We start from the raw sequence: 56,413 nt of genomic DNA, 5'->3' as shown, positions 1-56,413 counted from the left end.
CGAGTTCGACACCGAGATCGGCGAGGACGACGTCCTCATCCCGATCGCCGGCATCCTCGACGTCCTCGACAACTACGCGTTCGTCCGCACGACCGGCTACCTCCCCGGCCAGAGCGACGTCTACGTCTCGCTCGGTCAGGTCAAGAAGTACAACCTGCGCAAGGGTGACGCCGTCGTCGGCGCCATCAAGCAGCCGCGCGAGGGCGAGCAGTCGAGCCGTCAGAAGTACAACGCGCTCGTCAAGGTCGACGCCGTCAACGGCCTCTCGGTCGAGGACGCCGCGACGCGTGTCGAGTTCGGCAAGCTCACGCCGCTCTACCCGCAGGAGCGCCTGCGCCTCGAGACGGCCCCCGAGAAGCTGACGCAGCGCATCATCGACCTCGTCGCCCCGATCGGCAAGGGTCAGCGCGGCCTGATCGTCGCGCCGCCCAAGGCCGGCAAGACGATCGTCCTGCAGCAGATCGCGAACGCGATCGCGACGAACAACCCCGAGGTCCACCTCATGGTCGTGCTCGTCGACGAGCGCCCCGAAGAGGTCACCGACATGCAGCGGACGGTCAAGGGCGAGGTCATCGCCTCGACGTTCGACCGACCCGCCGAGGACCACACGACGGTCGCCGAGCTCGCCATCGAGCGCGCCAAGCGCCTCGTCGAGCTGGGCCGCGACGTCGTCGTCCTGCTCGACTCGATCACCCGCCTCGGTCGCGCCTACAACATCTCGGCGCCGACCTCGGGCCGCGTGCTCACCGGCGGTGTCGACGCATCCGCTCTCTACCCGCCCAAGCGCTTCTTCGGCGCTGCCCGCAACATCGAGAACGGCGGATCTCTCACGATCCTCGCGACGGCCCTTGTCGAGACCGGTTCGAAGATGGACGACGTCATCTTCGAGGAGTTCAAGGGCACCGGCAACAGCGAGCTGCGCCTGTCGCGCCAGCTCGCCGACAAGCGCATCTTCCCCGCCGTCGACGTGAACGCGTCCAGCACCCGTCGCGAGGAGATGCTGCTCTCGGCCGACGAGGTCAAGATCACGTGGAAGCTGCGCCGGGCCCTCGCGGGTCTCGACCCCCAGCAGGCCCTCGAGGTCGTCCTCGGCAAGCTCAAGGAGACGACGTCGAACGTCGAGTTCCTCGTGCAGATGCAGAAGTCGATCCCGACGCCCGCCGCGGGCGGCCACGGCCACGGGCACGAGAACAGCATCCGCTGACCCTCGCGTCGTGTTCGAGTCCGTCCAGACGCTGATCGACGAGCACCGCGCGGTCCAGGAGGAACTCTCCGACCCCGCGGTGCACGCCGATGCGGCGCGCGCCAAGCGCGTCAACCGGCGGTACGCGGAACTCTCGCGCATCGTCGCGGCGCACGACGCCTGGCGGGCCGCGGAGGAGGACCTTGCGGCTGCGCGGGAACTCGCGAAGGAGGACGCCGCCTTCGCCGACGAGGTCCCCGCCCTCGAGCAGCGGCTCGCCGAGGCGCAGGAGAAGCTCCGTCGCCTGCTCATCCCGCGCGACCCCGACGACGCCCGCGACGTGATCCTCGAGATCAAGGCGGGAGAGGGCGGCGCCGAGTCGGCGCTGTTCGCCGCCGACCTGCTGCGCATGTACCTGCAGTACGCCGCCTCGCAGGGGTGGAAGACCGAACTGCTCGAACGCAACGAGTCCGATCTGGGCGGCTACAAAGACGTCCAGGTCGCCATCAAGGGCTCCTCGAGCGATCCCGCCCAGGGCGTGTGGGCGCACCTGAAGTACGAGGGCGGCGTCCACCGTGTGCAGCGCGTGCCCGCGACCGAGTCGCAGGGCCGCATCCACACCTCCACAACGGGAGTCCTCGTCTTCCCCGAGGTCGACGAGCCCGAAGAGGTGCAGATCGACGCGAACGACCTCAAGATCGACGTCTTCCGCTCGTCGGGTCCGGGAGGTCAGTCGGTCAACACGACCGACTCCGCCGTCCGCATCACCCACCTGCCCACGGGGATCGTCGTGTCGATGCAGAACGAGAAGAGCCAGCTGCAGAACCGCGAAGCTGGCATGCGTGTGCTCCGCGCGCGCCTGCTCGCCAAGCAGCAGGAGGAGCGGGATGCCGCGGCCTCCGACGCCCGCAGGTCCCAGATCCGCGGAATGGACCGGTCGGAGCGCATCCGCACGTACAACTTCCCCGAGAACCGCATCGCCGACCACCGCACCGGGTACAAGGCGTACAACCTCGACCAGGTGATGGACGGCGCGCTCGGACCGCTCATCGAGTCCGCGATCGCGGCCGATGAGGAAGCGCGGCTGGCCGCCGTCGGCTCGGAGGCCTGACCGCTCAGATGTGGTACTCGGGCGCCGTCAGGATCGCCCGGGTGTCCTCGCCGACCGCCCGCCGTCGGGCCCGCGCCGGCACCCCGACGAGCACGGAGTCGGACGGCGCGTCCTTCGTGACCACGGCGTTCGCGCCGATGACCGAGTGCGCGCCGATGACGATCGGTCCGAGGATCTTCGCTCCCGCGCCGACGGCGACGCCGTCTTCGAGGGTCGGATGCCGCTTGCCGCCGTCCCGCGTCCGGCCGCCCAGAGTCACCCCGTGGTAGAGCATGACGTCGTCGCCGACCTCCGCCGTCTCGCCGATCACGACACCCATGCCGTGGTCGATGAAGAAGCGTCGCCCGATGCGGGCGCCGGGGTGGATCTCGATGCCGGTGAGCCAGCGGGTGACCTGCGAGAGCGCCCGCGCGGGGAAGCGCCGGCCCCGCCGCCACAGCGCGTGCGACACCCGGTGGCTCCACACGGCGTGGAGCCCCGGGTACAGCAGCGCGATCTCGAGCCCGCCGCGTGCGGCCGGGTCGCGCAGCTTCGCCGCCGCGATGTCCTCGCGGACGGCGCGGACGACGGCGACGAGGCTGCGGCGCAGGGAGCGGGCGATGCCGGGCACGACGGACCTTTCGGGGACGGCGGGGATCAGTCGCGGAACTCCTCGAAGAGCGCCGTCGACAGGTACCGCTCGCCGAAGGAGGGGATGATCACGACGATGTTCTTGCCCTCGGCCTCGGGACGTGCGGCGACCTGGAGCGCGGCCCAGATGGCGGCGCCGGACGAGATGCCCACGAGGATGCCCTCGGTCGTGGCGACCTTCTTGGCGGTCGCGATCGCGTCGTCGAACGTGACGTCCTGGACTTCGTCGATGACGCCCTGGTCGAGGATCGGCGGGATGAAGTTCGGGCCGATGCCCTGGATCTTGTGGGGTCCGGGCTTGCCCTCGGTCAGCAGGGGGGAGTCCTTCGGCTCGACCGCGACCACCTTCGCGGCGGGCACGCGCTCCTTCAGCACCTGGCCGACGCCGGTGATCGTCCCGCCGGTGCCGATGCCGGCGACGAAGTAGTCGACGGCGCCGTCGGTGTCGCGCAGGATCTCCTCGGCGGTGGTCTTGCGGTGGATCTCGACGTTGGCCTGGTTGGCGAACTGCTTCGCGAGCACGGCGCCGGGGGTCTCGGCGGCGATGCGCTCGGCCTCGCCGACGGCGCCCTTCATGCCGAGCGACGGGTCGGTCAGGACGAGCTCGGCGCCGTAGGCGCGCAGCAGCATCCGACGCTCGATCGACATCGAGGACGGCATCGTCAGGATGACCTTGTAGCCGCGGGCCGCGCCCACCATCGCCAGCGCGATGCCGGTGTTGCCGCTCGTGCCCTCGACGATCGTGCCGCCGGGCTTCAGCTCGCCGGAGGCCTCCGCAGCATCGACGATCGCGATGCCCAGGCGGTCCTTGACCGACGAGGCGGGGTTGTAGAACTCGAGCTTGGCGAGGATGGTCCCCGGCAGCCCCTCGGACACGCGGTTCAGTCGGACGAGGGGGGTGTTGCCGAATGCGCTCGTGATGTCGGAGTGGATGCCGGTCATGGGATGCCTTCCGTGCGGGTCGGATGAAAGGGTGCGGCTCAGGTGTCCGCGATGCGCCCCCAGCCTACGGTCCCGGCGACCCGGGCGGCCCTGTGTGACGATGCCGTGAGCGGTATCCTGAGGCTTCCCATGTCGACTTCACGGACTTCCGACGCGCCCACGGGCAGCGACCTCGCCCCCCTCGTGCGCCGCGCCGCCGAGCGCCTCGCCGCGTCCGGCGTGCCGTCCGCCGATGTCGACGCCGAACTCCTCGCCGCGCACGTCCTGGCCATCGGTCGGGGGGAGCTCGCCGCCGCCATGATGCGCGGTGATCGGATGCCGGAGGTCGCCGCCACGCGCTTCGCCGAGCTCGTCGAGCGCCGCGCCGCGCGCGAACCGCTGCAGCACCTCACCGGGACGGCGCCGTTCCGCCACCTCGAGCTCCGGGTGGGGCCGGGGGTGTTCGTCCCGCGTCCCGAGACCGAGATGGTCGCGCAGCTCGCGATCGACGCGCTGCGCGCCGCGCCCGGCCCGGAGCCGGTCGCCGTCGACCTCGGTACGGGGAGCGGCGCGCTCGCCCTGTCGCTCGCGACCGAGGTGCCGCACGCGCAGGTGCACGCGGCCGAGAACTCTGTCGACGCCTTCCTCTGGGCGAAGGAGAACTTCGCCCGCCACGCCCCGCATGCCCGTCTCGCGTTCATCGACCTCGCCGACGCGTTCCCCGAGCTCGACGGCACCGTCTCGGTCGTGGTGTCGAACCCGCCATACGTCCCCGACGACGCGATCCCGCGCGACCCCGAGGTGCGCTTCTGGGACCCGCCGGCGGCGCTGTACGGCGGCCCCGACGGCCTCGACGTCGTGCGCGTGCTGTCGCACGTGGCGCTGCGGCTGCTGCACCCCGGCGGCACGCTGGTGATCGAGCACGGCGAGTGGCAGGGCCCCGGCATCCGCGATCTGCTGACCGCCGACGGGTGGCGCGGCGCGGCCACGCACCGGGACCTCACGACGCGCGACCGCGCGACGACGGCGCTGCGTCCCTGAACCGGGGCCGCCCGCTTGCAGGCGGTCCCGAGCCCGGTCCTCGTAGAATGCTGCGGATATGTCTCCCGTCCTCGACTGCCGCGACGCCGACCAGCTGCTCCCCGCTCTCCGCCAGGCCCGCCAGGCCATCGGCCGCGGCGAACTCATCGTGATGCCGACCGACACCGTCTACGGCGTGGCCGCCGACGCGTTCAACGCCTCCGCCGTCGCGCGCCTGCTGGCGGCCAAGGGCCGCGGACGGCAGTCACCCCCGCCTGTGCTCGTCTCGGGACCCGACACCATGCGTGCGCTCGTGGCCGAGGTGCCCGAGCCCGTCGATCGCCTCGTGGAGCGGTTCTGGCCGGGGGGTCTCACCATCGTCCTGCCCGCCCAACCCTCGCTGCGCTGGGACCTCGGCGAGACCCGCGGCACCGTCGCGGTGCGGATGCCGGACGACGCCTTCGCCCTCGAACTGCTGCAGGAGACCGGTCCACTCGCCGTCTCGAGCGCGAACCTGACGGGCAAGCCCGCGGCGCTCGAGATCGACTCGGCGATCGAAATGCTCCGCGACAGCATCTCCGTCTACCTCGACGGCGGGCTCGTCGACACCGGGGTCGCCTCCACCATCATCGATGCGACGGGACTCGTCGGCCGCGATCCGCGGCCCGTGACGGTGCTGCGCGACGGTGCCGTCTCCCGCGCCGCCCTGCGCGAGGTGCTTGGCGACCTGCTCGAGCCGGATCCGGTCTCGCCCGACGAATCCGACGACGCGTGAGGGACTACCTGCTCGCGTTCGTCATCACCGGCGCCCTCACCTTCGTCTTCTCGTGGGCGGTCTGGCGTGTGGCGATGAAGTTCGGGCTGCACCCGGCGATCCGCGAGCGGGACGTCCACAAGACCCCCACGCCCCGGCTCGGGGGCGTGGCGATGTTCATCGGCATGCTCGGCTTCTTCGTGCTGTCCTCCCAGCTCCCCGCCTTCGCGATCGTGTGGCAGGAGCCGTCGATGGTGTGGTCCCTGCTGGGGGCCGCCGCCCTCATGGTCGTGGTCGGCGTCGCCGACGACCTTTGGGACCTCGACTGGATGATCAAGCTCGGCGCCCAGTTCGTCGCCGCGTGGATCGTCGTCTCGCCCGGCGGCATCCAGATCTTTTACCTGCCCTTCGGCCAGCAGGTCGTCGTGTCGAGCTGGGTCAGCATCAGCCTGTCGATCCTCCTCATCGTGATCGTCATGAACGCCGTCAACTTCATCGACGGACTCGACGGGCTCGTCGCGGGGGTGTGCCTCATCGCGAACGCGGTGTTCTTCGCCTACTCGGCGATGCTCGTACGCGACTTCGACAACAGCGAGCAGAGCAACACCGGGGTGTTCATCGCGATCGTGCTGCTCGGGATGTGCGCGGGCTTCCTGCCGTTCAACTGGAATCCGGCCCGCATGTTCATGGGGGATGCCGGTGCCCTCCTCCTCGGGCTCATGATGGCGTCGTCGGCGATCGTCGTCACCGGCAACCTGCCGCCGAACCTCCTGAGCGACAACGACCTCTTCGGCCGCTCTCAGCTGCTCGGTGCCTTCATCCCCGTCATCCTCCCCGTCGTCATCGTGCTGTTGCCGCTCGTCGACTTCGGTCTCGCCGTCGTCCGGCGGATGGCGCAGGGCAAGTCGCCGTTCTCGCCCGACCGCAAGCACCTTCACCACCGGATGCTCGACATGGGCCACACCGACCGCAACGCCGTCTTCGTGTTCTACGCGTGGACCGCCGTCGTCTCGCTGTCGGTCCTGCTGATGTACATCGGCACGACGAAGGGCTGGCCCGGCCGGTACTGGCCCGGCGTCGCGTTCCTCGTCATCGGCTGCATCGCCTGCGTCCTCGTCACACTGCCCCCCGCGCGCCGCGCCCGATCGGTCGCGCCCGAACAGAAGGCCCTCTCGTGAGCTCCCTGTCCTCCACCTCCATGCTGCGCACCGCCCTCGTGTGGTCCGGAATCGTGACCGCGGTCCTTCTCGTCGCGGGGGGAGCGGTCGGACTGCTCGTCGCCGGGATGTCGGGCCTGTGGAGCGCCCTCGTCGCCGTCCTGATGGCGGCGGTCTTCCTGGGCTTCACGATCGTGTCGATCCTCATCGCCAACCGTTTCTACGGCGATCCGCTGTTCGTGCCGATCTTCTTCGGTTCCGTCATGGGCGGATGGATCCTCAAGTTCGTGGTCTTCCTCGTCGTGCTCTTCGTCCTGCGCGATCAGCCGTGGCTGACCCCGCTGGTCTTCCTCGTCTCCCTCGTCGTCAGCATCGTCGCCTCGCTCGTCGTCGACGTCGTCGTCATGCTCCGGATGCGGACCTCCGCCGTCAGCGACACGACACTGCCCACCGCCGCGGAGGTGGAGGCCGGGGAACGCCGGCCCGGGGACTCGGCGGCGCCCCAGGACTGATAGGCTGTTCTCGAGCCCGCCTGATCCCGACGGGAACGTCTGCGGAGTCAGCTCACCGACCATCGTCGCCCGATCCTTTGATCGACGCCCCGAAGCTGGAGCCAGCGCTGTTTACTCAAGCTGCGACCCTGATCGCTACTGCCGCCGAAGACGCCCCCGTGTTCCACGGGCCCTCGATCGACGACTTCTTCCCCGAGACGCTCTTCCAGATCGGTTTCCTCGAGGTCAACCGGATCCACCTCATCCAGTTCCTCGCGACGATCGCCATCGTCCTGATCTTCTGGCTCGGGACGCGTCGGATGACCGTCGTCCCCGGCCGGTTCCAGAGCATCGTCGAGATGGGCCTGGACTTCGTCCGCGTCAACATTGCCGAGGACATCCTGGGTAAGAAGGACGGGCGCCGGTTCCTCCCGATCCTCACCACGATCTTCTTCATGGTGCTGTTCATGAACATCACGGGCGTCATCCCGTTCCTGAACATCGCCGGTTCTTCGATTGTCGCGGTCCCGCTCCTGCTGGCGATCGTCGCGTACGTGACCTTCATCTACGCCGGCATCAAGCACAACCCGGGCGCGTTCTTCAAGAACGCCCTGATGCCCTCCGGCGTGCCGTGGCCGCTGTACATCATCATCATCCCGCTCGAGTTCCTCTCGACCTTCATCATCCGGCCCGTCACGCTGACGCTGCGTCTCCTGATGAACATGATCGTCGGCCACCTCATGCTGGTCCTGTTCTTCGCGGCCACCCAGTTCTTCCTCGTCGAGGTCGGCGGCTGGTTCTCGGCGCTCGCTGCGGGCACGCTCGCGTTCGGGTTCGCCTTCACGCTGTTCGAGATCTTCGTCGCCTTCCTCCAGGCCTACGTCTTCGCCATCCTCACCGCGGTCTACATCCAGCTCGCGGTGGCAGAAGAGCACTAAGCGGTCCGGCGCACGCCGAACCATCCAACCGAAAGGAAACACCTCCGTGGACGCAACTACGGTTCTCGCCGCCCTCGAGGGCAACGTCGCGACGATGGGCTACGGCCTCGCCGCCATCGGTCCCGCCATCGGCGTGGGTATCGTCGTCGGCAAGACGATCGAGGGCGTGGCCCGTCAGCCCGAGCTGGCCGGTCGCCTGCAGGTCCTGATGTTCATCGGTATCGCCTTCACCGAGGCGCTCGCCTTCATCGGCATCGCGACCTACTTCATCTTCGTCTGATCCCCGAACAGATTCCTAAGGAGACAGGATGCTGAATGCTCTTGTCGCGTACGCCGCAGAAGAGGGCGAGGCGCACAACCCGCTTTTCCCCGCCGCGTACGACATCATCTGGTCGGGCGTCTGCTTCGTCGTGATCCTGTTCGTCTTCTGGCGGGTCGCCCTGCCGAAGATGCAGGTTCTGCTCGACCAGCGCGCTGCCGCCATCGAAGGCAACATCGCGAAGGCCGACGAGGCGCAGCGCAAGGCGGAAGCCGCCCTCGAGGAGTACACGGCCCAGCTGGCCGAGGCTCGCAAGGAGGCCGGTGAGATCCGTGAGGCCGCTCGTGAGGACGGCAAGAAGATCGTCACCGAGGCCAAGGACACCGCCGCCGCCGAGGCTGCGCGCCTGACCGCCGCCGCGCACTCCCAGATCGAGGCCGAGCGCCAGAGCGCGCTCGTCTCGCTCCGCAGCGAGGTGGGCACCCTCGCCCTCGACCTCGCCGGTGGCGTGATCGGTGAGACCCTGTCGGACGACGCCAAGGCCCAGGCCGTGGTCGACCGCTTCCTCGCCGACCTCGAGGCATCCGAGAAGGCGGCCAAGTAATGGGCAGCGCGACCACTCAGGCCCTTGCGGCGACGACGTCGGCCCTGCAGGCCGCGCCGGGCGTCGACCTCGACGTCGCCCGCGAGCTCTTCGCCGCGGTCCGCGTCCTGGCCGGCTCGTCGCAGCTGAGCGGCGCGCTCTCCGACGCGTCGGCGCCCGTGGAGGGACGCCGGAAGGTCGTCGCGAGCGTGTTCGGCACGTTCGCGCCGGCCACGGTCGCCGTCCTCGACGCGGCTGTCCGCGAGCGGTGGTCTTCGGCCGCCGATCTGCTGACCGGCATCGAGGAGGCGGGCATCCGCGCCGCCGCCATCGCCGCACCGCAGGCCGACATCGAGGCCGAGCTGTTCTCGGTGGCCCGGACGATCGCGGCCAACCCCGAGCTCGAACTCGCGCTCGGCAGCCGTCTCGGTGAGGCATCCGCCAAGGGCGCCCTCATCGAGACGCTGCTCGCCGGTCGTGCCGCCGAGCCGACGGTGATCATCGTCGCCTCGCTGGCGCAGCTCCCACGGGAGCGGCGCTTCCGCTCCATGCTCGGCTGGGCGCTGCGCGTCGTCGCCGACCAGCGCGGGCGGGTGGTGGCGACAGTGTTCGCGGCCTCCGAACTCACGCAGGCGCAGACCGAGCGTCTGCAGCAGACCCTCGCTGCGCGCTACGGCACCGAGGTCTCGCTCAACGTCGTCATCGACCCCGAGGTCGTCGGCGGCGTGCGCATCGAGATCGGCGACGACGTGATCGACGCCACCGTCTCGTCCCGACTGGGCGAGCTCCGCCAGCGTCTGGCGGGCTGACTCTTCCCGCTCCACCGAGGAGCGGACCCGGCAGGCCAGGTGCCCGCCACAAGACCTCACTAAGAAGGAAGACCATGGCAGAACTGTCCATCAGCCCCGACGTCATCCGTGACGCGCTGAAAGACTTCGTCGCCGCCTACGAGCCCACCGGGGCTGCGGCGACCGAGGTCGGCACCGTCGTCGACGCCGCGGACGGCATCGCCCACGTCGAGGGCCTGCCCGGCGTGATGGCGAACGAGCTCGTCCGTTTCGGCAACGGCGTCGAGGGTCTCGCGCAGAACCTCGACGAGCACGAGATCGGCATCGTCGTCCTCGGCGACTTCGCCGGCATCGAGGCCGGCCAGAAGGTCACCCGCACCGGCGAGGTCCTCTCGGTCGGTGTCGGCGAGGGCTACCTCGGCCGCGTCGTCGACCCGCTCGGCAACCCGATCGACGGCCTCGGCGAGATCGCCACGACCGGCCGCCGTGCGCTCGAGCTCCAGGCTCCGGGCGTCATGCAGCGCAAGTCGGTCCACGAGCCCATGCAGACCGGCATCAAGGCCATCGACGCCATGATCCCCGTCGGCCGCGGCCAGCGTCAGCTGATCATCGGCGACCGCCAGACCGGCAAGACCGCGATCGCGATCGACACGATCATCAACCAGAAGGCCAACTGGGAGTCGGGTGACGTCAGCAAGCAGGTCCGCTGCATCTACGTCGCGATCGGCCAGAAGGGCTCGACCATCGCCTCGGTGAAGGGCGCGCTCGAGGACGCCGGTGCCATGGAGTACACGACGATCGTCGCGGCCCCGGCATCCGACCCCGCCGGCTTCAAGTACCTCGCTCCCTACACCGGCTCGGCCATCGGACAGCACTGGATGTACGAGGGCAAGCACGTCCTCATCATCTTCGACGACCTGTCGAAGCAGGCCGAGGCCTACCGCGCCGTGTCGCTGCTGCTGCGCCGTCCGCCGGGCCGTGAGGCCTACCCGGGCGACGTCTTCTACCTGCACTCGCGTCTGCTCGAGCGTTGCGCCAAGCTCTCCGACGAGCTGGGCGCCGGCTCGATGACGGGTCTCCCGATCATCGAGACGAAGGCCAACGACGTCTCGGCGTACATCCCGACCAACGTGATCTCGATCACCGACGGCCAGATCTTCCTGCAGTCCGACCTGTTCAACGCCAACCAGCGTCCCGCGGTCGACGTGGGTATCTCGGTCTCGCGCGTCGGCGGTGACGCTCAGGTCAAGTCGATCAAGAAGGTCTCGGGAACGCTCAAGCTCGAGCTCGCCCAGTACCGCTCGCTCGAGGCGTTCGCGATGTTCGCCTCCGACCTCGACGCCGCATCGCGTCGTCAGCTCGCCCGTGGTGCGCGCCTGACCGAGCTGCTCAAGCAGCCGCAGTACTCGCCGTACCCCGTCGAGGAGCAGGTCGTCTCGATCTGGGCCGGCACCAACGGCAAGCTCGACACGATCGAGGTGGAGGACGTGCTCCGCTTCGAGCGTGAGCTGCTCGATCACCTCAAGCGGAACACGTCGATCCTCGACACGCTGCGCGAGACGAACGTCCTCGGTGACGACACCGTCGCGGAGCTCGACAAGGCGGTCGACGCCTTCGTCCTCGAGTTCCAGGGCGGCAAGGGTCAGGCACTCGGCGCGCCGGGTCACGAAGAGGTCGCCGCTGCGGACGCCGACGACGTGAACCAGGAGAAGATCGTCAAGGGCCGCCGCGGCTGACGCCGACGGGAGACTCATAACCAATGGGCGCACAACTCAGGGTCTACAAGCAGAAGATCTCTTCTGCTCAGACGACCAAGAAGATCACGAAGGCGATGGAACTCATCGCGGCTTCGCGCATCCAGAAGGCGATGGCACGCGTCCGCGCGTCCAACCCCTTCGCGCGAGCCGTGACGCGTGCCGTCTCCGCCGTGGCGACGCACTCGAACGTGCAGCACCCGCTGACCACCGAACGCGAGGACATCCGGCGCTCCGCCGTCGTCGTCTTCGGCTCGGACCGCGGTCTCGCCGGCGCGTTCAACTCGCAGGTGATCCGCGAGGCGCTGCAGCTCGGTGAGCTGCTGCGCAGCGAGGGTCGCGAGCCGGTGTTCTACCTCATCGGTCGCAAGCCCGTCGGGTTCTTCCAGTTCCGTCGCATCGCGACGGCGGGGGAGTGGATCGGTGACACCGACACCCCCGCCTTCTCGACGGCGGAGGAGATCGCGGCCGCGCTGATCGAGGCGTACGAGAAGGGCGGCGCGGACGGCGGCGTGGACGAGATCAACCTCGTCTACAACCGGTTCGTCAGCATGATGACGCAGACGCCCGAGACCGTCCGCCTGCTCCCGCTCGAGGTCGTCGAGGCGGAGGACGAGGCTTCCAGCCAGGTCTACCCGCTCTACGAGTTCGAACCGGATGCCGAGACGGTGCTCGACGCGCTGCTGCCGGTGTACGTGCAGAGCCGCGTGTTCAACGCGCTCCTGCAGTCGTCCGCCGCCAAGCAGGCCGCCACGCAGAAGGCGATGAAGTCCGCCAGCGACAACGCCGACAAGCTCATCACCGACTACACCCGCCTGCGCAACAACGCGCGTCAGGCGGAGATCACGCAGCAGATCGCCGAGATCGTCGGCGGCGCCGACGCGCTGGCGTCGGGCAAATAGACCACACGAAAGAAGAGAAGCCATGAGCCTCACCGCTGAGAAGACGGAGACCCCCGTCGTCGGTCGCGTCGCGCGCGTCACCGGCCCGGTCGTCGACATCGAGTTCCCGCACGACTCGATCCCCGAGGTCTACAACGCCCTCAAGACCACCATCACGATCGACGGCGAGTCGACCGAGATCACGCTCGAGGTCGCGCAGCACCTCGGCGACGACCTCGTCCGTGCCATCTCGCTGAAGCCCACCGACGGCATGGTCCGCGGCCAGGAGGTGCGCGACACCGGTGGCCCCATCACGGTCCCCGTCGGCGACGTCACCAAGGGCAAGGTCTTCAACGTCACGGGCGACGTCCTCAACGCCGCTCCGGGCGAGACCATCGAGGTCACCGAGCGCTGGGGCATCCACCGCTCGGCACCGAACTTCGACCAGCTCGAGTCCAAGACCGAGATGTTCGAGACCGGCATCAAGAGCATCGACCTGCTCACCCCGTACGTCCAGGGTGGAAAGATCGGTCTCTTCGGCGGTGCCGGCGTCGGCAAGACCGTCCTCATCCAGGAGATGATCCAGCGCGTCGCGCAGGACCACGGTGGTGTGTCGGTGTTCGCCGGTGTCGGTGAGCGCACCCGTGAGGGCAACGACCTCATCGGTGAGATGGAGGAGGCGGGCGTCTTCGACAAGACCGCCCTCGTCTTCGGCCAGATGGACGAGCCGCCGGGGACGCGTCTGCGCGTCGCCCTGTCGGCGCTGACGATGGCGGAGTACTTCCGCGACGTGCAGAAGCAGGACGTGCTCCTGTTCATCGACAACATCTTCCGCTTCACGCAGGCCGGTTCCGAGGTCTCCACGCTGCTGGGCCGCATGCCCTCCGCCGTGGGTTACCAGCCGAACCTCGCCGACGAGATGGGTGTCCTCCAGGAGCGAATCACCTCGACCCGCGGTCACTCGATCACCTCGCTGCAGGCGATCTACGTCCCCGCCGACGACTACACCGACCCGGCTCCGGCGACGACCTTCGCGCACCTCGACGCGACGACCGAGCTCTCGCGTGAGATCGCCTCGAAGGGTCTGTACCCGGCGATCGACCCGCTGACCTCGACCAGCCGCATCCTGGACCCGCGGTACATCGGTGAGGACCACTACCGCGTCGCCACCGCCGTGAAGCAGATCCTGCAGAAGAACAAGGAACTGCAGGAGATCATCGCGATCCTCGGTGTCGACGAGCTCTCCGAAGAGGACAAGATCGTCGTGTCTCGTGCACGCCGCATCCAGCAGTTCCTCTCGCAGAACACCTACATGGCGAAGAAGTTCACCGGTGTCGAGGGCTCCACGGTCCCGATCAAGGAGACCATCGAGTCGTTCGACGCGATCGTCAAGGGCGACTTCGACCACGTGGCCGAGCAGGCCTTCTTCAACGTCGGTGGCATCTCCGACGTCGAGGAGAAGTGGGCGCAGATCCAGAAGGAGAACGGCTGACATGGCGCTGACCGTCACCCTCGTCTCCGCTGAGGCGGAGGTCTGGCACGGCGAGGCGAGCCTCGTCGTGGCCAAGACGGTCGAGGGCGAGATCGGCTTCATGTCCGGTCACGAGCCCGTCCTCGCCATCCTCGCGGAGGGTGAAGTCCGGATCACGCAGTCGAACGGCGAGAAGATCGTCGCGACGGCGGAGGACGGCTTCCTCTCGATGGAGAACGACGAGCTCACCATCGTGGCCGGGAACGCAGCCCTGCAGTCCTGACACCCTTTCCGCGCAGCGCCGTCCGGTTCGCCGGGCGGCGCTGTGCTTTTCCCCGGAGGTGCCGCCGTGCTCATCCTGCTGCCCCCGTCCGAGACCAAGCGCCCCGGCGGCGACGGCCCGCGCTGGCGTCCGGACGCGCTCGCCTATCCGACGCTCTCGACGCAGCGCGAGCAGGTGATCGACGCGCTCGTCGCGCTCAGCGACGACGAGGAGGCCGCGGCCCGCGTGCTCAAGCTCTCCGCCCGGCAACGCGGCGAGGTCGCCGTCAACGCCGCGCTCCGCGGCTCCCCGACGATGCCCGCCGTCGACCGCTACACCGGGGTCCTCTTCGACGCCCTCGGCGCCGCGACACTCGACGACCCGTCGCGTGCCTGGCTGGCGGGCCACGTCGCGATCCACTCCGCCCCGTTCGGCGTGGTCGGGGCGCTGGATCCGATCCCGGCGTACCGTCTGGGAGCCGGCATCCGCGTCCCCGGAGTCCCGCCGATGCGGGCAGTGTGGGCGGATGCCGTCGGTGCCGCGATCGCGGCATCCTCACCCTCGTTCGTCCTCGACCTGCGTTCGGAGGCGTACGTCACCCTGGGGCCCGTGCCCGCCGGGATCCCGCAGGCGTACGTGCGGGTCGTGTCGGAGGGGCCGGACGGCGCCGTCCGGGCCCTGAACCACTTCAACAAGCACGCCAAAGGGGAGCTCGTCCGCCGCCTCGCGACCTCACGGCCGGACGTCTCCGGACCCGACGCTCTCATGCGATGGGCGCAGGACGAAGAGATCGTCCTGCGCCCATCGGCGTCCGGCGAGCTGGAGCTCGTCGTGCCGCCTCCTACGAGATGAAGCGGAAGGTCACCGGGTAGCGGTAGCTGCCCCCGGCGTTCACCCGAACCGCGCCGAGGATCGAGAAGATGATGTTCGCGACCCACACGGCGAACGGGAGCAACCCCCCGATGAAGCCGAGGAACGGGATGATGGCCAGGATGCCCGCAACGATGTAGGCGACGATCATGGCGATCGTGAAGGTGATCTGCCAGTTCAGCGCCTCCTTTCCCTCGACGTTCGTGCGGGGACCGCGGTCCTTGAACACGAGCCAGATGATGAGGGCGGGCAGGAAGCCGACGATGCCGCCGAGGTGCGCGAACATCGCCCACTGCTTGTCCTGATCGGGGGTGAGGGCGGCGCCCGGTTGCGGCTGCCCGTAACCCGGCTGCCCGTAGCCCGGCTGGCCGTAGGGCTGCTGGGTGTGGGGCTGCTGGGGCGGCGGCGGAGCGTAAGCGCCCGGGTTCTGTCCCGGCGGAGGGGTCGGCGCGCCTGCGGGAGGAGGAGACGCGGGGCCGTCCTGCGGCGGCGTGTTCGGGTCGGTCATCGGTATGCCCTTCTGTCGGCGTCGCCGCGGCGCGCGGCGTTCAGCGCGCGTGCGCTGCCACACACGAAAGGTAGTGCCGGGAACGGGTCGGGGGCAACGCCCCGCGCCGCAGGATGACGAGGAGGACGTCCACTAGAGTGTGAGGACGCTGCACCGATCAGGAAGAAGGGTGGGAGCGTGCCCGAAGCCGTCACCTCGTCCCGCGTCGTCCCCTCCGGCGCAGGCCCCATCGAGGTGCGCTGGGCCGAGGTCACCCACCAGGGCCGCCGCCGCGAGAACAACCAGGATGCCGTGCTGTCGGCGTTCCCGCTCTTCGTCGTCGCCGACGGGATGGGCGGCCACATCGGGGGAGAGATCGCCAGCTCGCGCACGGTGGAGCGCCTCTCGGCCGCCGTCGACCGCGGCACGGTCTCGCCGGAGGCGATCGAGGACGCCCTCGAGCACGCGGTGGCCGACATCGCCTCGCACGCCGAGACGACCGACGACGGTACCGGCACGACGGTGACGGGTGTCTACCTCGACCTCACCGGCGCCGAGCCGACCTGGGTGACCCTCAACATCGGCGACTCCCGGGTGTACCTGCTCCGCGACGGCGCGCTCGCGCAGGTGACGACCGACCACTCCGTCGTCCAGGAGCTGATCGCCGCAGGCCGTCTCAGCCCGGAGGAGGCCGAGAATCACCCTTACGGCAACGTCATCACCCGGGCCGTCGGTCCGAGCGACGGGGTGGTGCCCGACTACGTGCGACTGGAGGTCGTCGACGGCGACCGCTTCGTGGTGTGCAGCGACGGACTCACGAAAGAGCTCACCGACTACGGCATCTTGCACTTCCTCCTGCAGAACCAGGACCCGGCTGCCGCGGTCGACGCGATGCTCGAGGCGGCGCTGGAGAACGGCGGCCGCGACAACGTGTCCATCATCGTCGTGAGCGCGCGGCACGTCCCGGCCGACGAGGACACCGCCACGGTCGAGATCTCCTCACCAGTGCGCCCCTGACGCGGATCGTCCACAGGACGTCCGTGCACCGGCCGCCGGACCGGGCCCTCCGCGCACAGTGGAGCGGTGTCCACCTACGCACCCGATGACCCCCTCGCGCTTCCCCGCCGGGCCGAGCCGGCACCGCGCCCGCCCCTCCCGCTCCTGACCGTCGTCGTACCGGTCGTCGGTGCGGGCGTGCTGTGGATGGTGACGGGGTCGGCCTACGCTCTGCTGTTCGCCGCCCTCGGCCCGCTCATCGCGATCGCCTCGGTCGCCGACGCGGCGCGCACCTCGAAACGGACCGCGAAGAAGGATGCCGCGGCGCTCCGCCGCCGGCTGGCGCAGGCGGAGGTCGACGTGGCGAAACGCCACGACGACGAGCGCGCCCAGCGTTGGGCGACGCATCCCGACGTCCCGCGCTTCCTCGCCCGCCCGGAATCGATCTGGCGCGTCGTCCCCGAACGCGAGTCCATGCTCGTCGTCGGTTCGGGAGTGGACGCGAGTGCCCTGCGGACGACGGGCGGTGACGGGGACGACGCGTCGGCGGAGCTCCGCCGGCGCGCGGCGCGGGTGGACGACGTGCCCGTCCTCGTGCCGCTCACGACGGGTGTCGCCGTGGTGGGGCCGCCGGCGCTGGCCGCCGCGGTCGCGCGCGCGCTCGCGTTGCAGGTGCTCCTGTGCCTCTCGCCCGGGCGCGTGCGTCTGAGCGACGCCGGTCCGTCATGGGCGGATGCCGCGCCCCACCGCGCCGCCGCGGTCGGGCCGCTCCTGCAGGTGCTCGAAAACGGCGGGCTCGTCGGCGGCGACGTCGACATCCCCATCGTCGTCGTGCCCGACGGCGCGCCGCCGCCGCCGCGGTGCGGGGCGGTCCTGCGGCTGACCGGGCCGACCCGGGCGCGGCTCGATCTCGACGGCCGGTCCCGTGACGTGACCGTGGACGTGCTCTCGGCGGCGCAGGCGGCGCACCTGGCCGGCCTCCTCGCCGAGCGGGCGGAGCGCGCGCTCGGGCAGACCGCGGGGGACGTCCTGACCCTGCGCGAGACGCTGCGGCACGTTCCGCCCGCCCGGCGCGGCGCACTGCCGGCGGCGTTCGGAAGCGCGGGCGGAGCGGCGGCGCCCGTCGACCTCGTGGCCGACGGCCCGCACGCGGTGGTCATCGGGATGACCGGGGCGGGCAAGAGCGAGCTGCTCACGTCGTGGGTCGTCTCGCTGTGCGCGGCGCACACGCCGTCGCAGGTGGGACTGCTGCTCGTGGACTTCAAGGGAGGCCGCACCTTCGATCATCTGGCACCTCTGCCGCACGTGACCGGTGTCCTCACCGATCTCGACGAGGCCACGACGCTGCGCGCCATCGAGAGCCTTCGCGCCGAGGTCCGCTTCCGGGAGCGCACCCTCGCGTCCCTCGGGGCGCGCGACGTCGACGAAGCGGGCGAAGGGCTCGGACGGCTCGTCATCGTGGTCGACGAGTACGCGGCGCTCGTGGCGGCGCACCCCCTGCTGCATGACGTGTTCGGTGATCTCGCCGCACGCGGGCGGGCCCTTGGCATCCACCTCGTCCTCGCGGCGCAGCGCGCGAACGGCGTCTTCCGCGACGCCGTGCTCGCCAACGCCCCGCTCCGCATCGCGCTGCGGGTCGGCGATGCGACCGACTCCCGTGCGGTTCTGGGCGTCGACGACGCCGCGCGGCTCTCGGGACGAGCGGATGCCCGCGGCACGGCGCTCGTGCGACGATCCGGCGACACGTCGCCGCAGCCGGTGCGGGTGGCACTGTGCGATGCGACGGTGATCGCCGAGGCGGCGGCGAGGTACGAGGGCGAGGGCGCGCGACGTCCATGGTTGCCGGCTCTTCCTGAGCGCATCCCGCTCGCCTCGGTCCGGCAGGCGGGCGTCGTCGTGCTCGGAACCGCCGACGAGCCCGAGCACCAGCGCCAGCGCGCCGTGGTCTGGGACGAGCCGGCGCTCGCGGTGGTCGGCGGCCCGCGGAGCGGGAGGACGGGGGTGCTCCGCGCGATCGCGGCGCAGACGGAGACGCTCCCGGTGCCGGGGGATCCCGAGGGGGCGTGGGACGCACTGACGACCCTCGAGCACGTGCCCGCCGGTAGCACGGTGCTCGTCGACGACCTCGACGCCATGCTCGCCGCCCTGCCGGGGGAGTACGGCGCCGTCGCTGCCGAGTCGCTCGAGCAGGCCCTGCGCGGCGCGCGCACCCGCGGCATCCGGATCGCCCTCACGACGCAGCGCGTCGGCGGCGGCGTCGGCCGGATCCTCGAGCTCGTGCCGCGGCGTCTCGTCCTCGGGACGGCCACGCGTGCCGACCACGTCGCCGCCGGCGGCGACGCGAGCGATCACCTGCCGGATCTGCCGCCGGGACGCGGACGGCTCGGGCGGACGCTCGTCCAGGTCGCCGACGCCGGCGCCCAGGACCTCTCCGTCGTCAGCCATCCGCCGCCCGTCTGGCAGCCCGGACGCCGGCCCGCGGCGGTCGTCGCGCCCGCCGGCGCGCGTCTGCGACGGCTCACGGCGGAGTGGGAACGCTGGGGCATCCCGGTGACACCCGTCGACCCGCAGGCGTCCCTGACGCGCGGCGGGGTCGTGATCGGGCCGCCCGACGCCTGGCTCGCCCAGTGGCGGCTGCTCGCCGACGCGCGCGCGGACGCGGACCTCGTCATCGACGCCGCGTGCGCGGCGGAGTACCGCGCTCTCGTCGGGTCCCGCGACCTGCCGCCGTTCGTCGTCCCCGGTGCGGGTCGCGGCTGGTGCCACGTGCCCGATCGCCCGGTGCGGCGCGTCCTGATGGAGCGCGACTGAGAGTCAGGGCTGCCGGGATCAGACGGTGGGACGGATGACGCCGACGTCCCTGCCGCCGCCGGTCACCGTCAGCGGCAGGTCGGCGAGGGTGCGCGCCACATCCGCCGCCTGCAGGGCGCCGGCGCGGACGAGCAGCGTGAGCGCCGTCACGGCGCCCGCCCGGGTGCTGCCGTCGAGCATCTTCAGCACGGCGGTCGTGCCGTTCGGGGCGATCATGGCCATGACGCCCTCGGCGCCGTGCTTGGCGAACACGCCGAGGCGCTCCGTCACGATCGAGTCGGGCTGACCGGGGCCCTGCACCACCCACGGGTTCTCCCGGACGGCGCGGACCAGGGTGCCCGCGCTCCGGTGCAGCGCGAACGGCGACTTCTCGGACGAGGCGCCGATGCGGTGGAAGGCCCGGGCGAGGGCGGCGAGACTCATCGCGTGCACCGGGGCGCCGCATCCGTCCGTCGCTGTCGCCGTGATCTTCGTCCCGGTCAGGCGCTCGATGACCTCACGGGTGTGGATCTGCAGCGGATGCTGCGGGTCGAGGTAGGTCGTCGTGTCCCACCCGTTCGCCTGACAGGCCAGCAGCATCGCCGCGTGCTTGCCCGAGCAGTTCATCCGCACGCGCTGCGGCCCGATCAGCTCGCGGGTCATCTCGTCGCGCGCGGCCGGGTCGCCCGGCCACGCGGGCGGGCACTGCAGCGCATCCTCACCGAGACCGGCGGCGGTGAGGATGTCGGTGACGAGGGCCACGTGCCGGTCCGTGCCGGAGTGGCTGGCGGTCGCGACGGCGAGGTGCGGGCCCTCGAGGGTCGCCCCGGCCGACACGCTCGCGAGCGCCTGCATCGGCTTCAGGGTCGAGCGGGGCAGGATCGGCGCCTCCACGGCGCCCAGCGCCGAGACGACCCCGCCCTCGGGGTCGAGCACGATCGCCGAGCCCGCGTGACGGGACTCGATGAAACCGCTGCGTTCGACGACGGCGAGTTCGACGGCATCCGTCACGGCGAAGGTCTCAGGCACCCGTCAAGCCTACCCAGGGCCCTCCCGCGCCCACCCCGGCTGCGCGTGCGAGACTGGCCGCGTGCACGACGAACACCACTATCGCGTGAAGACCCTCTGGACGGGCGACCGGGGGAGCGGAACAAGCGGGTACCGCGACTACGACCGCGCCGTCACCGTGCAGGTCGAGGGCAAGCCCGACCTGCTCGCCTCGGCCGACAAGCCGTTCCGCGGCGACCCGACGCGCTGGAACCCCGAGGATCTGCTGCTCGCCGCCCTCTCGGAGTGCCACCTGCTGTCGTACCTGCACGCCTGCGTCACGGTGGGTGTCGTCGTGACCTCCTACGAGGACGACGCGACGGGGACGATGACGCTCGACGGCAGAGGAGGCGGCTCATTCCGCGAGGTCACCCTGCACCCGCGGGTGACGGTGGCGGATGCCGCGATGGTCCCCGCGGCGGAGGCCGCCCACCGGCAGGCGCGCGAGTGGTGCTTCATCGCGAACTCGGTGAACTTCCCCGTGCACCACGAGGCCGTCGTGACCGTCAGCGACGTTCGTGCGGCAGGACCTGCTTGAGGCGCTCGACCGGATTCTGCGCGGGCACCTCGTTGTACGAGCCGGCGAGCTCCTGACCCGAGAGCGCGTGGATCGCCGACATGATGTGGTCGGTGGCCTGGCGGCGGGCACGGCCCGACGACGCCGGACCGTGATGGGACAAATCCATCGGCTCGCCGTAGCGGATCGTCACCCGCGGCGACATGCGCGGCCACTTCGCGCCCACGGGCATCGCGTCGTTCGTGCCGACGATCCCCACCGGCACGACCTTCGCGCCGGTCTCCAGCGCGAGGAAGGCGACACCGGTGCGGCCCTTGTAGAGGCGTCCGTCGAGCGAGCGCGTGCCCTCGGGGTACAGCGCGATGGCCTTGCCGGACTCGAGGATGCGGCGCTGCTGGTCGAGGGCGTCGAGCGCGGCCTGGCCCGCCCCGCGCTGCACGGGGGTGGCGCCGAGGGCGCGGAAGAACCGGTTGCTGAACCAGCCCTTGATCCCCGACCCGTCGAAGTAGCTGGACTTGGCCAGGAAGTAGACGGGCCGCGGTGCGAACAGCGGCAGCACGAACGAGTCGATGAAGCTCAGGTGATTGCTCGCGAGGATGATGGGGCCCGACCGCGGGATGTTGCCCACGCCCTCGATGCGGGGGCGGTAGATCAGCCGTGCCAACGGGCCGAAGCCCCAGCGCACGAGGTAGTAGAGGCCACCGGCACGCGCGAGTTCGTCGTCGGATGACCCGGCGGAGTTCTCGGGGGGAATCGGCGCTTCGGTCACCTGAAGAGGGTACTGCCAAACCCATGCGGGCCAGGACATGCCCCGGTGCACCGCGGCGCTCGGAACACCGACTCACACCCCGGACAAAAGAAGGTGGGGGAGGATGGAGGCACTCCCCGTTTCTCTGTGAGGTCTACTCCGTGCGTCTTCGTCCCTTCGCCGCCCTGTCCGCCGTCGCCGTGACCGCGCTTCTGCTGACCGGATGCGGCTCCTCCGACACCGCCGCCCCGACGCCCACCGGCTCGGCGGCCGCAGATCTCTGTGACACTGCCGCGAAGCCGGGCGAGGCATCCGATTCCGTCAAGGTCGACGGCACCGTCGGCTCGCCCTCCACCGCGACCTTCTCGACGCCGCTCGAGCCGAAGGAACTGCAGGTCACGGTGCTCGACGAGGGCGACGGCCCCGCCGTCGAGGCCGGCGAGTTCGTGTCGTACGCGATGACCGCGTACAGCGCCGAGGACGGCAAGGAGCTCGCCACGATCGGGTACGAGCCCGGCCAGTTCCTGCCCTCGCAGCTCTCGCCCGACACGGTTCTCGGTCAGGTCTTCGGATGCGGGCACGTCGGCAAGCGCGTCGTCGCCGCGTTCCCCGCCAGTGACACGGCGCAGGCCGAGGTCTACGTCCTCGACCTGCTCGGTACGGTGCCCACCGCGGCCTGGGGTGAGCCGCAGGCCGCCCCCGCCGGCCTCCCGACGGTCGAGCTCGCCGAGAACGGCGCGCCGAAGATCACGATCCCCGAGGGCGAGGAGCCCCCGACCCAGACCGAGGTCACGACCATGAAGAAGGGCGACGGCTACACGGTCCAGAAGGGCGACTACGCCCTCATCCAGTACACCGGCGTCCGGTGGTCGAACGGCGAGACCTTCGACTCCACGTGGGACAAGGGATCGCCCATCGCCTACCCGACGACGAACTACGTCCAGGGCTTCCAGAAGGCGCTCGAGGGCCAGACCGTCGGGTCGCAGGTCCTCGTCGTGATCCCGCCCGCCGAAGGCTACGGCGAGGGCAAGATCAACGAGGCCGACCTGAAGGGCGAGACGATCGTCTTCGTCGTCGACATCCTCGGCGCGCAGACACCGGCGGCGGCTCCCGCGCAGTGACGGCGGCCCGGCCGAGCCGGTCCCCGCGGGTAGGGTGAGCGCATGCGACGCATCCTGATCCTCGGTTCGACGGGCTCGATCGGGACGCAGGCGCTCGACGTCATCCGCGCGAACCGCGACCGCTTCGAGGTCGTCGGTCTCGCGGCGGGGCGGGATGCCGAGGGCCTTCGTCGTCAGGCGGAGGAGTTCGGCGTGGCCGCCACGGCGCTCGGGGCCGGCGACGCCGAACGTCTCGTCCGCAGCGTCGAGGCCGACGTCGTCGTCAACGGGATCACCGGATCGGTCGGGCTCGGGCCGACGCTCGCGGTCCTCGAGACGGGCGCGGCGCTCGCGCTCGCCAACAAGGAGTCGCTCATCGTCGGCGGCGAGCTCGTCACGCGGCGGGCGGCCCCCGGCCAGATCGTCCCGGTCGACTCGGAGCACTCCGCGATCGCGCAGTGCCTGCGCTCGGGCGAGGCGGGCGAGGTACGCCGCCTCGTCCTGACCGCCAGCGGCGGCCCCTTCCGCGGGCGGACCCGCGAGGAGCTGCGGGAGGTGACACCCCGTGAGGCGCTCGCGCACCCCACCTGGGACATGGGTCGCGTCGTCACGACGAACTCGGCCACCCTCGTGAACAAGGGCCTCGAGGTCATCGAGGCGCACCTGCTGTTCGATGTCCCCTACGACCGCATCGACGTGACGGTCCACCCGCAGTCGATCGTGCACTCGATGGTCGAGTTCGTCGACGGGTCGACGATCGCGCAGGCGTCGCCGCCCGACATGCGGCTGCCGATCTCCCTCGCCCTCGACCACCCGCGCCGCGTCGCGGGGGTGGGTGCCGCGCTCGACTGGACGACGGCGTCGACGTGGACGTTCGAGCCGCTCGACACGGCGGCCTTCCCGAGCGTCTCGCTCGCGAAGCAGGTCGGCGTCGCCGGCTCCACCTATCCCGCCGTGTTCAACGCCGCCAACGAGCAGGCCGTCGAGGCGTTCCACGACGGCGCGCTGCCGTTCCTGGGCATCGTCGACACGATCGCGCGCGTCGTCGACGCCCATGAACCGCCAGCGGAGCTGACGCGCGAGAGCCTCGCTGACGCCGAGCGCTGGGCGCGAACCACCGCGGACCGGCTCATCGCCGCCGGCTGAGGCTCCCTGAAGTCCCGACCCTTCCCGAACGTCAGGCGGGAACCGGCCATCCCGCGCGCCGCAGGGCGTCCGTCGCGGCGCCCTCGGCGTCGAACGGCGTGCGGACTCCGTGGATCTCGCGGTAGTGCTGGTGGCCCGGTCCCGCCCACAGGATGGCGTCGCCTTCGCCGACCAGCGAGACCGCCGTCGCGATGGCCTCCTCGGGCGGGGTGACCTCGTGGATGACGGCGTCCGGTCGCGCCGCGCGCGCCCCGTCGACGAGCGCACGCCGGATGACTGCGGGATCCTCCGAGCGGGGATGCTGGTCGGTCACGACGAGCACGTCGCTCCCGAGCGCCGCGACGGCGCCCATGTCGGCGCGCTTGGTGGTGTCGCGGTCGCCGTTGGCCCCGCACACCATGACGACCCGCCCGGGGGTGACCCGACGGACCGCGTCGAGGGTCTTCGCGAAGGCGTCGGGGGAGTGGCCGAAGTCCAGGTAGAGCGCCGGGCCGTCGGCGCCCGAGATCCGCTGGATGCGGCCGGGCAGGCGCGCGTCGATGGCGCGCTCGCCGATGAGGGCGGTCAGCGTCTCCCACTCCCAGCCCGCCTCGAGCAGCATGACGATCGCGAGGCCTGCGTTGGACGCCATGTGCGGACCGATCACCGGCACCGTCGTGGTGACCGAGCCCGCCGGGCCCGACAGCGTGAAGGTCGTGCCCTCGGGCGTCTCGGCGACGAGGTCGACGCGCCAGTCGGCGGCCGCCGTCGGGTCCTCCGCGATGGCGGCGGTCAGCACCGTCGTCACCGGGATGCCGGAACGCTCGGCGATCGCCTGTCCCGCCGGCTGGTCCACGCAGACCACCGCGCGGCGCGCGCGCTCGGGGGTGAACAGGGCCGCCTTGGCGGCGAGGTACTCGGTCATGTCGGCGTAGTCGTCGAGGTGATCGTGCGACAGGTTCGTGAACCCGGCGACGTCGAAGACGAGACCGTCGACGCGGTGCCGGGTGAGCGCCTGCGCGCTGACCTCGACCAGGATCGCCTGGACGTCCTTCTCGCGCATGAGTGCGATCAGGGCGTGCATCTCGGATGCCTCGGGGGTCGTCAGCCGTGAGGGGATGACTTCGCCCGCGATGTGGCGCTCCGCCGTCGACGACAGACCCGTCGTGACGCCGAGACCGTGCAGCATCCCCTCCATGAGGTGGGTGACGCTCGTCTTGCCGTTCGTCCCGGTGACGGCCAGGAGCGGCGGGAGGTCGGCATCCGCTCCCGTCCCGTAGACGAGTGCGGAGAGTCCGCCCAGGCGCGCCCGGGGGTCGTCGACGACGAGGACCGGGACGCTGACGCCCGCCAGGAGCGCCGCACCGTCGGCATCCGTCACCACGGCGACGGCGCCCTTCTCGATCGCGTCGGGAGCGAACTCCGCCCCGTGGCGATGCGCGCCGCGGACGGCGACGAACAGCTCGCCCGCGCGCAGATCGGCGGTCGCGAGGGTCACACCGTGGACGGACACCCCCGCGAGGTCGCCCGACGCCGTCGCGCCGAGGTGGGCGGCGACGTCCTGCAGTGGCACGGCACGGGGCTGCGACGGCCGGAGGACGGGGGGAGGCGCGGAGGGGTTCTGCATGGTCCCTCCATCATCGCACCCGGCCTCCGGCCGGCCCGGGTCAGACCCGACGTCGGTTCAGCAGAGCGACGACGAGCGCCGCCGCACCGAGCACGAGTGCGCCGCCCCCGAGCCAGGTCGCGACCGGGGCGCTCGCCGCGGCCTCCGCCTCGGGAGCAGCCTCGGCCGCGCCGTGGTCATCGCCGTGCTCGGAGGTGCCCGTGGCCGACGCCGCAGCGACGGTCACGACCGGCGCGGGGGATTCGAGCTCCTCCGGGTCCTGACCGTCCTCGGCCACCTGCGTCCAGGCCGTCTCGCCGACCTCGCACCGCTGCGTCACGGGGAACGCGATGTCGGTGTCGCCGACGTCCGAGGAGAAGAGCGCGTCGAAGGATGCCGAAGCGGCGAGGCCGTCCTCGATCGGGGTGAGCGCGGTGTACGTCACCTGCGTCGGCGTGCCGTCGTCGCCGAGGACGCGGCTGATCTTCCACACGCCGTCGACGACGGGGGTGACGTTGGCCACCCCCTCGGGGACGTCGAAGACGAGGGCCGTCGTGGGGGAGCCGTCGCAGCCGTGGCTGAACGAGAAGTCCAGGCGCGACGTGGCGCCGGCGGCGGCACCGTCGGCGTGGACGTGGACGTGGGCGGATGCCGCCAGGGGGGTGGCGAGGACGAGGGCGCCGCCGAGGGCGATGCCGGTGAGGGTGAGCGCCGAACGGCGCGGGGAACGCGTGGTCATGAGTCGATGTCTCCCGAAGGGGTGTGCGGGGCGCGACCGAGGGCCGGCCCGCGCGGAAAGGTGAGGAACGTGCCGCCGTGGCGGCCGGCTCAGCGGGGAGGTCCGCGGCGGGAGAGATCGGCGTGGGCGAGGCGGGGGCGGAGGCCCCGCGGCGTCGTGAGCGGAAGGGCCGGCGCGGGCCATCCGCCCGTCGGCGGGGCGACGACGAGGCGCAGGAGGGAGTGGATGCCGCGTGCCACGGCGCGCAGCATCCGTTTGCCGTGGCAGACCGCCGCCGCGGTGACGACCGCGGCGAGGGCGTGGCCGGCGATCATGGCGCCGTCGACCGACACGGTGCCCCCGGCGGCCGCCCCGAGCGCGAGGGCGGCGTGGTGATGGCCGGTGGCGGCGGCCGTCGGCTGGACGTCGCCGACGAGCGCGAAGGCCGAGTGGAGGAGCGCCTGCGCGGCGGCGACGGCGAGCCCTGTCCGGACGGCGGAGGGACGGGACCCCACGATCACGAGAGCGATCGGCCACGCGAGCAGCAACACCGTCGGGACGAGCCAGGGGCCGGGCGCGCTACCCCCGCCGAGGGTGTGGGCGGCCGCCGCGGTCAGGGTCGCGACCGCCGCCGCCCCGCCCGCGCGCACGACGCGCACGCGCCGCGAGTCGACGGGGCGGGGGATCACCCTCCCAGCCTAGATCCGAGACGAGCCGCGATGACGGCGGCGACGTCATCGCCGCTTCATAGCGTCCGGGGGTAGCGTGTCGGCTCGTGACCGTACTCGCATTCATCATCGGCGTCGTCGTGCTGGTGGTCGGGCTCGCCGTGTCGATCGCCCTCCACGAGGTCGGACACCTCGCCCCCGCCAAGGCGTTCGGCGTCCGCGTGGGCCAGTACATGATCGGCTTCGGCCCGACCGTGTTCTCGCGCCGTGTCGGCGAGACCGAGTACGGCTTCAAGCTCCTGCCGCTCGGCGGTTACATCTCCATGGCGGGCATGTACCCGCCCTCGGCGGTGACCACGGGCGAGGGCGTCGACGCGCGGCCGCGCCGCCGCCGCCTGTTCGAGACGCTCATCCAGGACGCCCGCACCGCCAACGACGAGACGCTGCAGGGCGACGGCGCCGGGCGTGCCTTCTACCAACTGCCGGTCTACAAGCGCGTCATCATCATGCTCGGCGGCCCCGCGATGAACCTCGTGCTCGCGATCATCCTCTTCGCGATCATGTTCTCCGGTATCGGCGTGCAGACGGCCACGACCACCGTCGCGTCGGTCAACGAGTGCGTCCTCCCGGCCGGCAGCACGCAGACCTCGTGCGCGGCGGACGATCCGGCCTCCCCGGCGGCGGCCGCCGGCATCCGTCCCGGTGACGTCCTCGTCTCGGTGGACGGCACCCCGGTCGACACCTTCGCCGAGGCGTCGGCGATCATCCAGAAGTCCCCGGACCGGCAGATCCCGGTCGTCGTCGAGCGCGGCGGCACGCGGCAGACGCTCGAGGTGACCCCGGTGCTCGCGACCCGCGAGATCGCGACGGCGAACGGCGGCACGACGACGGCCGAGGTCGGCTTCGTGGGGATGTCGGCGACCGTCGCGTTCGTGCCGCAGCCCATCTGGGACGGGCCGCAGGCAGCCCTCGCGCAGACCGGCCAGGTCGTGGGGATCATCTGGCAGCTCCCCGCCCGGGTCTACCAGACCGCCGTCGACACGATCACCGGCGCCGGTCGCGACCCGAACGGCCCCCTCTCCGTCGTCGGCGCCGGGCGACTCGCGGGCGAGGTCGCCGCGACCGAGACGCCGATCCTGAACCGCGTCTCGGGCATGCTCGCGCTGCTGGGTTCGCTCAACATCGCCCTGTTCGTGTTCAACCTCGTGCCGTTGCTCCCGCTCGACGGCGGCCACGTCGTCGTCGCGCTGTGGGACGGACTCAAGCGCGTCTGGGCGCGGATGACCGGGCGCCGCGCACCGCGTCCGGTGGACGCGACGAAGCTCGTCCCGATCACCTACATCGTCGTGATCGGCCTGATCATCATGGGCGGCACCCTGATCCTCGCCGACATCGTCAACCCCGTGCAGCTGCTGGGCTGACGCGCGGCTCAGGCCTCGACGGGGCTGAGCGCGTGCGTGACGAGCCGCTCGAGGGTGGTGAGACCGTCGCGCGAGAGGATCGACTCGAGGTGGCCCTGCACCGACGCGTACGCGGGACCGCGCAGCGCGTAGACGTCGCCGGTCCGCGCATCGGCCGACACCTCGGTCGCCCCCACGCGGGTCGTTCCCGGGGAGACGCGAGCCGTGAACGTGTTGTAGAAGCCGATGGATGCCGGGGTGCCGAAGACGTCGACGGTCTTCTGCAGGCCCTGGTGCGGGCTCGCGAGCGGCGCCAGCTCGAGTCCGAGGCGGTCGGCGAGCACCTGGTGGCTCAGGCACACCGCGAGCAGCGGCGCACCGGCATCCACCCGTGCCGCCACGATCTCGCGGAGACGGGCGATGCGGGCGCTGTCGGCGTCGCGCGGGTCGCCCGGACCCGGGCCTGAGACCACGAGGTCCGCCGCGGCGACCGCTGCGGGGGAGGCCTCGGACCAGTGCGCGATCGTCACGTCGAAGCCGAGGTGGCGCAGCTGGTGGGCGAGCATCGTCGTGAACCGGTCCTCGGCGTCCACCACGAGGGCGCGTCGCCCGGCGAGCGGACCGCGGCCCGGCTCGCCCTGGGGGTTCAGCCAGAAGGCGGCCAGGCGGGCGTTGCGCGAGGAGAGGAGCTCGGCGATGGCGGGATCCTCGGCGAGCGGCCGCGGGGCCGGGGCCGGCGCGTCCTCGTCGACGGTGCGGGCGACGACGTCGCGCGGGATCGCGCCGATCGCCCCCAGCACACCGGCCGCCTTCCCGTGGGTCTCGCCCACCTCCCCGTACGGGTCGGAGTGGCGCACGAGGGTCGCGCCCACAGGGACCCGCAGCCGGCCGTCGACGACGTACGCGGTGCGGATGAGGATCGGCGCGTCGAGGTCGTGTCCGCCGTCGGCGCGCGGCGTGAACAGAGCCGCTACGCCGGAGTAGTACCCGCGCGGGCTCTGTTCGTGGCGGGCGATGACGGTGCAGGCGTTCTGCATCGGCGAGCCGGTCACGGTGGGCGCGAACATGGTCTCGCGCAGGATGTCGCGCGGGTCCATCGTGCTCGTCCCGCGCAGCATGTACTCGGTGTGCGTCAGCCGCGACATCTCCTTGAGATGCGGGCCCGTGATGCGGCCGCCGTCGCTGCAGACCGCCGACATCATCTTGAGCTCCTCGTCGACGACCATGAAGAGCTCCTCGGTCTCCTTCGTCGAGGAGAGGAACTCGGTCAGGGTCTCGGCCGTCGCGCCGCCCGCCGGGTGGCGGAAGGTCCCCGAGATGGGGTTCATCGTCACGACGCCGCCCTGGGCGCTGACATGCGCCTCGGGGCTCGCGCCGACGGCGAGGTGGTCGGGAGTCGACACCAGGAACGTCCAGTAGGCGCCGCGCTCGTGCTCGAGCAGCGCGCGGAACCACGTCAGCCCCGCCGTCAGCGGGTCGCCCCCGACCTGCGCGACGTAGTCGCGGCGGATGACGAAGTTCGCCCCCTCGCCGCGGCCGATCTCGTCGGCGATGACCCGGCGGACGATGTCGGCGTACGCCTCGTCGTCGATGTCGAAGCCCGCGTCCTCGAGGGCGACGGGCTCGGTCGGCAGCTGGGCGAGCGCGTCCGATAGGGGCAGGGAGTGCCGTTCGCCGACGACGAGGCAGCGCAGCGGAGCGCCGTCGTCGTGGCACGCGAAGCCGCGCTCGACGACCTGACGGAACGGGACGAGCGCGAGCACCTCGCGCGCGGAGCCCGCGGCATCCGTGAGGGGGATGTCGGCGAGCAGCTCGACGTCGACCACCTCGCCGGTGAGCACCTCGACGGTGGCGCCGTCGCGGGCGAGGAGGGCGAAGGGGACGCCGCGCGCGGCGAGGTCGGCGAGAATGATCGGGGCGGTGCCGGTCATGGGGGATCTTCCGTTCGGGGCGGTCGCCGGTAAACGAGAAACGACCGCCGGGCTGTCAGCTCAGGCGGTCGTCGGGATGCACGTGGCGTCCGCCTCAGGCGGAGCGCCACCACGTGCGGTTCGCGAACATGGGGCCGAACCTACCACAGGCGACCCTCGCGGCATCCTCTCGGTCAGGTGCCGTGCCCGAGCGCCCCCCGCGGCTTAGGCTGGAGCCGTGCCAGCAGTGAACATCGGGATGCCCCGCGTGCCGGAGGTCCTCGCGCCTCGTCGCAAGAGCCGTCAGATCAAGGTCGGCAAGGTTCTCGTCGGTGGCGATGCCCCTGTCAGCGTTCAGTCGATGACGACGACGCCGACCACCAACATCAACGCGACGCTGCAGCAGATCGCCGAGCTCACCGCCTCCGGGTGCGAGATCGTGCGGGTGGCCGTGCCGTCGCAGGATGACGCGGACGTCCTCCACATCATCGCCGCGAAGAGCCAGATCCCGGTGATCGCCGACATCCACTTCCAGCCGAAGTACGTGTTCCAGGCGATCGACGCCGGCTGCGCGGCCGTGCGCGTGAACCCCGGCAACATCCGCAAGTTCGACGACCAGGTCGGCGCGATTGCCAAGGCGGCCCAGGCCGCGGGTGTGTCGCTGCGCATCGGCGTCAACGCCGGGTCACTCGACCGGCGCCTGCTCGAGAAGTACGGCAAGGCGACGCCCGAGGCCCTCGTCGAGAGCGCCGTGTGGGAGGCATCCCTCTTCGAGGAGCACGACTTCCACGACTTCAAGATCTCGGTCAAGCACAACGACCCCGTCGTCATGGTGAAGGCCTACCGTCAGCTCGCCGAACGGGGTGACTGGCCGCTCCACCTCGGCGTCACCGAGGCGGGCCCCGCCTTCCAGGGCACGATCAAGAGCGCGACCGCGTTCGGGATCCTGCTCGGCGAGGGTATCGGCGACACGATCCGTGTCTCGCTGTCGGCGCCGCCCGCCGAAGAGGTCAAGGTCGGCCACCAGATCCTCCAGTCGCTGAACCTCCGCGAGCGCAAACTCGAGATCGTGTCCTGCCCGTCGTGCGGCCGCGCGCAGGTCGACGTCTACACCCTCGCCGACAACGTCACCGAGGGCCTCAAGGACATGACGGTCCCGCTCCGCGTCGCGGTCATGGGCTGCGTCGTGAACGGTCCGGGCGAGGCCCGCGAGGCCGACCTCGGCGTCGCGTCGGGCAACGGCAAGGGGCAGATCTTCGTCAAGGGCGAGGTCATCAAGACCGTCCCCGAAGAGGACATCGTCGCCACCCTCATCGAGGAGGCGAACCGCCTCGCCGACGAGATGGGGCCGGATGCGCCCCTCGGAACGGCGCAGGTCGTCACCTCCTGACGCGCAGCGGATGCCGGGCGGTCCCGGCATCCGCTGTTTTCGTCAGCTCCAGAGGGAGTGGTAGGCGTTGATCGCCGGCTGCCCGCCCAGGTGCGCATAGAGGACGGTCGAGTCCTTCGGGATGTCGCCGCTCTTCACGAGGTCGATGAGACCGGCGAGCGACTTGCCCTCGTAGACGGGGTCGGTGATCATCGCCTCGAGCTGCGCGCCGAGCGCCATCGCCGCCATCGTGGAATCCACCGGGATGCCGTAGAGGTCGCCGGCCCACCCCTCGAGCACCTGGATCTCGTCGTCGCGCAGGTCGCGGCTGAGCTCGATGAGTTCCGCGGTGTGGCGTGCGATCCTGGCGACCTGGTCGCGCGTCTTCTGCAGCGTCGCGGAGGCGTCGATGCCGATGACCCGTCGGGTCACCCCGGTCAGCTCCTCGAGGGCGGCGAAGCCCGCGATCATGCCGGCGTGCGTCGAGCCGGTCACCGTGCAGACGATGATCGTGTCGAAGAAGACGCCCAGCTGCTTCTCCTGCTCGGCCACCTCGAAGGCCCAGTTCGCGAAGCCGAGGCCGCCGAGGCGGTGCTCGGAGGCTCCGGCGGGGATGGGGTAGGGGGTGCCACCGGCATCCTCCACCTCCTGCAGCGCCTGCTTCCAGGAGTCACGGATGCCGATGTCGAACCCGGCATCGTCGAGGCGGGAGTCCGCGCCCATCATGCGCGAGAGCAGGATGTTGCCGACCTTGTCGTTGACGGGCTCGTCCCACGGGACCCACTTCTCCTGGACGAGCCGAGCCTTCAGACCCAGGTGCGCGGCGACCGCGGCCACCTGACGCGTGTGGTTGGACTGGTACCCGCCGATCGAGACGATCGTGTCGGCGCCGCTGGCCAGGACGTCGGGGACGATGTACTCGAGCTTGCGGGTCTTGTTGCCGCCGAACGCGAGTCCGCTCGAGACGTCCTCGCGCTTGGCCCAGATCTCGGCTCCACCGAGGTGCTGGGTGAGGCGCTTCAGGTGCTGCAGAGGGCTCGGGCCGAAGGTCAGCGGGTGGCGCGGGAACTGGTCGAGGATCACGGTGTCTCCGGGGTGGTGTCGGTGAGCAGGTCGAGCCAGAGGCCTTCGGCCACCGCTGCCGCGGCCTGCGCGTCGCGCGCTGCGCAGTGGCGGATGAGCTCGGCATGGCGGGCGGCGGAGGCGGTCGCGTCGTTCGAGGCGAAGCGCAGGCGCTCGGCGCGTTCGAGGACCGGTCCGTAGAGGGCGAGGACGGTGCGCACGGCCTCGTTGTCGGCGCGGTCGACGGCGACGGCGTGGAACGCGTGGTCGGCAGCGAGGGCGGCGGACGTGTCACCCGCGCCGTGTGCGGCGACGAACGCGTCATTCGCCTGACGCATGCGGTCGATGTCGTCGTCGGTGAGCCGGGGTGTCGCCTCGACGACCGCGACCCGGTGCATCGCGGCGACGACCGCCGCGGCATCCCGGACCTTGTCGTCGTCGACGGGAGCGACGACGGTCGACCGGCCCGGGAGGGCGAGGACGAGGCCGGAGCGGGCCAGGTCGAGGAGCGCTTCACGGACGGGGGTGCGGGAGACCCCGAGCCACGTGGCGAGCTCTACGTCGCGCAGCTGCTCGCCGGGGGCGAGGGTCCCGTCGACGATCGCGTCGCGCAGTCTCGTGCGGACTTCGTCGCGCAGCAGCCCGCGCGGGGGAAGGGAGGTCGAGGGCACCGGCATGCAATATATTGCACACGCGACGGCGGCCGGACGCAAATCGGCGCGCTCAGGCGGGCGCGAACTCGACCTTTCCGGAGACGACGTCGGCGGCGACGAGGCGCACCCGGATCGTCGCGCCGGGCTCGGCGTCGACGCCCGCGACCGTCGTCTCGAGGGGCGGGACCGTCAGGGCGACCCGCCCGCCGTTCTCGCGGCGACGGAGCACGACGGCGTCGAAGACCTCGCCCTCGCGACCGCGGAGGACCGCTGCGGCGACGTGCTCGATCGCGGCGGCGTCCACCTGCGACGCGACGCGCGAGGATCGTTCCATCGCCTCGGGCAGCTCCGTCAGCGACCCGCGGACCTCGGCCGGCACCTCCTCGCCGTTCGCGAGCGCGTGGCACACGAGCAGCGACCAGCGATCGACGAGGCGCCGCAGCGGCGCGGTCGTGTGCGCGTAGGGCGCGGCGATGGCCGACTGCGTCACGAGGTCCGGTACCTCGCCGTCGAGGACGGTGTACCCCGCTCCGCGGAAGAGGCCCGCGGCCTGCTCGCGGATCGCGCGGCCGACCGGGGTCCGCGGCAGATCGCGGAGGTAGTCGCCGTAGGGGACGTCCGGGTGCCACGGCACGCCGAGCCCGACGGTCTGCGCGCGGAACGCCGCGACGTCCTCCTCGGATGCCGGGGGCATCGTCCGGAGGATGCCGAGCTTGCCGGCGAGCATGATCTCTGCGGCGGCCATCCCGGTCAACAGCGACACCTGGGCGTTCGCGTCCTCGAGCGGCACGCCCTCGTCGGCCTGCAGGTCGTACCCCTCCGGCGTCGCCACGACCCGGATCTCGGGCAGGTTCAGGCTGGCGCCGCCGCGCTCGCTCTCGCGCCGGGCGCGCTCGTCGCCGAACCACACGAGGTGCTGGATCGTCTCGGGGGCGTCGCCGCGCCCCAGCGCCGCCTGCGCGTCGACGTACGACCACTGCGCGCGGGACCGGATGACCCCGCGTGCGAGCGTGACGGCGGCCGGGCGGGCACCGGCATCCAGCTCGAAACGCCAGACGAAGGCGCGCCGGTCGCGATCCGGTAGCAACGAGGCCGCGTCCTCGCTGAGGACGGCCGGGTGCAGCGGGATGCGGCCATCGGGCGCGTAGACGGTCTGGCCGCGCCGCCGCGCCTCCGCGTCGACGGCGCCGCCGATCGGCACGAACGCGGGCACGTCGGCGATCGCGTAGTGCAGGATGCCGCCGCCGTCCGCGGTCCGCTCGAGGTGGACGGCCTGGTCGAGGTCGGTCGAGCCCTCGGGGTCGATCGTGAGGAACGGGATGCCGCGCAGGTCGGCGAGCTCCGCGGACGCCGACACCGGGACCTCGCGTGCCGCCCGCTCCGCCGCGGCCTGGACCTCGGCGGGGAAGGCGCCCGGCAGATCGAACCGCTCGCGCAGCGCGCCGAGTGCGGCGCTCAGTTCCGACTGGACGGGGGAGACGAGGCGAGCGCGGCGGGAGGGCACGCGGTCAGTGTAGGCCGGGCTGCCTCAGCGGGTTGCTCGGTTGCGTCCAGGGCGCCCATAACGTCAACGCATACCGTGAGCGGCATGAGCAAGCTCTCGCGACTGATCGGCCTGGCCGCCAAAGCCCTCGACTCGTCCTCGTCGTCGTCCGCCTCGTCGTCCCGGCAGGGTTCGTCAGCGGGGGACTGGCGCGGCATGGTCCGCTCCGCCGCGGACGCGCTCACGGGCGACGGGCGCGGCGCTCCGCCGTCGCCCGCGCACAACCCCGACGTGCGTTCGGCGGGCACCCCGGTGGGTCTGACGCCGCCGGCGGCGGGAGCGCCGGCATCCGCCTCGCACAGCCCTCTGTCGGCGGCCGATCGCCAGGCGGTCGCGCGGTACGACTACCTGCTGCAGACGGCGGACCCCCACCAGATCGAGCAGATCCACCGTGAGGCGTTCGCCCGTCTCACTCCGGAGCAGCGCGCGCACGTGCAGGCGCGGATGGCCGCGGAGCTGCCCGCCCACGAGCGCCCGCGATCGGCGTCACCGGATGACCTCGCCCGCGCGGCGGCACGGGGCGAGGCGACGCGCCCGGGCCTGCTCAAGGGTCTCCTGGCGCGGGCCGGGACGGGCGGTGGCGCGGCCCGCGTCGCCGGTGGTGCGGCGATCGGCGCCGGTGTCGGCATCCTCGGCGCGGTCGCCGCAGGCGCCGTCGTCACCTCGGTGGCGGGGCCCCTGCTGGCACAGGCTGTCGGCATGGGTGTCGACTTCGATGCGCTCGCCGCAGGCGTCGACCTCGACGGCATGGCGGGAGAGGCGCTCTCCGATGTGGGTGAGCAGGTCTCCGGCCTCGGGGAGCAGGTCTCGGGCTTCGGGGAGAACCTCGGCGGCTTGGGGCTGCCGGGACTCGACGACATCTTCGGCCGCTGAATCCTCGCGCGCGCGGGTGCGCTCTCTTAAGGTCGCCTCATGGGCACTCGAGGGAGCGGTACACGTCGTCGGATCATCGGAACGAGCCTGGCGGCTGCGGTCGCCGCTCTGCTGCTGGCCGGATGCGCGGGTGCCGTCGAGGCATCCCCGTCCCCCTCTTCGGCGTCACCGTCCACGCCGCCCGCCGGACCGTCGCCCTCGCCGGAGGAGACGGATGCCGAAGCTCAGGGCATCTCGGCGACGTGCGATGACCTGCTCGCCGACCCGTCGCTCAGCGAGGTGACGGACCCCGCGGACGCGGTCGAACCCGACGGCCTGTGGTCGACGGCGGCGGAGGTGGCGGGCGGGCTCGTGTGCGGGTTCGACTCCTCCCAGCTGTCGGGCACGATCGTTGCGCTGCCCGCCGACCGAGCCGGGTCGCTGGCCGCCGCGGCGGAGGCCGAATGCGCCCCGTCCTACGATGCCGTCGAATGCATCGGGACGGGTGCCGCGGACGGGATGACCGTCGCCGTGTCGTTCCTCACCGTGGAGCAGACGCAGGCGCAGACCGATCTCGTGACGCGACTGCGCGACGCCGCGCTCGACGCGGTGCGCGCCGCCGACCGGGCGCCGCTCGCCGAGCCGGCGGCCCTGCCCCCGTCATGCACCGAGCTCGGCGACGCCATCGACCCGTCCGCCGTGCTGCGCGCCGAGGAGGTGTTCCCGGAGCCGATCATGGAGGGCGACGTCCCGTTCGACCGGCGGACCGTCGAGGCGGCGGAGCTCGTGCGGGCCTGCGACTGGTCCGAGTTGACCGACTCCCGAGAGCTGCAGGTCGTCATCGTCCCGGGTGGAGCGGAGAAGTGGGACGAGGTGAGCGACCGGCTCGGCGGCACGGCTGCGTCCGTCGACGGCGCCGACGCCACCGAGGTTCAGGAGGACAACCGCCTCCGGCTCCTCGTCCGCGGGAGTGTCGACCTGATCCTGGTCGAAGGCCGGTTCGGGGATCCCGAGCGAGCCGTCAGCCCGGAGGATCTCCGGACGGTGGCGCAGAAGCTCCTCGCCCTCAGCTGACGACGCCGCCGACCCCGCCGGCGTCGTCGCCGGCGTCGAGCGACACCCGGACCGCGACCTCGAGCGCGTCGACGAGGCGGTCGAAGGGCAACGACGGCACGTCGCCGGGCCCGGTGCCGTCCGCCCACGGGAGGTGGACGAATCCCGCGCGCACCGGGGCACCGTCCGTGGCGTGCAGGGCGGCGTACATCACCGCGTTGCAGACGAACGTGCCGGCCGTGTGCGAGACGGTGGACGGGATGCCGCGGTTCCCGAGCGCCGCACCGATCGCCTTGACGGGGAGTGTCGCGAAGTACGCCGCGGGTCCGCCGTCGACGACGGGGGCGTCCTGGGGGCGGTGGCCCGCGTTGTCGGGGATGCGGGCGTCGGCCAGGTTCACGGCCACGCGTTCGGGGGTCACGGCCGCACGACCGCCGGCCAGACCCGTGGCGACCACGACATCCGGTCGATGCTCCTCGAGGAGCGCGGCCAGACGTGCCGTCGCACCGTCGAAGGCGACGGGCAGCTCCTCGGTGATGAGGCGCTCGGGTCCGCGCCAGCGCGCGGCGAGTGCGCGGACGGCATCCCCCGACGGGTTCACCGCGTCGCCGGCGAACGGTTCGAATCCGGTCAGGAGGACGGTGCGCATCCCTTCAGGCTAAGCGCCCCGCCGCCACGGCGTCCCGGCCCGCGCACCTAGACTTGACCCTCGTGGTCACCCGTCTCTCGACATACTTCCTCCGCACGCTCCGCGAAGACCCGGCCGACGCCGAGGTCACGAGTCACCGCCTGCTGGTGCGCGCCGGCTACATCCGCCGCGCCGCCCCCGGCGTCTTCACCTGGCTGCCGCTCGGCCTGCGGGTGAAGGCGAAGCTCGAGCAGATCATCCGCGAGGAGATGGCGAACGCGGGGGCCTTCGAGGTCCACTTCCCCGCGCTGCTGCCGCGTGAGCCGTACGAGCAGTCCGGACGCTGGACCTCCTACGGCGACGGGATCTTCCGCCTGCAGGACCGCAAGGGCGCCGATTACCTGCTCGCTCCCACGCACGAGGAGATGTTCACGCTCCTCGTGAAGGACCTGTACTCCTCGTACAAGGATCTGCCGCTGACGATCTTCCAGATCCAGGACAAGTACCGGGATGAGGCGCGTCCCCGCGCGGGCCTGCTGCGCGGCCGTGAGTTCACGATGAAGGACGCGTACTCGTTCGACTACACCGACGAGGGGCAGGACGTCTCGTACCAGTCGCAGCGCGACGCGTACGAGCGGATCTTCACGCGCCTCGGCCTGGAGTACGTCATCGTCGCCGCCGACAACGGACTGATGGGCGGTGCGCGCAGCGAGGAGTTCCTGCACCCGATCGCCGTCGGCGAGGACACCTTCGTCCGGTCCGCCGGCGGGTACGCGGCCAACGTCGAGGCCTTCACGACGGTCGTGCCCGACGCCCTTCCGCTGCCCGACGGCGCCCCGGTCGTCTTCGACTCCCCGGACACCCCGACGATCGACACGCTCGTCGCGCACACCAACGCCCACCTCGACGCCCCGGCGCCCGGCATCGCCGGTCCCGCGACGGACGGCGCCGACACCTGGACGGCGGCCCACACGCTGAAGAACGTCGTCCTCGCCCTCACGCACCTCGACGGCACGCGCGAACTCGTGATCGTCGGCCTGCCCGGCGACCGCGACGTGGACGACAAGCGGGCGGAGGTCGCCTTCGCACCCGCCGCCGTCGAAGCGGCGACCGAGGCCGACTTCGCGAAGCACCCCGGCCTTGTGAAGGGGTACATCGGACCCTGGTCGCCGAACGGTCCGGTCCTCGGCGAGGAGTCGACCACCGGCATCCGCTACCTCGTCGACCCCCGCGTCGTCGAGGGCACCGCCTGGGTCACCGGCGCGAACGAGCACGAGAAGCACGCCCACTCCGTCGTTGCGGGCCGCGACTTCACGCCCGACGGCGTCATCGACATCTCGGACGTCCGGGCGGGCGACCCCGCCCCCGACGGTTCGGGGCCGGTCGAGCTCGCGCGCGGCATGGAGATCGGGCACGTCTTCCAGCTGGGACGCTTCTTCGCCGAGACGTTGGGGCTGAAGGTCCTCGACGAGAACGGCAAGCTCGTGACGGTGACGATGGGCTCGTACGGCATCGGCGTGACCCGCATCCTCGCGATCCTCGCGGAGCTCAACAACGACGACCGCGGCCTCATCTGGCCCGAGTCGATCGCGCCGTTCGACGTGCACGTCGTCGCGACCGGTCGCGACGCGGTGGCGTTCGAGCTCGCTGAGGAGCTCGCCGCCGACCTCGAGGCCGCGGGCCGCGACGTGCTGCTCGACGACCGGCCCAAGGTCTCGCCGGGCGTGAAGTTCGGCGACGCCGAGCTGGTCGGCGTGCCGTGGATCCTCATCGTCGGACGCGGCGCCGCCGACGGCCAGGTCGAGCTGTGGGATCGCCGCTCGGGCGAGCGGTCGACCCTGGCCGCCGCCGACGCGATCGCGGCGCTCACCGCCTGAGCTGCGGCATCCGTTCTCATCCGTTCACCCGACGGATGCCGGATCGTGACAGCCTGGGAAGATGTCGCCGAGTCCCACCTCTTCCCTCGACGGTGACGTCACCGACGCCGTCCGTGCCCTCCTGACCGACGCCGGGGTGACCGACGACGCCGATCTCGTGGCCCGCATCCTCGAGACGGGACTCGGGATGGGGGTCGACGACACCGACCGGCTCGACCTGAAGATCGCGTCGGCGGCGCTGTCGGAGATGCGCTCCGCGTTCGGGCTGTTCGCGCCCTACCGCGGGACGCCGAAGGTGACGATCTTCGGCTCGGCGCGCACCCGGGCGAACGACCCGCTGTATCGCGCGGCCGCCGAGATCGCCGGCGCGCTCGCGCAGCGCGGCTGGATGATCGTGACCGGCGCCGGTCCCGGCATCATGCAGGCCGCGGCGGAGGGCGCGGGTCCCGAGCACTCGCTCGGGGTGTCGATCCGGCTGCCGTTCGAGGAGAAGCCGAACGCCGTGATCGCCGAGGCGGACCGCGTCGTCGCGATGAAGTACTTCTTCACGCGCAAGCTCATGCTCGTCAAGGAGTCGCGCGGGTTCGTCTGCGTCCCGGGGGGTTTCGGCACGCTCGACGAGCTGTTCGAGCTGCTCACCCTGCAGCAGACCGGCAAGGCCGAGCCGACGCCGATCGTGCTGCTCGACGCACCCGGGGGGACGTTCTGGCAGGGACTCGAGCGGTTCGCGTCCGACCATCTCATCCCGTCGGGGGTGATCTCGCCCGGCGACCTCGACCGTGTCCTCGTGACCGATTCGGTCGCGGCGGCGGAGGCCGAGATCACCGGGTTCTGGCGCAACTACGACTCGCTGCGGTGGATCGGTTCCCGCCTCGTGCTGCGGTTGTGCGCGGAGCCGACGGATGCCGAGGTCGCAGACCTCAGCGACCGTTTCACGCACCTGCTCACCGGGGGCCGCATCCAGCGCACCGCACCCCTGCGCCGCGAGCGTCAGGACGACGATCGGCTGGAGATGCCCCGCCTGCTCCTGGACTTCGACCGGCACCGTATCGGCGAGCTGCACCACCTCATCCGTGCGATCAACGCGCTCCCCTCGGCGCCCCCGGCGACGCCGCCGACCGAGCCCCACGCCGTCGGCTGATCAGAGCTTCGCGTAGCGGGTGCGGAGGAAGCTGAAGACCGCGTAGACGACGAGGCCGAGCCCCACGAGGAAGACGAGGACGGGACCGATCATCTGCGAGAGGAGGGCCTCGATGGCGGCGTCGAAGCCGCCGGCGGCCGCGGAGTCCTGCTTCACGGCCGCGACGATGAGGAGGATGCCGACGATGAGCACCGACACCCCCTTGCCGATGTAGCCGAGGATCCCCGACACGGTCACAGCGACGCCCAGCGCGCCGTCCGGGATGCGGACCTGCTTGTCGAAGGATCGGCGGACACCGATCGACGCGAAGACGAGCGCTCCGATCACGAGGCCGACGCCGGCCGCAGCGACGACGAAGACCCCGCCGGGGGTGCCCAGCAGACCGCGCGTGATCTGCTGCGCGGTGCGGTCGCCGTCGGGGCGCGCCCCCAGCGCGATGGCGACGGCGATGGCGCCGAGGGCGAGGTAGACGACAGACTGCCCGGCCGCCGAGCCGCGCCTGCCCCACGCCGCGGCATCCTTCCCCTTCACGAGGCAGGCGCGCAGGGCCTGGAACAGTCCGAGCCCGGTCAGGAGGAGGCCGAGGATCCAGACGAGCACGAGCCCGAGCGGCGCGTCCAACAGGGCCTTGAAGACCCCTGCCTGGTCCGATTCACCTCGGCCGCCGAACGAGATGACGATGACGACGACGCCGAAGACGAGGTGCACGACGCCGTTGGCGGCGTACCCGCCGCGGGCCAGGATGCGCGCGACGGGCGAGCGGCGCACGGTCTGTGCGACATCCTCCACGGCATCGGTCATCCGTCGATCTTCTCAGGTCACCCGCGATCCGATCGGGTAACGTTGACGGGATGCCGCGACGCACCGGGATACCGGGCGTGATCGCGGCGCCGTGTTGAGCAACTGAAAAGGGAGGCACCTGTGGACATCGACCTGGGGCTGCTGAGGACTGTCGAGCGCGAGCGGGAGATCCCGTTCGAGGAACTGGTCCGGATCATCGAGCAGGCCATCCTGACCGCTTACGCGAAGCACACGTCCCCCGACGGTGAACTCCCCGAGGGCGCGCGCGCCCGGCTCGACCGCAAGACCGGTCACGTCGCCGTGTACATCCCGCTGCGCGACGAGGAGGGCGCCGTCATCGGCGAGGAGGAGTCCACGCCGGACGACTTCGGCCGGATCGCCGCCTTCGCCGCCAAGCAGGTCATCAGCCAGCGTCTGCGCGACATCGCCGACGACGCGGTGCTCGGCGAGTTCAAGGGCAAGGAGGGCGACATCGTCGCGGGCGTGGTCCAGCAGGGCCCGAACCCGCGCATGGTGCACGTCGACCTCGGCACGATCGAGGCGATCCTCCCTCCCGAGGAGCAGGTCCCCGGCGAGGACTACGCCCACGGCTCCCGCCTGCGCGTTTACGTGACCTCGGTCTCGAAGGGCCTCAAGGGGCCGCAGATCACCGTCTCGCGGACGCACCCGGGTCTCGTCCGCAAGCTCTTCGCCCTCGAGGTGCCCGAGATCGCGTCGGGTGTCGTCGAGATCGTCTCGCTCGCCCGTGAGGCCGGCCACCGCACCAAGATCGCCGTCAAGGCGAACGACCCCGCCGTCAACGCGAAGGGCGCCTGCATCGGCGAACTGGGCCGCCGCGTGCGCGCGGTCACCGAGGAGCTCGGCGGCGAGAAGATCGACATCGTCGACTACGACGAGACCCTGCCGAAGTTCGTCGCGAACGCCCTCTCGCCGGCGAAGGTCACCTCGAGCTTCGTGCTCGACCAGGCCACGAAGGCCGTGCGTGCCCTCGTCCCCGACTACCAGCTGTCGCTGGCGATCGGGAAGGAAGGCCAGAACGCCCGGCTCGCCGCGAAATTGACCGGCGCGAAGATCGACATCCAGCCCGACAGCATTCTCGACGAGTCCTGACGCGGTAGGATGGAACCTGTTCGAACGTGCGTGGGATGCCGCGCGCGTGCCCCCCGGTCCTCGTTGCTCCGCATCGTGGCCCGGGACGGTGCCCTCGTCATCGACGAGAAGGCCGTCCTGCCGGGTCGGGGCGCGTGGGTGCATGACACGGACACCTGCGTGACGACCGCTCTCAAGCGGCGGGCATTCGGACGCGCACTACGGGCATCCACTCCGCTGGACACAGCGGGACTGGATGCGCGGACCACCAGAGAATCCCTCCAGCGAAACGGCTGAACGGCTATGGACACAAAGTGAACGGCTCGAAATGAGACCCGTCCGCGAATGACGGTCCGCCCTGTCCGGGGCGGGCCCCAGACAGGAGAATTGTGGCAAAACCACGCGTGCACGAGATCGCTTCCGAGCTCGGCGTCGACAGTAAGGTCGCCCTCGCGAAGCTGAAGGAGCTCGGCGAATTCGTCAAGAGCCCCTCATCCACCATCGAGCCCCCCGTGGCTCGCAAGCTCCGCGCCGCCCTCGAGGCGGAAGGCGTGAAGGCACCTGCCGCCGCGCCCGCGAAGCCCGCGGCGAAGGCCCCGACATCCGGTGCGACCCCCGGTCCCCGCCCGTCGGCACCCAAGCCCGCCCCGGCCCCCGAGCCCGCCGCGCCTGCGGCCCCCGCTCAGCCGGCCGCTGAGAAGCCCGCACCGTCGGCACCCGAGGGCGGTGCGCCCAAGCCGGGCGCCCCCGCTCCCGCGAAGCCCGCGTCGCAGGCCCCGCGTCCCGGCGGCGCTCCGCGCCCCGGCAACAACCCCTTCGCCAGCTCGCAGGGCATGGGTCAGCGTCCCGCCGGCCCCCGCCCCGGCAACAACCCCTTCGCCTCGGCGCAGGGCATGGGCCAGCGTCCGACGCCCGGCAACATCCCGCGCCCGCAGGCGCCGCGTCCCGGTTCCCCGCGTCCGGGTGCCCCGCGTCCCGGCGGCGCCGGTCGTCCCGGTGGCGGCGGTCGTCCGGGTGCACCGTTCCAGCAGCGTCCGGGTGGTCCCGGTCGCCCCGGCGGCGGCGGCTTCGGCGCTCCGCGTCCGGGCGCCCCGGCCGGTGGTTTCGCCGGTCGTCCCGGTGGCGGCGGCGGTCGTGGTCGTGGACCCGGCGGCGGTACCGCCGGTGCCTTCGGTAAGGGCGGCGGCAAGTCGAAGCAGCGCAAGTCGCGTCGGGCGAAGCGGCAGGAATTCGAGATGCGGTCGGCGCCCGTCGTCGGCGGCGTCAACGTCCAGAAGGGCAACGGCGAGGTCATCCGGCTCCGCCGCGGCGCGTCCATCGCGGACTTCGCCGACAAGCTCGAGGCACTGCGCGGATACACCGTCCAGCCCGGCACCCTGGTGACGATCCTCTTCAACCTCGGCGAGATGGCCACGGCCACCGAGTCGCTGGACGAGGCGACGTTCGAGATCCTCGGCGAGGAGCTCGGCTACAAGATCCAGATGGTCTCGCCCGAGGACGAGGACAAAGAGCTCCTCGAGGGCTTCGGTCTCGACCTCGAGGCCGAGCTGGAGGCGGAGAACGAGGACGACCTCGAGATCCGTCCTCCCGTGGTCACCGTCATGGGCCACGTCGACCACGGTAAGACCCGACTGCTCGACGCCATCCGCCAGACCAACGTGGTCGCAGGCGAGGCCGGCGGCATCACGCAGCACATCGGTGCGTACCAGGTCTGGACCGAGCACGAGGGCATTGAGCGCGCGATCACCTTCATCGACACCCCGGGTCACGAGGCGTTCACCGCCATGCGTGCCCGCGGTGCGCAGGTGACCGACCTCGCGATCCTCGTGGTCGCGGCCGACGACGGCATCATGCCGCAGACGGTCGAGGCGCTGAACCACGCCCAGGCGGCGAACGTGCCGATCGTGGTCGCGGTCAACAAGGTCGACAAGCCCGACGCCAACCCGGCGAAGGTCCGTCAGCAGCTCACCGAGTACGGCCTCGTGGCCGAGGAGTACGGCGGCGACGTCATGTTCGTCGACGTGTCGGCTCGTCAGGGCACGAACATCCAGGCACTGCTGGATGCCGTCCTCCTCACCGCCGACGCGGGCCTGGACCTCACGGCCAACCCGAACAAGGCGGCGCGCGGTGTCGCGATCGAAGCGAAGCTCGACAAGGGTCGCGGTTCGGTCGCCACGGTGCTGATCCAGTCCGGAACGCTCCGTGTCGGCGACGCGATCGTCGCGGGTACCGCGTACGGCCGCGTCCGCGCCATGATCGACGAGAACGGCGATGCGGTCGACGAGGCCTACCCGTCGCGTCCGGTCCAGGTGCAGGGTCTGAACTCCGTGCCCCGCGCCGGTGACGTCTTCATCGTGACCGAAGAGGACCGCATGGCCCGCCAGATCGCCGAGAAGCGTGAAGCGGTCGAGCGCAACGCGCAGCTGGCCAAGGCCCGCAAGCGCATCTCGCTCGAGGACTTCACCCGCGCTCTCGAAGAGGGCAAGGTCGAGTCGCTCAACCTCATCATCAAGGGTGACGTCTCCGGTGCCGTCGAGGCGCTCGAGGAGTCGCTGCTCAAGATCGAGGTCGACGACAGCGTCCAGCTGCGCATCATTCACCGCGGTGTCGGTGCGATCACCGAGTCGGACATCAACCTGGCGACGATCGACAACGCGATCGTCATCGGCTTCAACGTCCGTCCCGACACGAAGGCCCGCGAGCGCGCCGCCCGTGAAGGTGTGGACGTCCGGTTCTACTCGGTCATCTACAACGCGATCGACGACGTCGAGCAGTCCCTCAAGGGCATGCTCAAGCCGGAGTTCGAAGAGGTGCAGTCGGGTGTCGCCGAGATCCGCGAGGTGTTCCGCTCCTCGAAGTTCGGCAACATCGCCGGTGTCATCGTCCGCTCGGGCACGATCACGCGCAACGCCAAGGCGCGCGTCATCCGCGACGGCGTCGTGATCGCCGACGGCCTGGCCATCGAGTCGCTGCGCCGCTTCAAGGACGACGTCACCGAGGTGCGTACGGACTTCGAAGCCGGTATCGGCCTCGGCAAGTACAACGACATCCAGGTCGGCGACGAGATCGAGACGACCGAAATGGTGGAGAAGCCGCGCGGCTGATCCACGGTGTTGCTACGGCGATGGATGCCGCCGGGATAACGGGACCCCCAAGACCCCGACTATCCCGGCGACATCCATCGCCTCCGCAATTCCTCCGTCAGCCGATCGCGGCCGGGGGAGAACAAGAGGAGAAGGACTATGGCCGGGGAACGGCAGGCACGGTTGGCGGACCGCATCCGCGTGCTCATCGCGGAGCGCCTCGACAAGGGGCTGCGCGACCCGCGGCTCGGATTCGTCACGATCACCGACGTGCGCGTCACGGGCGACCTGCAGCACGCGTCGGTCTTCTACACGGTCTACGGCGACGACGAGGCCCGCGAGGGCACGGCTGCGGCGCTGAAGGCCGCGACGGGGATGCTGCGCAGCGAGGTCGGGCGACAGCTCGGCACGCGCCTCACGCCGTCGCTGGAGTTCATCCTCGACGGGCTGCCCGAGAACGCCGGCCACATCGAGGACCTGCTGCGCGAGGCGCGCGAGCGCGACGCGGCCGTGGCGGCCACCGCCGCCGGCGGCACCTACGCCGGCGAGGCGGACCCGTACGTCAAGCCGCGCGAGAGCGACGAGGAGGACTGAGCGGTCCGGTCAGCGGGGCAGGTGCAGGGCACCGTCCGTGACCTCCACCAGCCCGTCGGCGATCAACGAGTCGACGGCCCGGTTGCGCTGAGCGGCATCGGGCCACTCCGAGGCCACCTCGTCCGCAGGGACGGGGTGGCCTTCGGTATCTCGCAGCGCCTTCAGGATCGCTCCGCGGGCCTGGCGGTCGCTGCCCTCGTAGCGCGCCTGCTTGCGCCGGTCGTCGCCGGTGTCGGGGTATCCCGCCGCCCGCCAGGCGCAGACGGCCGCGAGCGGGCACGCCTCGCACCGCGGCGCACGCGCCGTGCAGACGATCGCGCCCAGCTCCATCGCGGCGGCGTTCACGACCGCGGCGTCCTCGTCGTCCGCGGGGAGGATCGCCGCCATCGCCGCGAGGTCCGCCTTCGCGGGCGGTCCGGGCTGCGACCGGCCGTCGACGGCGCGCGCCAGGACGCGACGGGTGTTGGTGTCGACGACCGGATGCCGGTCCCCGTACGCGAACACTGCCACCGCGCGGGCCGTGTAGTCGCCGATCCCGGTGAGGGCGAGCAGGGCGTCCACGTTGCGGGGGACGACGCCGTCGTGCCGGTCCCGGATCTGCGTCGCCGCGCGGTGCAGCCACAGCGCCCGGCGGGGATAGCCGAGGTTCGCCCACAGCCGCACCGCGTCGGCCGGGGGAGCGGCCGCGAGGTCGGCGGGGGTGGGCCAGCGCGCGAGCCACTCCTCGAGCCGCGGGACGACCCGCGACACGGGCGTCTGCTGCAGCATGAACTCGCTGACGAGCGTGCCCCACGCGCCGAAGCCGTCGCGCCGCCAGGGCAGGTCGCGGGCGTTCTCGCGGTACCACGCGATGAGCGGCGAGGCGAGGTCGGGCACCGCTCCAGCCTAGGCTGGAAGCCATGCAGCAGAGCCAGGGGAGCGGCGGGATCCTCCTCGTCGACAAGCCGGGCGGCGTGACGAGCCACGACATCGTGGCGCGGACGCGCCGCGCCCTGAACACCCGCAAGATCGGCCACGCCGGCACCCTCGACCCGATGGCGACCGGGCTGCTCGTCCTGGGCGTCGGTCACGCCACGCGGCTGCTCACCTACGTCGTCGGACTCGACAAGACCTACGAGGCCACCATCCGCCTGGGTGTCACGACGGACTCCGACGACGCCGACGGTGTCGAGACCGCCAGAGCGGATGCCGGTGGTGTCGCCGACGACGCGATCCACCGCGGCATCCGCACCCTGACCGGACCGATCTCGCAGGTGCCGAGCACCGTCTCGGCGATCAAGGTCGGCGGGCGCCGCGCGTACGACCTCGCGCGCGCGGGCGAGCAGGTCGAGCTGAAGGCGAGGGATGTCCTGATCAGCCGGTTCGAGGTGCGCGGCATCCGTCGGGGCGTCGACGTCGTCGACGTCGACGTGGTCGTCGACTGCTCGAGCGGCACGTACATCCGGGCCCTCGCCCGCGACCTCGGCGCGGACCTCGGCGTGGGCGGGCACCTCACAGCGCTCCGGCGCACGCGGATCGGTCCGTTCGACGTCGCCGACGCCGTCACCGAGCTGACCGAAGACGTCCCGCTGCAGGATGCCGCGGGTGTCGCGGCATCCCTTCTCGGCACCTTCGCGGTCACCGCCGACGAGGCGCGCGATCTCCGTCACGGCAAGCGTCTGGTCGGGGCGGCGGACCGCCTGCCGGCCGATACACCCGCCGCGATCGCCCCGGACGGTGCGCTCGTCGGGATCGTCGGCCGTCGCGGCGACGACGTCAAGAGCCTCATGAACATGCCCGAGGAGCAGCCGTGATCGCGTGGTTCACCGTCGTCCAGATCGCCGTCGCGTGCGCGGCGGGTCTGCTGTGCACCGTGCTGGGTCTCGCCGGCCGTCGCCCGAGCGATCTCACCGTGGGTACGCAGGCGCTCGTCCTGCTGCTGCTCATCGTGCAGGTCGTGATCGCGATCATCGCCCCGCTCGCCGGCAACCCGCCGACGGGGGACCTGCTGGAGTTCTGGGTCTACCTGGTCTCGGCGGTCCTCATCCCGCCGGCCGCGGTCGCCTGGGCGCTCATCGAACGCGGTCGCTGGAGCACGGTCGTCATGGGGATCGCCGCGTTCGCGATCGCCATCATGATCTGGCGCATGAACGTCATCTGGACGGTGCAGGTCGCCTGACCCCGGCCGGGCCGCGTCCGCGGCGGTCGTAGGATTGAGGGGCCATGCCTGAGACCGCGCCGACCTCGACCGCTCCGTCGGCCGCCTCCCCGCGTCGGATGACCGGTGTCGGGCGTGTGCTCGTGGTCGTCTACGCGATCATGGCCCTCGGCGCGACGGGTCGTTCGTTCGTGCAGATCGTCCGCGAGTTCGACGACGCACCGCTCGCGTACTCGCTGTCGGCCCTCGCCGCGCTCGTCTACATCCTCGCCACCCTCGCGCTCGTGTTCAGCGCGTCCGAGCGGTGGTACCGCGTCGCGTGGGCGGCGATCGTCTTCGAACTCGTGGGTGTGCTCGTCGTCGGGACGCTCTCGCTGACGCATCCCGAGCTCTTCGACCACCCCACGGTGTGGTCGGGGTACGGCATCGGATACGTCCTCGTCCCGCTCGTGCTGCCCTTCCTGGGGCTCTGGTGGCTCATCACCCACCGGCACGCCCGGTCCGCCGCGGAGGGCGCCGCGTGATCGTCTTCCGCGATCCCGCCGAGGTGCCCGCGGGCTTCGGCCCGAGTGTCGTCGCGATCGGCAAGTTCGACGGCGTGCACTCGGGGCACCGCGCCGTCATCGACCGCGCGCGCGTGGCCGCGATGGACGACGGCGCACGCGTGGTCGCCGTCACATTCGACCGCAACCCGCTCGCCCTGCTGCGACCGGACCGCTGCCCCGAACCCCTCGTGAGCGTGGATCAGAAGATCGCCCTGCTCGCCGAGGCCGGCGTCGACGCGGTGCTCGTGCTGCGCTTCGACGAGGAGCTCGCCGCGCTCGCGCCCGAGGAGTTCGCGCAGCGCATCCTCGTCGACGCCCTGCACGCGGTGTGCGTCATGGTGGGGGTCGACTTCCGCTTCGGACGCGGCGGAGCGGGTGATCCCGCCTTCCTCACGACGTTCGGCGAGACCCACGGGTTCACGGTGGACGTCGTGGGCGACGTCCAGGGCGGCGGACGCCGGGTCTCGTCGACCTGGGTGCGCGAGATGCTCGCCGCCGGCCAGGTGGAGGACGCAGCGCGTCTGCTGGGGCGCCCGCACGCTGTCCGCGCCGAGGTGGTCCACGGGCTCAAGCGCGGTCGCGAGCTCGGCTACCCGACCGCCAACCTGTCGACGGATGCCGAGGGATTCATCCCCGCCGACGGCGTGTACGCCGGCTGGCTGATCGACGAGGGGACGGATGCCGGGCGCGTCCGCCCCGCGACGCGATACCCGGCCGCCGTGTCGGTCGGCACGAACCCGACGTTCGACGACGTTCCCCAGCGTCAGGTCGAGGCGTACGTCCTCGATGAGACCGGCCTCGACCTCTACGGCCACACGGTGCAGGTGCAGTTCACCGCCCGCATCCGCGGCATGGTCCGCTTCGAGGGCATCGAGGCCCTCATCGAGCGGATGGATGCCGACGTCGCCGAGGTGCGGGCGGCGCTGCAGCCCGGCGCCTGAGTCCGAGCGGCGCGGGGCGAGCCGCGCCGGTCAGTACGAGCCGGAGTCGACCGCTCCGGTCGCCTCGTCGCCGGCGTCGATGCGACGCGCTTCGCCGAGGATGACGGCGCTGCCGCTCGTGCCGAGGCGGGTCGCGCCGGCCTCGAGCATCGCGATCGCGTCGGCGTAGCTGCGCACCCCGCCGGAGGCCTTCACCTCGACGCCTGCACCCACGGTGCGACGCATGAGCTGGACGTGGGGGATCGTTGCCCCACCGCCGGCGAATCCGGTCGAGGTCTTCACGAAGTGGGCGCCGCCGGCCTCGGTGAGGCGGCTGCCGCGCTCGATCTGCTCGTCGTCGAGCAGGGCCGTCTCGAGGATGACCTTCGTGACGCGGCCCTCCGCCGCCGCGACGACCGCGCGGATGTCCTCGACCACGACGTCGTCGAAGCCCGAGCGCAGCGCGCCGATGTTCACGACCATGTCGACCTCGCTCGCGCCGTCGGCGATCGCCTGTCGCGTCTCGGCCACCTTCGCGGCGGTCGAGGTGGTGCCGTGCGGGAACCCGATGACCGTGCCGACCGCGACGCCGGTGCCGTCGAGGCGGGCCACGGCGTGGGGGATGTCGCTCGGGCGCACGCAGACGCTGAACACACCCCATTCCGCGGCGATGTCGAGCTCGGCGTCCACGTCGGCGCGGGTGAGCTCCGGCTTGAGGATCGCGTGGTCGATGGTGGCGGCGAGTTCGCGTTCGGTGGGCATGACACCAGCGTACGCGGCACCGCGCGCGGCACCGCCGAGTCGCGGTGGGAGCCCGGGACCGCGACGCGCTAGAATGACGGGGAAGGGCCCGTCCCGTCGCCGCAGCTCGCAGAAGCGAGTACCCGCAGCCGTGACGACCCGGGGACCACATCCGCGCCGCGACCGACGTTGCGGCCTCGAAGACCGTCGTCTCGCACGACGCTCGCCGGCATCCGCCGGTGTCACGCTCAGGAGGAGCATGCCGACCACGGCAGCCACCGCCCCCAAGACCGCCGCTCGGCGTCGTCGGGGATCATCGTCGCGCCGAGACGACGAAGCACCCCTCATCCCGATCCTCGCCCGCAAGGTGCGCGAGGTCGAGGCGAAGGCGCAACGCGGCAAACTCGGACCGACCAACCGCGTCAAGTTCCAGGTGATCGCCTTCCTCGTGCGCGAGGAGCGCGCCCGCGTGAAGGCGGCGTCCGACATCGCCGACGGTGCGCGCGCCGAGCTGCTCAAGCGCCTCGACGGCGTCGCGACGATCCTCGCCAAGACCGCGGCCCGCGACACCTCCCTCATCCAGCTGCTCGAGGTCGATCAGGCGACGTCGCCCGTCGCGCGTCGCATGCGCCGCGACTGGCTGCTCGAGTCCGGGGCGGAGCTGCCCGAGGACGAGCTCATCATCACCGACGCGAAGCCCGTGCAGGCTCCCGTCGTCCCCGAAGCGATCGCCGACCGCCAGGTCGTGCCGCCGCAGGTCGAGGCCCGCAAGGAGGCCCATCCCTTCCTCGCCCCCGATGTCGCCCTTCGCGCCCCCGTGTCGACGCCGCGGCGCCGGCTCGACGGGTGGGAGCTCATGGGCCCGCTGTACAAGGCGTTCGAGACCGGTGCCGGGGGAGGGGCCGCGTCGATGGACCTGCCGCCCGTCCCCGAGTTCGACCGCATCTCGCCCAAGGGGCTCGACGTCATGCCGCACCAGTCGCGGTTCCTCGAGGCCGTCCGCACGGGGCACCGCAGCTTCCTGCTGGCCGACGAGCCGGGTCTCGGCAAGACGGCGCAGTCGGTGCTCGCGGCATCCGTCGCCGACGCCTACCCGCTGCTGGTCGTCGTCCCCAACGTCGTGAAGATGAACTGGGCGCGCGAGGTGGAGCGGTGGACCCCGCAACGTCGCGCGACCGTCATCCAGGGCGACGGCGAGACGATGGATGCCTTCGCGGACGTCTTCATCGTCAACTACGAGATCCTCGATCGCCACCTGTCCTGGCTCAGCTCGATCGGGCTGAAGGGCATGGTCGTCGACGAGGCCCACTTCATCAAGAACCTCACCTCGCAGCGCTCGCGCAACGTGCTCGCGCTCGCCTCGCGTATCCGCGAGCAGGTGCGCGATCCGCTGCTGCTCGCCCTGACGGGTACCCCGCTCATCAACGACGTCGAGGACTTCGACGCGATCTGGCGCTTCCTCGGCTGGACCAACGGCGAGAAGCCCGGTCCCGAGCTGATGGCGCGCCTCGACGAGACCGGCCTCACCCCCGCGGACAAGGCGTTCTACCCCGAGGCCCGCTCCGCCGTCATCTCGATGGGCATCGTGCGGCGCAAGAAGAAGGACGTCGCCGCCGACCTCCCCGACAAGCTCGTCGCCGACCTCCCCGTCGAGCTCGACGACGAGTACGGCCGGTCGATCCGGGCCGCCGAGCGGGAGCTGGGTGAGCGTCTGGCGGCGAAGTACCGCCGGATCATCGAAGCGCGCGGCGACCGCGTCGTCCGCGGCGAGGCCGACGAGGACATCGTGCGTCTCGTCGCGCACGGCGAGCTCGAAGAGGCCAAGGCTGCCGGCAGCGGCTCCGAGAACGTCTTCACGATGGTCCGCCGCATCGGTCAGGCGAAGGCGCAGCTCGCCGCCGACTACGCCGCGCAGCTGCAGCGCTCGGTCGGCAAGGTGGTCTTCTTCGCCAAGCACATCGACGTGATGGATGCCGCCGAGGCGCACTTCGCCTCGGCGGGGCTCCGGACCGTCTCGATCCGCGGCGACCAGACGACGCCCGTCCGCCAGCAGGCGATCGACGCGTTCAACGGCGACCCCGACGTCGCCATCGCGGTGTGCTCGCTGACGGCGGCCGGTGTCGGCCTCAACCTGCAGGCCGCCTCGAACGTCGTGCTCGCCGAGCTCAGCTGGACGGCCGCCGAGCAGACGCAGGCGATCGACCGCGTGCACCGCATCGGTCAGGGCGAGCCGGTCACGGCGTGGCGCATCATCGCGGCGCACACGATCGACACGAAGATCGCCGAGCTCATCGACAGCAAGCAGGGTCTCGCGCAGCGCGCCCTCGACGGCGACGCGGTCGACCCGACCTCGAGCGATTCCGTCCAGCTGTCGGCGCTCATGCACCTGCTGCGGCAGGCGCTCGGCGCCGCCTGAGCCCGCTCGGCTGGCAGGCGACGCCGTCGCGGCGATAGTGTCATCGAGGCAGCGTCGCCCCCAGCACCAACCCGAGATCACCTAAGGACCCCTCATGAAGATCGGTATCCTCACGAGCGGCGGCGACTGTCCAGGACTGAACGCCGTCATCCGGGGCATCGTGCTGAAGGGCACGACCACGTACGACATCGAGTTCGTGGGCATCCGCGACGGGTGGCGCGGCGTGGTCGACGGTGACTTCTTCCCGCTCACGCGCCACGAGGTGAAGGGTCTGTCGAAGGTCGGCGGCACGATCCTCGGCACGAGCCGGACGAACCCCTACGAGGGCCCGCGCGGCGGCGCCGAGAACATTTCGAAGACGATGTACGGCCACCGTCTCGACGGCATCGTCGCGATCGGCGGCGAGGGCACCCTGGCTGCGGCCGACCGGCTGCACAAGGACGGCATCAACGTCCTGGGTGTGCCGAAGACCATCGACAACGACCTCCACGCCACCGACTACTCGTTCGGCTTCGACACGGCGGTGAACATCGCGACCGAGGCGATGGACCGCCTGCGGACGACCGGTGACTCGCACCAGCGCTGCATGGTCGCCGAGGTGATGGGTCGTCACGTGGGCTGGATCGCCCTGCATTCCGGGATCGCGGCCGGCGCGCACGTCATCTGCATCCCCGAGCACCCGATGTCGATCGACGAGATCGCCGAGCAGGTCCAGAAGGCCCACGACCGCGGTCGTGCGCCGCTCGTGGTCGTCTCGGAGGGCTTCACCCTCACCGGCATGGACGAGGCGTACAGCGACAAGGGGCTCGACGCCTTCAACCGTCCCCGCCTCGGCGGCATCAGCGAGATCCTCGCCCCCGAGATCGAGCGGATCACGGGCATCGAGACCCGCGCGACCGTCCTCGGCCACATCCAGCGCGGCGGTTCGCCGTCGGGCTTCGACCGTGTCCTCGCGACACGTCTGGGCCTGCACGCCGCAGACGCCGTCGTCGACGGCGCATGGGGCCAGATGGTCGCCATGCAGGGCACCGAGATCGTCCGGGTGCCCTTCGCGGAGGCGCTCGGGTCGCTTCACACCGTGCCAGCGCACCGCTACGAAGAAGCCGCCGCGCTGTTCGGTTGAGTCGGCTCGCGTGACGGGCCCGTCCGCGCGGACCTCGCTGGCGCCCGCCCTGGTGGGTGCGGTGTCGGTCGGCGTCCTCACCGCCGTCCAGGCGCGCATCAACGGCCAGCTCGGCGTGCGTCTCGAGCACGCCATGGTGGCCGCCGTCATCTCGTTCGGCAGCGGTCTGCTGCTGATCGTGCTCGTCTCGGTGCTGACCCCGGGTGGGCGTCGCGGTGCGGTCCTGCTGAGCCGCGGCATCCGTGAGCGCAGCATTCCGTGGTGGATGCTGGTGGGCGGCGCCGCGGGAGCGTTGACCGTCGGAACGCAGGCCGTCGCCGTCGGGATCGTGGGGGTGTCGCTGTTCACGGTCGGCATCGTCGCAGGGCAGACGGTGGGCGGGCTGATCCTCGACCGGGTGGGGTACGGGCCCGGCGGGGTCGTCGCCGTCACGGTGCCGCGACTGGTCGGCGGCGCGCTCGCCCTGGCCGCCGTGGGCGTGGTGCTGATCTCGGGGGACGGGCTGGCGGGCGTGCCCGTCTGGATGGTCGTGCTCCCCGTCGTCGTCGGAGCGGGACTCGCCTGGCAGCAGGCGACCAACGGCCGGCTGCGGGTGCGCGTCGGGACCCCGGTGACGGCGACGCTCGTGAACTTCACGCTGGGGACGGCGATCCTGGCGATGCTGGCGGTCGTCGTGACGATCGTCGACGGACCACCGGCGCCGCTGCCCTCGGAGCCATGGCTCTACCTCGGCGGCGCGCTCGGCGTGGCCTACATCATGCTGTCGGCCGCCCTCGTCGCCCGCACGGGGGTGCTCCTGTTCGGGCTGGCCGCGGTGTCGGGGCAGCTCCTCGCGTCGCTGGCTCTCGATGTGCTCTGGCCGGCGCCGGCCGGACCGGGGGTCGTCATCGAAGCCGTCACCGTCGTCATCGGACTGGCGTCGGTGTTCGTCGCCGCGTTCTGGCCGGTCCGGCGCTGACGCGGTCAGCCGGTCGGGGCGGGGGACGGTTCGGCGGGAGCGGGGCTGTCGGCCGGGTCGGGCTCGGTGACCGCGCCGTCGACGGGTGCGGGGCTCGGCTCGACGGGGTCCGTGACGCTGTCGTCGACCGTGCTGCCGTCGACGGTGCCCTCGTCGTCGGTGGCGCCGTCGGTCGGGGCCGTCTCCTCCGCCGGCTCCGTGGCGCCCTCGTCCGGTGTCGCCTCCTCGTCGGGCGCCTCGGTGGTCACCTCGGGCGTCGGCGTCGTTCCCTGCTCGTCGGTGGTGTCCGTGTCGCTCACGGTGTCGACCTCGTCGGGGGCCTCGTCCTCGGTGAGCGGGGCGGTCGGACTGACGTCCGGGGTCGGGTCGGTGACGGGAGCGGGGTCGGCGGGAGTCACCTCGTCGCCGCCGGCGGTGAGGGCCAGGATGCCGCCGGTCCCGGCGACGAGCGCCGCCGCGGCGGCCGCGGTGATCCAGACCGTCGCTCGGCGCCGCGACCGTCGGCGGGGCCGGCGTTCGGCCGGCTGACCCTCGGCAGGGGCTGCCGGGGCGGGCGCCGCGTCGATGGTGCGCGTCGCCTCGGCTGCAGGCGAAGCGCTGGAGGCGGCCGCCAGCACACTGGTGGGGGCCGTCGCGGGCGTGGATGGAGGGGGAGCGGCGTCGGTCGCGGCGGCCCCGGCGGGCAGGAGAGCCTCGGTCGCCGCATCCGGAGCATGGTCGACAGAGCCCGCCGCCATCGCTGCGCCGGCGCTGCCGACGGCCACCGCGCCGGCAGCGGGAAGCGCTTCGGTGCGGGCGTCGGACGTGGTCGCGGCGAGCGCGCGTGCGCGCATCGCGACGTCGAGGGCCGTGGGCCGCTCGGCCGGGTCGATGCGCGTCATGTCGCGCAGCAGGTTCCGCCATTCCGGGTCGAGCTCCGCAGGGATCTCCGGTGGGGCCTCGAGTCGGGCGAGGGCGGTGGCGACGCCGGCCGCGTCGGGGAAGGCCCGCTTCCCTGTCAGGGATTCGATCAGGACCAGGCCGAGGGCGTAGACGTCGGCGGGCGGTGCCGGATCGACGCCCTGTACCTGCTCGGGAGCAAGGTAGGCGGCGGTGCCGATCACCTCGCCGGGGTTCGTCACCCGTGCGGTGTCGACGAGATACGCGATACCGAAATCGGCGAGCTTCGCGCGGAACTCGTGATCGGGGAGGTGAGACGGTGCGAGCAGGACGTTGGATGGCTTGACGTCGCGGTGCACCACGCCGGCGCCGTGTGCGACGTGGAGGGCTTCGCCGAGCGCGGCGGCCATCGTCGCCGCCGCGGATGGGGTCAACGGAGACCGGGCGATGCGCGTCGTGAGGGTGGGTCCCTCGACGAGCTCCATCACGAGGTAAGGGGGGTCCGCGTCGAGTTGCGCGTCGTAGAGCGTCACCAGCGACGGGTGGTTGAGCGCCGCCAGCACGCTGACCTCGCCGCGCGCACGGCTGTCGGCGGCGACTCCGTCGGACCCCGAGCGCACGACCTTGATCGCGACCTCTCGGCCGAGGACGGCGTCCTCGCCGCGGTACACGTCGGCCATGCCGCCGCGGCCGAGCGTCTCACCGAGACGGTAACGGCCGCCCAGCAGGTCGTCTGCGTGGTCGGTGGTCTCGGGCATGTGCAT

At 71.6% G+C, this 56,413-nt stretch carries 54 protein-coding genes (1 of these 54 only partly in view); 37 read left to right on the top strand and 17 right to left on the bottom strand.

Annotation, left to right across the window (positions count from 1 at the left end; all coding sequences use genetic code 11):
- Both rho and prfA read left to right on the top strand, forming a co-directional pair.
- A protein-coding gene (gene rho, locus ACPEH0_RS09105; RefSeq protein ID WP_366214125.1) for a transcription termination factor Rho crosses the window boundary here: on the top strand, nt 1-1,204 show its 3' portion. The gene continues 785 nt to the left of window position 1, outside the view; only the last 1,204 of its 1,989 coding nucleotides appear in the window; the start codon falls outside the window, past its left edge; its stop codon occupies nt 1,202-1,204.
- 10 nt (nt 1,205-1,214) lie between these two features.
- Nucleotides 1,215-2,294, top strand: coding sequence for a peptide chain release factor 1 (prfA, locus tag ACPEH0_RS09100; RefSeq protein ID WP_359917988.1), 1,080 nt, complete (start codon nt 1,215-1,217; stop codon nt 2,292-2,294).
- 4 nt (nt 2,295-2,298) lie between these two features.
- Here prfA and epsC read toward each other — a convergent pair whose 3' ends face one another.
- Nucleotides 2,299-2,904, bottom strand: coding sequence for a serine O-acetyltransferase EpsC (gene epsC, locus ACPEH0_RS09095; RefSeq protein WP_082886059.1), 606 nt, complete (start codon nt 2,902-2,904; stop codon nt 2,299-2,301).
- Between the two features lie 26 nt (nt 2,905-2,930).
- Nucleotides 2,931-3,866, bottom strand: coding sequence for a cysteine synthase A (gene cysK / locus ACPEH0_RS09090; RefSeq protein ID WP_363379229.1), 936 nt, complete (start codon nt 3,864-3,866; stop codon nt 2,931-2,933).
- A 129-nt stretch (nt 3,867-3,995) separates the two neighbouring features.
- On the opposite strand from cysK, the gene prmC reads away from it, so the two are divergent.
- The 13 genes from prmC to ACPEH0_RS09025 all read left to right on the top strand — a co-directional run bounded on the left by prmC (nt 3,996) and on the right by ACPEH0_RS09025 (nt 15,055).
- Nucleotides 3,996-4,886: a peptide chain release factor N(5)-glutamine methyltransferase gene (gene prmC, locus ACPEH0_RS09085; RefSeq protein WP_366214126.1), complete on the top strand. Its 891-nt coding sequence runs from the start codon at nt 3,996-3,998 to the stop codon at nt 4,884-4,886.
- A 58-nt stretch (nt 4,887-4,944) separates the two neighbouring features.
- Nucleotides 4,945-5,640 (top strand): L-threonylcarbamoyladenylate synthase, encoded by a 696-nt coding sequence (locus tag ACPEH0_RS09080; RefSeq protein WP_217531172.1) that lies wholly within the window; start codon nt 4,945-4,947, stop codon nt 5,638-5,640.
- Complete coding sequence (locus ACPEH0_RS09075) at nt 5,637-6,797, top strand: MraY family glycosyltransferase (RefSeq protein ID WP_217531173.1); 1,161 nt, start codon at nt 5,637-5,639, stop codon at nt 6,795-6,797. Before ACPEH0_RS09080 ends, ACPEH0_RS09075 begins: the two co-directional genes overlap by 4 nt.
- Nucleotides 6,794-7,288, top strand: a complete 495-nt coding sequence (locus ACPEH0_RS09070) for a hypothetical protein (RefSeq protein ID WP_359917981.1) — start codon at nt 6,794-6,796, stop codon at nt 7,286-7,288. The genes ACPEH0_RS09075 and ACPEH0_RS09070 overlap by 4 nt, the downstream gene beginning before the upstream one ends.
- 158 nt (nt 7,289-7,446) lie before the next feature.
- Nucleotides 7,447-8,205 (top strand): F0F1 ATP synthase subunit A, encoded by a 759-nt coding sequence (gene atpB / locus ACPEH0_RS09065; protein ID WP_359917980.1) that lies wholly within the window; start codon nt 7,447-7,449, stop codon nt 8,203-8,205.
- A 46-nt stretch (nt 8,206-8,251) separates the two neighbouring features.
- Complete coding sequence (atpE, locus tag ACPEH0_RS09060; RefSeq protein ID WP_064001481.1) at nt 8,252-8,485, top strand: ATP synthase F0 subunit C; 234 nt, start codon at nt 8,252-8,254, stop codon at nt 8,483-8,485.
- Nucleotides 8,486-8,513: 28 nt separating this feature from the next.
- Nucleotides 8,514-9,068: a F0F1 ATP synthase subunit B gene (locus tag ACPEH0_RS09055; protein ID WP_366214127.1), complete on the top strand. Its 555-nt coding sequence runs from the start codon at nt 8,514-8,516 to the stop codon at nt 9,066-9,068.
- A complete protein-coding gene (locus tag ACPEH0_RS09050; protein ID WP_217531175.1) occupies nt 9,068-9,856 on the top strand; it encodes a F0F1 ATP synthase subunit delta in 789 nt (262 codons plus the stop codon). Before ACPEH0_RS09055 ends, ACPEH0_RS09050 begins: the two co-directional genes overlap by 1 nt.
- A 74-nt stretch (nt 9,857-9,930) precedes the next feature.
- Entirely contained in the window at nt 9,931-11,571 is a 1,641-nt protein-coding gene (atpA, locus tag ACPEH0_RS09045; RefSeq protein WP_366214128.1) for a F0F1 ATP synthase subunit alpha, read from the top strand.
- 23 nt (nt 11,572-11,594) lie between these two features.
- The gene (locus tag ACPEH0_RS09040; RefSeq protein WP_217531177.1) at nt 11,595-12,491 is read left to right on the top strand and encodes a F0F1 ATP synthase subunit gamma; all 897 of its coding nucleotides are present in this window, start codon (nt 11,595-11,597) and stop codon (nt 12,489-12,491) included.
- Between the two features lie 22 nt (nt 12,492-12,513).
- Nucleotides 12,514-13,962, top strand: coding sequence for a F0F1 ATP synthase subunit beta (atpD, locus tag ACPEH0_RS09035; RefSeq protein WP_217531178.1), 1,449 nt, complete (start codon nt 12,514-12,516; stop codon nt 13,960-13,962).
- 1 nt (nt 13,963) lies between these two features.
- Nucleotides 13,964-14,224: a F0F1 ATP synthase subunit epsilon gene (locus ACPEH0_RS09030; RefSeq protein WP_064001487.1), complete on the top strand. Its 261-nt coding sequence runs from the start codon at nt 13,964-13,966 to the stop codon at nt 14,222-14,224.
- Between the two features lie 66 nt (nt 14,225-14,290).
- Complete coding sequence (locus ACPEH0_RS09025; RefSeq protein ID WP_366214202.1) at nt 14,291-15,055, top strand: YaaA family protein; 765 nt, start codon at nt 14,291-14,293, stop codon at nt 15,053-15,055.
- Here the strand turns inward: ACPEH0_RS09025 and ACPEH0_RS09020 are convergent.
- Complete coding sequence (locus tag ACPEH0_RS09020; RefSeq protein WP_366214130.1) at nt 15,045-15,581, bottom strand: DUF4870 domain-containing protein; 537 nt, start codon at nt 15,579-15,581, stop codon at nt 15,045-15,047. The two genes, ACPEH0_RS09025 and ACPEH0_RS09020, sit on opposite strands and share 11 nt — an antisense overlap.
- A 177-nt stretch (nt 15,582-15,758) precedes the next feature.
- Between ACPEH0_RS09020 and ACPEH0_RS09015 the strand changes: the two genes are divergently transcribed.
- The gene (locus ACPEH0_RS09015) at nt 15,759-16,577 is read left to right on the top strand and encodes a PP2C family protein-serine/threonine phosphatase (RefSeq protein ID WP_064001490.1); all 819 of its coding nucleotides are present in this window, start codon (nt 15,759-15,761) and stop codon (nt 16,575-16,577) included.
- Nucleotides 16,578-16,643: 66 nt separating this feature from the next.
- On the top strand, nt 16,644-19,367 hold the full coding sequence (locus tag ACPEH0_RS09010; RefSeq protein WP_366214134.1) for an FtsK/SpoIIIE domain-containing protein: 2,724 nt from the start codon (nt 16,644-16,646) through the stop codon (nt 19,365-19,367).
- An 18-nt stretch (nt 19,368-19,385) separates the two neighbouring features.
- Here ACPEH0_RS09010 and ACPEH0_RS09005 read toward each other — a convergent pair whose 3' ends face one another.
- Complete coding sequence (locus ACPEH0_RS09005; RefSeq protein WP_366214135.1) at nt 19,386-20,375, bottom strand: asparaginase; 990 nt, start codon at nt 20,373-20,375, stop codon at nt 19,386-19,388.
- 61 nt (nt 20,376-20,436) lie between these two features.
- On the opposite strand from ACPEH0_RS09005, the gene ACPEH0_RS09000 reads away from it, so the two are divergent.
- A complete protein-coding gene (locus ACPEH0_RS09000) occupies nt 20,437-20,931 on the top strand; it encodes an OsmC family protein (RefSeq protein ID WP_359917967.1) in 495 nt (164 codons plus the stop codon).
- On the opposite strand, the gene ACPEH0_RS08995 is transcribed toward ACPEH0_RS09000, so the two are convergent.
- A complete protein-coding gene (locus tag ACPEH0_RS08995; protein ID WP_217531184.1) occupies nt 20,900-21,679 on the bottom strand; it encodes a lysophospholipid acyltransferase family protein in 780 nt (259 codons plus the stop codon). The two genes, ACPEH0_RS09000 and ACPEH0_RS08995, sit on opposite strands and share 32 nt — an antisense overlap.
- 140 nt (nt 21,680-21,819) lie before the next feature.
- On the opposite strand from ACPEH0_RS08995, the gene ACPEH0_RS08990 reads away from it, so the two are divergent.
- Nucleotides 21,820-22,779: an FKBP-type peptidyl-prolyl cis-trans isomerase gene (locus tag ACPEH0_RS08990; protein WP_366214137.1), complete on the top strand. Its 960-nt coding sequence runs from the start codon at nt 21,820-21,822 to the stop codon at nt 22,777-22,779.
- Nucleotides 22,780-22,821: 42 nt separating this feature from the next.
- The gene (locus ACPEH0_RS08985) at nt 22,822-23,904 is read left to right on the top strand and encodes a 1-deoxy-D-xylulose-5-phosphate reductoisomerase (protein WP_366214139.1); all 1,083 of its coding nucleotides are present in this window, start codon (nt 22,822-22,824) and stop codon (nt 23,902-23,904) included.
- A 31-nt stretch (nt 23,905-23,935) separates the two neighbouring features.
- Here the strand turns inward: ACPEH0_RS08985 and ACPEH0_RS08980 are convergent, their stop codons facing one another.
- From ACPEH0_RS08980 to ACPEH0_RS08970, 3 genes are all read right to left on the bottom strand, one after another.
- Nucleotides 23,936-25,510: a Mur ligase family protein gene (locus ACPEH0_RS08980; RefSeq protein ID WP_366214141.1), complete on the bottom strand. Its 1,575-nt coding sequence runs from the start codon at nt 25,508-25,510 to the stop codon at nt 23,936-23,938.
- Between the two features lie 40 nt (nt 25,511-25,550).
- Nucleotides 25,551-26,228 carry a YcnI family protein gene (locus ACPEH0_RS08975; protein WP_366214142.1) on the bottom strand — a complete coding sequence of 226 codons (678 nt, stop codon included), beginning with the start codon at nt 26,226-26,228 and terminating at the stop codon, nt 25,551-25,553.
- Nucleotides 26,229-26,317: 89 nt separating this feature from the next.
- Nucleotides 26,318-26,896, bottom strand: coding sequence for a hypothetical protein (locus tag ACPEH0_RS08970; RefSeq protein ID WP_366214144.1), 579 nt, complete (start codon nt 26,894-26,896; stop codon nt 26,318-26,320).
- 86 nt (nt 26,897-26,982) lie between these two features.
- On the opposite strand from ACPEH0_RS08970, the gene ACPEH0_RS08965 reads away from it, so the two are divergent.
- Complete coding sequence (locus ACPEH0_RS08965; RefSeq protein ID WP_359917957.1) at nt 26,983-28,296, top strand: M50 family metallopeptidase; 1,314 nt, start codon at nt 26,983-26,985, stop codon at nt 28,294-28,296.
- An 8-nt stretch (nt 28,297-28,304) separates the two neighbouring features.
- Here the strand turns inward: ACPEH0_RS08965 and ACPEH0_RS08960 are convergent, their stop codons facing one another.
- Nucleotides 28,305-30,206 (bottom strand): chorismate-binding protein, encoded by a 1,902-nt coding sequence (locus ACPEH0_RS08960; protein WP_217531190.1) that lies wholly within the window; start codon nt 30,204-30,206, stop codon nt 28,305-28,307.
- Between the two features lie 238 nt (nt 30,207-30,444).
- On the opposite strand from ACPEH0_RS08960, the gene ispG reads away from it, so the two are divergent.
- On the top strand, nt 30,445-31,575 hold the full coding sequence (ispG, locus tag ACPEH0_RS08955) for a flavodoxin-dependent (E)-4-hydroxy-3-methylbut-2-enyl-diphosphate synthase (protein ID WP_064002420.1): 1,131 nt from the start codon (nt 30,445-30,447) through the stop codon (nt 31,573-31,575).
- 42 nt (nt 31,576-31,617) lie between these two features.
- Here ispG and ACPEH0_RS08950 read toward each other — a convergent pair whose 3' ends face one another.
- Genes ACPEH0_RS08950 through ACPEH0_RS08940 form a run of 3 tightly spaced genes read right to left on the bottom strand, consistent with a single transcriptional unit; the run spans nt 31,618 to nt 34,773 of the window.
- The gene (locus ACPEH0_RS08950; protein WP_217531191.1) at nt 31,618-32,637 is read right to left on the bottom strand and encodes a 1-aminocyclopropane-1-carboxylate deaminase; all 1,020 of its coding nucleotides are present in this window, start codon (nt 32,635-32,637) and stop codon (nt 31,618-31,620) included.
- Nucleotides 32,634-33,293 (bottom strand): GntR family transcriptional regulator, encoded by a 660-nt coding sequence (locus tag ACPEH0_RS08945; protein ID WP_366214146.1) that lies wholly within the window; start codon nt 33,291-33,293, stop codon nt 32,634-32,636. The genes ACPEH0_RS08950 and ACPEH0_RS08945 overlap by 4 nt, the downstream gene beginning before the upstream one ends.
- Before the next feature lie 46 nt (nt 33,294-33,339).
- Nucleotides 33,340-34,773, bottom strand: a complete 1,434-nt coding sequence (locus ACPEH0_RS08940) for an RNB domain-containing ribonuclease (RefSeq protein WP_366214148.1) — start codon at nt 34,771-34,773, stop codon at nt 33,340-33,342.
- Nucleotides 34,774-34,857: 84 nt separating this feature from the next.
- Here ACPEH0_RS08940 and ACPEH0_RS08935 point away from each other — a divergent pair, with 84 nt between their 5' ends.
- Both ACPEH0_RS08935 and ACPEH0_RS08930 read left to right on the top strand, forming a co-directional pair.
- Nucleotides 34,858-35,685, top strand: a complete 828-nt coding sequence (locus tag ACPEH0_RS08935) for a cation-transporting ATPase (RefSeq protein WP_366214150.1) — start codon at nt 34,858-34,860, stop codon at nt 35,683-35,685.
- Nucleotides 35,686-35,724: 39 nt separating this feature from the next.
- Nucleotides 35,725-36,738 (top strand): hypothetical protein, encoded by a 1,014-nt coding sequence (locus ACPEH0_RS08930; RefSeq protein WP_366214152.1) that lies wholly within the window; start codon nt 35,725-35,727, stop codon nt 36,736-36,738.
- Here ACPEH0_RS08930 and pcp read toward each other — a convergent pair.
- Nucleotides 36,731-37,366 carry a pyroglutamyl-peptidase I gene (pcp, locus tag ACPEH0_RS08925; protein WP_366214154.1) on the bottom strand — a complete coding sequence of 212 codons (636 nt, stop codon included), beginning with the start codon at nt 37,364-37,366 and terminating at the stop codon, nt 36,731-36,733. The two genes, ACPEH0_RS08930 and pcp, sit on opposite strands and share 8 nt — an antisense overlap.
- A gap of 62 nt (nt 37,367-37,428) precedes the next feature.
- Between pcp and ACPEH0_RS08920 the strand changes: the two genes are divergently transcribed.
- Together ACPEH0_RS08920 and ACPEH0_RS08915 are read left to right on the top strand one after the other, a co-directional pair.
- On the top strand, nt 37,429-39,222 hold the full coding sequence (locus ACPEH0_RS08920) for a proline--tRNA ligase (RefSeq protein ID WP_366214156.1): 1,794 nt from the start codon (nt 37,429-37,431) through the stop codon (nt 39,220-39,222).
- 61 nt (nt 39,223-39,283) lie between these two features.
- Complete coding sequence (locus ACPEH0_RS08915) at nt 39,284-40,363, top strand: TIGR00730 family Rossman fold protein (protein ID WP_366214157.1); 1,080 nt, start codon at nt 39,284-39,286, stop codon at nt 40,361-40,363.
- Here ACPEH0_RS08915 and ACPEH0_RS08910 read toward each other — a convergent pair whose 3' ends face one another.
- The gene (locus ACPEH0_RS08910; protein WP_366214159.1) at nt 40,364-41,164 is read right to left on the bottom strand and encodes a DUF1206 domain-containing protein; all 801 of its coding nucleotides are present in this window, start codon (nt 41,162-41,164) and stop codon (nt 40,364-40,366) included. It lies immediately after the preceding gene.
- A gap of 120 nt (nt 41,165-41,284) precedes the next feature.
- On the opposite strand from ACPEH0_RS08910, the gene nusA reads away from it, so the two are divergent.
- The 4 genes from nusA (at nt 41,285) to rbfA (ending at nt 45,930) form a co-directional block, all read left to right on the top strand.
- Nucleotides 41,285-42,274 carry a transcription termination factor NusA gene (gene nusA, locus ACPEH0_RS08905; RefSeq protein ID WP_217531199.1) on the top strand — a complete coding sequence of 330 codons (990 nt, stop codon included), beginning with the start codon at nt 41,285-41,287 and terminating at the stop codon, nt 42,272-42,274.
- A 9-nt stretch (nt 42,275-42,283) separates the two neighbouring features.
- A complete protein-coding gene (locus tag ACPEH0_RS08900) occupies nt 42,284-42,550 on the top strand; it encodes a YlxR family protein (RefSeq protein WP_217531200.1) in 267 nt (88 codons plus the stop codon).
- A gap of 92 nt (nt 42,551-42,642) precedes the next feature.
- The gene (gene infB, locus ACPEH0_RS08895; protein WP_197471562.1) at nt 42,643-45,357 is read left to right on the top strand and encodes a translation initiation factor IF-2; all 2,715 of its coding nucleotides are present in this window, start codon (nt 42,643-42,645) and stop codon (nt 45,355-45,357) included.
- Between the two features lie 138 nt (nt 45,358-45,495).
- Nucleotides 45,496-45,930 (top strand): 30S ribosome-binding factor RbfA, encoded by a 435-nt coding sequence (rbfA, locus tag ACPEH0_RS08890; RefSeq protein WP_366214162.1) that lies wholly within the window; start codon nt 45,496-45,498, stop codon nt 45,928-45,930.
- A 9-nt stretch (nt 45,931-45,939) separates the two neighbouring features.
- Here rbfA and ACPEH0_RS08885 read toward each other — a convergent pair whose 3' ends face one another.
- Entirely contained in the window at nt 45,940-46,806 is an 867-nt protein-coding gene (locus tag ACPEH0_RS08885; RefSeq protein ID WP_366214164.1) for an A/G-specific adenine glycosylase, read from the bottom strand.
- Between the two features lie 23 nt (nt 46,807-46,829).
- Between ACPEH0_RS08885 and truB the strand changes: the two genes are divergently transcribed.
- From truB to ACPEH0_RS08865, 4 genes are read left to right on the top strand one after another with little or no spacing between them, the layout of a single operon-like run.
- Nucleotides 46,830-47,723, top strand: coding sequence for a tRNA pseudouridine(55) synthase TruB (truB, locus tag ACPEH0_RS08880; protein WP_366214166.1), 894 nt, complete (start codon nt 46,830-46,832; stop codon nt 47,721-47,723).
- Nucleotides 47,720-48,088: a hypothetical protein gene (locus ACPEH0_RS08875; protein WP_366214168.1), complete on the top strand. Its 369-nt coding sequence runs from the start codon at nt 47,720-47,722 to the stop codon at nt 48,086-48,088. The genes truB and ACPEH0_RS08875 overlap by 4 nt, the downstream gene beginning before the upstream one ends.
- Nucleotides 48,089-48,132: 44 nt before the next feature.
- Nucleotides 48,133-48,591, top strand: coding sequence for a hypothetical protein (locus ACPEH0_RS08870; protein ID WP_064001516.1), 459 nt, complete (start codon nt 48,133-48,135; stop codon nt 48,589-48,591).
- Nucleotides 48,588-49,553: a bifunctional riboflavin kinase/FAD synthetase gene (locus tag ACPEH0_RS08865; protein WP_366214169.1), complete on the top strand. Its 966-nt coding sequence runs from the start codon at nt 48,588-48,590 to the stop codon at nt 49,551-49,553. Before ACPEH0_RS08870 ends, ACPEH0_RS08865 begins: the two co-directional genes overlap by 4 nt.
- 30 nt (nt 49,554-49,583) lie before the next feature.
- Here the strand turns inward: ACPEH0_RS08865 and deoC are convergent, their stop codons facing one another.
- Nucleotides 49,584-50,294, bottom strand: a complete 711-nt coding sequence (gene deoC, locus ACPEH0_RS08860) for a deoxyribose-phosphate aldolase (protein WP_064001518.1) — start codon at nt 50,292-50,294, stop codon at nt 49,584-49,586.
- Between the two features lie 238 nt (nt 50,295-50,532).
- Here deoC and ACPEH0_RS08855 point away from each other — a divergent pair, with 238 nt between their 5' ends.
- From ACPEH0_RS08855 to ACPEH0_RS08845, 3 genes are all read left to right on the top strand, one after another.
- Nucleotides 50,533-52,689, top strand: a complete 2,157-nt coding sequence (locus tag ACPEH0_RS08855) for a DEAD/DEAH box helicase (protein ID WP_366214170.1) — start codon at nt 50,533-50,535, stop codon at nt 52,687-52,689.
- A gap of 94 nt (nt 52,690-52,783) precedes the next feature.
- Nucleotides 52,784-53,812 (top strand): ATP-dependent 6-phosphofructokinase, encoded by a 1,029-nt coding sequence (locus ACPEH0_RS08850; protein ID WP_064001520.1) that lies wholly within the window; start codon nt 52,784-52,786, stop codon nt 53,810-53,812.
- 10 nt (nt 53,813-53,822) lie between these two features.
- The gene (locus ACPEH0_RS08845) at nt 53,823-54,770 is read left to right on the top strand and encodes a DMT family transporter (RefSeq protein ID WP_217531207.1); all 948 of its coding nucleotides are present in this window, start codon (nt 53,823-53,825) and stop codon (nt 54,768-54,770) included.
- Between the two features lie 5 nt (nt 54,771-54,775).
- Here ACPEH0_RS08845 and ACPEH0_RS08840 read toward each other — a convergent pair whose 3' ends face one another.
- Nucleotides 54,776-56,407 carry a serine/threonine-protein kinase gene (locus ACPEH0_RS08840; RefSeq protein WP_366214171.1) on the bottom strand — a complete coding sequence of 544 codons (1,632 nt, stop codon included), beginning with the start codon at nt 56,405-56,407 and terminating at the stop codon, nt 54,776-54,778.
- Nucleotides 56,408-56,413 lie beyond the last annotated feature (6 nt).

It is taken from the genome of Microbacterium sp. NPDC079356 (genome assembly GCF_049545465.1).
GTDB lineage: Bacteria > Actinomycetota > Actinomycetes > Actinomycetales > Microbacteriaceae > Microbacterium > Microbacterium gawkjiense.
Note: the sequence above shows the minus strand (reverse complement) of the source record. Positions and strands in the feature narration are given on the sequence as shown.

Bases quoted from the DNA above. Each gene is read 5' to 3' on its own strand.
- pcp (WP_366214154.1), bottom strand. From the start codon at position 37,366: ATGCGCACCGTCCTCCTGACCGGATTCGAACCGTTCGCCGGCGACGCG.
- ACPEH0_RS08985 (WP_366214139.1), top strand. From the start codon at position 22,822: ATGCGACGCATCCTGATCCTCGGTTCGACGGGCTCGATCGGGACGCAG.
- ACPEH0_RS08850 (WP_064001520.1), top strand. From the start codon at position 52,784: ATGAAGATCGGTATCCTCACGAGCGGCGGCGACTGTCCAGGACTGAAC.
- ACPEH0_RS09080 (WP_217531172.1), top strand. From the start codon at position 4,945: ATGTCTCCCGTCCTCGACTGCCGCGACGCCGACCAGCTGCTCCCCGCT.
- ispG (WP_064002420.1), top strand. From the start codon at position 30,445: ATGCCCCGCGTGCCGGAGGTCCTCGCGCCTCGTCGCAAGAGCCGTCAG.
- ACPEH0_RS08945 (WP_366214146.1), bottom strand. From the start codon at position 33,293: ATGCCGGTGCCCTCGACCTCCCTTCCCCCGCGCGGGCTGCTGCGCGAC.
- ACPEH0_RS09030 (WP_064001487.1), top strand. From the start codon at position 13,964: ATGGCGCTGACCGTCACCCTCGTCTCCGCTGAGGCGGAGGTCTGGCAC.
- prmC (WP_366214126.1), top strand. From the start codon at position 3,996: ATGTCGACTTCACGGACTTCCGACGCGCCCACGGGCAGCGACCTCGCC.
- deoC (WP_064001518.1), bottom strand. From the start codon at position 50,294: ATGCCCACCGAACGCGAACTCGCCGCCACCATCGACCACGCGATCCTC.
- ACPEH0_RS08840 (WP_366214171.1), bottom strand. From the start codon at position 56,407: ATGCCCGAGACCACCGACCACGCAGACGACCTGCTGGGCGGCCGTTAC.
- ACPEH0_RS09040 (WP_217531177.1), top strand. From the start codon at position 11,595: ATGGGCGCACAACTCAGGGTCTACAAGCAGAAGATCTCTTCTGCTCAG.
- ACPEH0_RS09020 (WP_366214130.1), bottom strand. From the start codon at position 15,581: ATGACCGACCCGAACACGCCGCCGCAGGACGGCCCCGCGTCTCCTCCT.
- truB (WP_366214166.1), top strand. From the start codon at position 46,830: ATGCAGCAGAGCCAGGGGAGCGGCGGGATCCTCCTCGTCGACAAGCCG.
- ACPEH0_RS08930 (WP_366214152.1), top strand. From the start codon at position 35,725: ATGGGCACTCGAGGGAGCGGTACACGTCGTCGGATCATCGGAACGAGC.
- ACPEH0_RS08935 (WP_366214150.1), top strand. From the start codon at position 34,858: ATGAGCAAGCTCTCGCGACTGATCGGCCTGGCCGCCAAAGCCCTCGAC.
- ACPEH0_RS09055 (WP_366214127.1), top strand. From the start codon at position 8,514: ATGCTGAATGCTCTTGTCGCGTACGCCGCAGAAGAGGGCGAGGCGCAC.
- atpD (WP_217531178.1), top strand. From the start codon at position 12,514: ATGAGCCTCACCGCTGAGAAGACGGAGACCCCCGTCGTCGGTCGCGTC.
- rbfA (WP_366214162.1), top strand. From the start codon at position 45,496: ATGGCCGGGGAACGGCAGGCACGGTTGGCGGACCGCATCCGCGTGCTC.
- ACPEH0_RS08855 (WP_366214170.1), top strand. From the start codon at position 50,533: ATGCCGACCACGGCAGCCACCGCCCCCAAGACCGCCGCTCGGCGTCGT.
- ACPEH0_RS08915 (WP_366214157.1), top strand. From the start codon at position 39,284: ATGTCGCCGAGTCCCACCTCTTCCCTCGACGGTGACGTCACCGACGCC.
- ACPEH0_RS09050 (WP_217531175.1), top strand. From the start codon at position 9,068: ATGGGCAGCGCGACCACTCAGGCCCTTGCGGCGACGACGTCGGCCCTG.
- cysK (WP_363379229.1), bottom strand. From the start codon at position 3,866: ATGACCGGCATCCACTCCGACATCACGAGCGCATTCGGCAACACCCCC.
- ACPEH0_RS08910 (WP_366214159.1), bottom strand. From the start codon at position 41,164: ATGACCGATGCCGTGGAGGATGTCGCACAGACCGTGCGCCGCTCGCCC.
- ACPEH0_RS08870 (WP_064001516.1), top strand. From the start codon at position 48,133: ATGCCTGAGACCGCGCCGACCTCGACCGCTCCGTCGGCCGCCTCCCCG.
- ACPEH0_RS08960 (WP_217531190.1), bottom strand. From the start codon at position 30,206: ATGACCGGCACCGCCCCGATCATTCTCGCCGACCTCGCCGCGCGCGGC.
- atpA (WP_366214128.1), top strand. From the start codon at position 9,931: ATGGCAGAACTGTCCATCAGCCCCGACGTCATCCGTGACGCGCTGAAA.
- ACPEH0_RS08975 (WP_366214142.1), bottom strand. From the start codon at position 26,228: ATGACCACGCGTTCCCCGCGCCGTTCGGCGCTCACCCTCACCGGCATC.
- ACPEH0_RS08980 (WP_366214141.1), bottom strand. From the start codon at position 25,510: ATGCAGAACCCCTCCGCGCCTCCCCCCGTCCTCCGGCCGTCGCAGCCC.
- ACPEH0_RS08900 (WP_217531200.1), top strand. From the start codon at position 42,284: ATGGAACCTGTTCGAACGTGCGTGGGATGCCGCGCGCGTGCCCCCCGG.